Annotated in this window: 47 protein-coding genes, 1 other RNA gene and 1 pseudogene (1 of these 49 running past the window's edge); 14 read left to right on the forward strand and 35 right to left on the reverse strand. The window is 70.3% G+C overall.

From position 1 onward, the window contains the following. Positions 1–452 precede the first annotated feature (452 nt). Positions 453–1796, reverse strand: a complete 1344-nt coding sequence (gene glnA / locus AB0383_RS35770; RefSeq protein ID WP_220246546.1) for a type I glutamate--ammonia ligase — start codon at positions 1794–1796, stop codon at positions 453–455. 76 nt (positions 1797–1872) lie between these two features. After that, complete coding sequence (locus AB0383_RS35775; protein WP_366189667.1) at positions 1873–3153, reverse strand: MFS transporter; 1281 nt, start codon at positions 3151–3153, stop codon at positions 1873–1875. 90 nt (positions 3154–3243) lie between these two features. Between AB0383_RS35775 and AB0383_RS35780 the strand changes: the two genes are divergently transcribed. Continuing rightward, entirely contained in the window at positions 3244–3909 is a 666-nt protein-coding gene (locus tag AB0383_RS35780) for an LppX_LprAFG lipoprotein (RefSeq protein ID WP_364187689.1), read from the forward strand. Between the two features lie 10 nt (positions 3910–3919). On the opposite strand, the gene AB0383_RS35785 is transcribed toward AB0383_RS35780, so the two are convergent. Beyond that, a complete protein-coding gene (locus AB0383_RS35785; protein WP_366189727.1) occupies positions 3920–5479 on the reverse strand; it encodes an alpha/beta hydrolase in 1560 nt (519 codons plus the stop codon). A gap of 180 nt (positions 5480–5659) precedes the next feature. On the opposite strand from AB0383_RS35785, the gene secA2 reads away from it, so the two are divergent. Next, positions 5660–7999, forward strand: coding sequence for an accessory Sec system translocase SecA2 (gene secA2, locus AB0383_RS35790; protein ID WP_366189668.1), 2340 nt, complete (start codon positions 5660–5662; stop codon positions 7997–7999). Positions 8000–8194: 195 nt separating this feature from the next. Beyond that, positions 8195–9916 carry an NAD+ synthase gene (locus tag AB0383_RS35795; RefSeq protein ID WP_366189669.1) on the forward strand — a complete coding sequence of 574 codons (1722 nt, stop codon included), beginning with the start codon at positions 8195–8197 and terminating at the stop codon, positions 9914–9916. Between the two features lie 9 nt (positions 9917–9925). On the opposite strand, the gene AB0383_RS35800 is transcribed toward AB0383_RS35795, so the two are convergent. From AB0383_RS35800 to lysX, 3 genes are all read right to left on the reverse strand, one after another. Continuing rightward, positions 9926–10459: a methylated-DNA--[protein]-cysteine S-methyltransferase gene (locus tag AB0383_RS35800; protein WP_366189670.1), complete on the reverse strand. Its 534-nt coding sequence runs from the start codon at positions 10457–10459 to the stop codon at positions 9926–9928. Positions 10460–10491: 32 nt separating this feature from the next. After that, the gene (locus AB0383_RS35805; RefSeq protein ID WP_366189671.1) at positions 10492–11070 is read right to left on the reverse strand and encodes a hypothetical protein; all 579 of its coding nucleotides are present in this window, start codon (positions 11068–11070) and stop codon (positions 10492–10494) included. A 71-nt stretch (positions 11071–11141) separates the two neighbouring features. Next, positions 11142–14465, reverse strand: coding sequence for a bifunctional lysylphosphatidylglycerol synthetase/lysine--tRNA ligase LysX (gene lysX / locus AB0383_RS35810; RefSeq protein WP_366189672.1), 3324 nt, complete (start codon positions 14463–14465; stop codon positions 11142–11144). A 240-nt stretch (positions 14466–14705) separates the two neighbouring features. On the opposite strand from lysX, the gene panB reads away from it, so the two are divergent. Next, entirely contained in the window at positions 14706–15584 is an 879-nt protein-coding gene (gene panB / locus AB0383_RS35815) for a 3-methyl-2-oxobutanoate hydroxymethyltransferase (protein ID WP_364187707.1), read from the forward strand. Positions 15585–15603: 19 nt separating this feature from the next. Here panB and AB0383_RS35820 read toward each other — a convergent pair whose 3' ends face one another. After that, positions 15604–16446: a cytochrome c oxidase assembly protein gene (locus AB0383_RS35820; protein ID WP_366189673.1), complete on the reverse strand. Its 843-nt coding sequence runs from the start codon at positions 16444–16446 to the stop codon at positions 15604–15606. Positions 16447–16558: 112 nt separating this feature from the next. Beyond that, positions 16559–17503 carry an undecaprenyl-diphosphate phosphatase gene (locus tag AB0383_RS35825; protein ID WP_366189674.1) on the reverse strand — a complete coding sequence of 315 codons (945 nt, stop codon included), beginning with the start codon at positions 17501–17503 and terminating at the stop codon, positions 16559–16561. A 531-nt stretch (positions 17504–18034) separates the two neighbouring features. Here AB0383_RS35825 and pip point away from each other — a divergent pair. Then, positions 18035–18988 carry a prolyl aminopeptidase gene (gene pip, locus AB0383_RS35830; protein ID WP_364187714.1) on the forward strand — a complete coding sequence of 318 codons (954 nt, stop codon included), beginning with the start codon at positions 18035–18037 and terminating at the stop codon, positions 18986–18988. Here the strand turns inward: pip and AB0383_RS35835 are convergent. Continuing rightward, positions 18985–19548 (reverse strand): TetR family transcriptional regulator, encoded by a 564-nt coding sequence (locus AB0383_RS35835; protein WP_366189675.1) that lies wholly within the window; start codon positions 19546–19548, stop codon positions 18985–18987. The two genes, pip and AB0383_RS35835, sit on opposite strands and share 4 nt — an antisense overlap. 55 nt (positions 19549–19603) lie before the next feature. Between AB0383_RS35835 and AB0383_RS35840 the strand changes: the two genes are divergently transcribed. Further along, the gene (locus AB0383_RS35840; protein WP_366189676.1) at positions 19604–20383 is read left to right on the forward strand and encodes an SDR family NAD(P)-dependent oxidoreductase; all 780 of its coding nucleotides are present in this window, start codon (positions 19604–19606) and stop codon (positions 20381–20383) included. 5 nt (positions 20384–20388) lie between these two features. Here the strand turns inward: AB0383_RS35840 and AB0383_RS35845 are convergent, their stop codons facing one another. From AB0383_RS35845 to AB0383_RS35865, 5 genes are all read right to left on the reverse strand, one after another. Further along, positions 20389–21198, reverse strand: a complete 810-nt coding sequence (locus AB0383_RS35845) for an ABC transporter permease (protein ID WP_220246532.1) — start codon at positions 21196–21198, stop codon at positions 20389–20391. Between the two features lie 9 nt (positions 21199–21207). Further along, the gene (locus AB0383_RS35850; RefSeq protein ID WP_364187719.1) at positions 21208–22089 is read right to left on the reverse strand and encodes an ABC transporter permease; all 882 of its coding nucleotides are present in this window, start codon (positions 22087–22089) and stop codon (positions 21208–21210) included. A gap of 237 nt (positions 22090–22326) precedes the next feature. Then, a complete protein-coding gene (locus AB0383_RS35855) occupies positions 22327–23535 on the reverse strand; it encodes an ABC transporter substrate-binding protein (protein WP_364187722.1) in 1209 nt (402 codons plus the stop codon). A 25-nt stretch (positions 23536–23560) separates the two neighbouring features. Further along, positions 23561–24637 carry an ABC transporter ATP-binding protein gene (locus tag AB0383_RS35860; RefSeq protein ID WP_366189677.1) on the reverse strand — a complete coding sequence of 359 codons (1077 nt, stop codon included), beginning with the start codon at positions 24635–24637 and terminating at the stop codon, positions 23561–23563. A gap of 33 nt (positions 24638–24670) precedes the next feature. Next, positions 24671–26092 (reverse strand): gamma-aminobutyraldehyde dehydrogenase, encoded by a 1422-nt coding sequence (locus AB0383_RS35865; protein ID WP_366189678.1) that lies wholly within the window; start codon positions 26090–26092, stop codon positions 24671–24673. 114 nt (positions 26093–26206) lie between these two features. Here AB0383_RS35865 and AB0383_RS35870 point away from each other — a divergent pair, with 114 nt between their 5' ends. Both AB0383_RS35870 and AB0383_RS35875 read left to right on the forward strand, forming a co-directional pair. Continuing rightward, complete coding sequence (locus AB0383_RS35870) at positions 26207–26950, forward strand: FCD domain-containing protein (RefSeq protein ID WP_364187730.1); 744 nt, start codon at positions 26207–26209, stop codon at positions 26948–26950. A gap of 32 nt (positions 26951–26982) precedes the next feature. Then, complete coding sequence (locus AB0383_RS35875) at positions 26983–27738, forward strand: cache domain-containing protein (protein ID WP_364187733.1); 756 nt, start codon at positions 26983–26985, stop codon at positions 27736–27738. Between the two features lie 18 nt (positions 27739–27756). On the opposite strand, the gene AB0383_RS35880 is transcribed toward AB0383_RS35875, so the two are convergent. Further along, positions 27757–29196 carry a PucR family transcriptional regulator gene (locus AB0383_RS35880; protein ID WP_366189679.1) on the reverse strand — a complete coding sequence of 480 codons (1440 nt, stop codon included), beginning with the start codon at positions 29194–29196 and terminating at the stop codon, positions 27757–27759. Between the two features lie 106 nt (positions 29197–29302). On the opposite strand from AB0383_RS35880, the gene gabT reads away from it, so the two are divergent. Continuing rightward, on the forward strand, positions 29303–30655 hold the full coding sequence (gene gabT, locus AB0383_RS35885) for a 4-aminobutyrate--2-oxoglutarate transaminase (protein WP_364187739.1): 1353 nt from the start codon (positions 29303–29305) through the stop codon (positions 30653–30655). Then, entirely contained in the window at positions 30652–32079 is a 1428-nt protein-coding gene (locus tag AB0383_RS35890; RefSeq protein ID WP_366189680.1) for an aldehyde dehydrogenase family protein, read from the forward strand. The genes gabT and AB0383_RS35890 overlap by 4 nt, the downstream gene beginning before the upstream one ends. A gap of 42 nt (positions 32080–32121) precedes the next feature. Here the strand turns inward: AB0383_RS35890 and AB0383_RS35895 are convergent, their stop codons facing one another. The 3 genes from AB0383_RS35895 to AB0383_RS35905 are packed head-to-tail and all read right to left on the reverse strand — an operon-like array spanning position 32122 to position 34864. Continuing rightward, positions 32122–32700 (reverse strand): hypothetical protein, encoded by a 579-nt coding sequence (locus AB0383_RS35895; RefSeq protein WP_366189681.1) that lies wholly within the window; start codon positions 32698–32700, stop codon positions 32122–32124. Further along, complete coding sequence (locus AB0383_RS35900; RefSeq protein ID WP_366189682.1) at positions 32697–33467, reverse strand: helical backbone metal receptor; 771 nt, start codon at positions 33465–33467, stop codon at positions 32697–32699. The genes AB0383_RS35895 and AB0383_RS35900 overlap by 4 nt, the downstream gene beginning before the upstream one ends. Further along, the gene (locus AB0383_RS35905) at positions 33464–34864 is read right to left on the reverse strand and encodes an RNB domain-containing ribonuclease (protein WP_366189683.1); all 1401 of its coding nucleotides are present in this window, start codon (positions 34862–34864) and stop codon (positions 33464–33466) included. Before AB0383_RS35905 ends, AB0383_RS35900 begins: the two co-directional genes overlap by 4 nt. Positions 34865–34990: 126 nt before the next feature. Between AB0383_RS35905 and AB0383_RS35910 the strand changes: the two genes are divergently transcribed. Continuing rightward, positions 34991–35953, forward strand: coding sequence for an AAA family ATPase (locus AB0383_RS35910; protein ID WP_366189684.1), 963 nt, complete (start codon positions 34991–34993; stop codon positions 35951–35953). Between the two features lie 1046 nt (positions 35954–36999). On the opposite strand, the gene AB0383_RS35915 is transcribed toward AB0383_RS35910, so the two are convergent. Together AB0383_RS35915 and AB0383_RS35920 are read right to left on the reverse strand one after the other, a co-directional pair. After that, a complete protein-coding gene (locus AB0383_RS35915) occupies positions 37000–37197 on the reverse strand; it encodes a hypothetical protein (RefSeq protein WP_364187756.1) in 198 nt (65 codons plus the stop codon). A 24-nt stretch (positions 37198–37221) separates the two neighbouring features. Then, a complete protein-coding gene (locus tag AB0383_RS35920) occupies positions 37222–37593 on the reverse strand; it encodes a hypothetical protein (RefSeq protein WP_366189685.1) in 372 nt (123 codons plus the stop codon). 1724 nt (positions 37594–39317) lie between these two features. On the opposite strand from AB0383_RS35920, the gene AB0383_RS35925 reads away from it, so the two are divergent. After that, positions 39318–39599 (forward strand): hypothetical protein, encoded by a 282-nt coding sequence (locus AB0383_RS35925; protein WP_366189686.1) that lies wholly within the window; start codon positions 39318–39320, stop codon positions 39597–39599. Between the two features lie 276 nt (positions 39600–39875). On the opposite strand, the gene AB0383_RS35930 is transcribed toward AB0383_RS35925, so the two are convergent. From AB0383_RS35930 to rnpB, 9 genes are all read right to left on the reverse strand, one after another. Then, complete coding sequence (locus AB0383_RS35930; RefSeq protein ID WP_366189687.1) at positions 39876–40223, reverse strand: hypothetical protein; 348 nt, start codon at positions 40221–40223, stop codon at positions 39876–39878. 709 nt (positions 40224–40932) lie between these two features. After that, the gene (locus AB0383_RS35935) at positions 40933–41931 is read right to left on the reverse strand and encodes a C40 family peptidase (protein ID WP_364187759.1); all 999 of its coding nucleotides are present in this window, start codon (positions 41929–41931) and stop codon (positions 40933–40935) included. A gap of 4 nt (positions 41932–41935) precedes the next feature. After that, positions 41936–42544 (reverse strand): hypothetical protein, encoded by a 609-nt coding sequence (locus tag AB0383_RS35940; protein WP_366189688.1) that lies wholly within the window; start codon positions 42542–42544, stop codon positions 41936–41938. Between the two features lie 3 nt (positions 42545–42547). Further along, on the reverse strand, positions 42548–44626 hold the full coding sequence (locus AB0383_RS35945; RefSeq protein ID WP_366189689.1) for a magnesium transporter: 2079 nt from the start codon (positions 44624–44626) through the stop codon (positions 42548–42550). Beyond that, a complete protein-coding gene (locus tag AB0383_RS35950; RefSeq protein ID WP_364187768.1) occupies positions 44623–47595 on the reverse strand; it encodes an ATP-binding protein in 2973 nt (990 codons plus the stop codon). The genes AB0383_RS35945 and AB0383_RS35950 overlap by 4 nt, the downstream gene beginning before the upstream one ends. Positions 47596–47598: 3 nt before the next feature. Beyond that, positions 47599–48087, reverse strand: coding sequence for a hypothetical protein (locus tag AB0383_RS35955; protein ID WP_366189690.1), 489 nt, complete (start codon positions 48085–48087; stop codon positions 47599–47601). Positions 48088–48099: 12 nt separating this feature from the next. Beyond that, entirely contained in the window at positions 48100–48366 is a 267-nt protein-coding gene (locus AB0383_RS35960) for a hypothetical protein (RefSeq protein WP_326568540.1), read from the reverse strand. Positions 48367–48826: 460 nt separating this feature from the next. Next, positions 48827–49684, reverse strand: coding sequence for a hypothetical protein (locus tag AB0383_RS35965; protein ID WP_366189691.1), 858 nt, complete (start codon positions 49682–49684; stop codon positions 48827–48829). Between the two features lie 86 nt (positions 49685–49770). Continuing rightward, positions 49771–50166: RNase P RNA component class A (rnpB, locus tag AB0383_RS35970), an RNA gene on the reverse strand. A gap of 203 nt (positions 50167–50369) precedes the next feature. On the opposite strand from rnpB, the pseudogene AB0383_RS35975 reads away from it, so the two are divergent. Together AB0383_RS35975 and AB0383_RS35980 are read left to right on the forward strand one after the other, a co-directional pair. Continuing rightward, positions 50370–50962 (forward strand): annotated as a pseudogene (locus AB0383_RS35975) (hypothetical protein). 184 nt (positions 50963–51146) lie between these two features. Further along, complete coding sequence (locus AB0383_RS35980; RefSeq protein WP_364187845.1) at positions 51147–52328, forward strand: SLC13 family permease; 1182 nt, start codon at positions 51147–51149, stop codon at positions 52326–52328. 78 nt (positions 52329–52406) lie between these two features. On the opposite strand, the gene AB0383_RS35985 is transcribed toward AB0383_RS35980, so the two are convergent. From AB0383_RS35985 to AB0383_RS36010, 6 genes are all read right to left on the reverse strand, one after another. Beyond that, positions 52407–54152: a hypothetical protein gene (locus AB0383_RS35985; protein WP_366189692.1), complete on the reverse strand. Its 1746-nt coding sequence runs from the start codon at positions 54150–54152 to the stop codon at positions 52407–52409. A gap of 194 nt (positions 54153–54346) precedes the next feature. Continuing rightward, positions 54347–55498: a bifunctional RNase H/acid phosphatase gene (locus AB0383_RS35990; RefSeq protein WP_364187780.1), complete on the reverse strand. Its 1152-nt coding sequence runs from the start codon at positions 55496–55498 to the stop codon at positions 54347–54349. Continuing rightward, entirely contained in the window at positions 55495–56232 is a 738-nt protein-coding gene (locus AB0383_RS35995) for a C4-type zinc ribbon domain-containing protein (RefSeq protein WP_364187783.1), read from the reverse strand. Before AB0383_RS35995 ends, AB0383_RS35990 begins: the two co-directional genes overlap by 4 nt. 36 nt (positions 56233–56268) lie before the next feature. Continuing rightward, the gene (locus AB0383_RS36000) at positions 56269–57084 is read right to left on the reverse strand and encodes a Nif3-like dinuclear metal center hexameric protein (RefSeq protein WP_366189693.1); all 816 of its coding nucleotides are present in this window, start codon (positions 57082–57084) and stop codon (positions 56269–56271) included. A 191-nt stretch (positions 57085–57275) separates the two neighbouring features. Continuing rightward, entirely contained in the window at positions 57276–57659 is a 384-nt protein-coding gene (locus AB0383_RS36005) for a hypothetical protein (RefSeq protein WP_366189694.1), read from the reverse strand. Beyond that, positions 57656–57671, reverse strand: partial view of a hypothetical protein gene (locus tag AB0383_RS36010; protein ID WP_366189695.1) — the end only. It continues 257 nt past the right edge of the window; the window shows 16 of its 273 coding nt (coding positions 258–273); the start codon falls outside the window, past its right edge — the gene reads right to left on this strand; the stop codon is at positions 57656–57658. The genes AB0383_RS36005 and AB0383_RS36010 overlap by 4 nt, the downstream gene beginning before the upstream one ends.

Below are 57671 nucleotides of genomic sequence, written 5' to 3' on the forward strand. Positions count from 1 at the left end.
TAGTTCACTAGCACACTGTTGAGTTCTCAAGCAACACACCGCAACCCAGCCCACCCAGCAGGCAAACCAGATCACCGCGTTGTTTCAAGCTATTTGGTCGAGCATGCCGACACCTGCAAGTAGCTTGCAGAAGCTCGGCGGCCGCTCGTGGGCCGACGCTGAACATTACCTGGTCCGTTTCGCGGTGTCAACCCGCTCGGCCCTGGCGCCCCGTTCCCTTGGGGCTTTCGGCCCCGCCGGCCCGGTGTTCCTGGCGACGAAGAGAAGATTACATGCCCCGCAACGGCCCGAAAACAGGGGGGTCACTTAACGACATATCCGCAGGTCAGAGGCCGATTCGACCCCGTGCGCACGGCTACCGACGGCAACGGGCGGCCGGCCGGAAACGAGAACCGGCTCCCCCGCCCGCCACGAAGGCAGGGCAAGGGAGCCGGATTCGAACAGCGCCGGGGTCAGAGGACCGGCAGCAACGTCCGCAGCTCGTACGGCGTCACGGCACTTCGGTAGTTGTCCCACTCGGCATGCTTGTTCCGGAGGAAGAAGTCGTAGACGTGCTCCCCCAGCGCGTCAGGCAGCAGCTCGGAGCGCTCCATCTCCGCGAGCGCCTCCCCGAGGTTCTGCGGCAGCTGCGCGTACCCCGCGGCACGGCGCTCGGACTCCGACAGCTGCCAGATGTTGTCCTCCGCGGGCGGCGGAAGCTCGTAACCCTTTTCGATGCCCTTGAGGCCGGCGGCGAGGATCACCGAGTACGCCAGGTACGGGTTGCACGCCGAATCCAGGGTGCGGATCTCCACCCGCCGGGAGGATGCCTTGCCGGGTGAGTACATCGGCACCCGCACCAACGCGGAGCGATTGGCACGGCCCCACGACACCGTCGTCGGCGCTTCACTACCGCTGATCAGGCGTTTGTACGAGTTCACCCACTGGTTGGTGACCGCGGAGATCTCCTTCGCGTGGTGCAGCAGCCCGGCGACGAAGGCCTTCCCCGTGGCGGAGAGCTCGTACGGGTCCTCCGCGTCGTAGAACGCGTTGCGGTCGCCTTCGAACAGGCTCACGTGCGTGTGCATGCCCGAGCCCGGCTGGTCCGTGAACGGCTTCGGCATGAACGTCGCGCGCACGCCCTGCGTCAGCGCGACCTCCTTCACGACGTACCGGAACGTCATCACGTTGTCGGCCATGGTGAGGGCGTCGGCGTACCGCAGGTCGATCTCCTGCTGGCCGGGCGCACCCTCGTGGTGGCTGAACTCGACGGAGATGCCCATCGCCTCGAGCGTCTCGATGGCGTGGCGGCGGAAGTGCGTGGCCGTGGCGTGGCTGGCCTGGTCGAAGTACCCACCGTTGTCCGCGGGCTCGGGTTCGCTGCCGTCGTCGGGCAGGTTGGCCAGGAGGAAGAACTCGATCTCCGGGTGCACGTAGCACGTGAAGCCCGCTTCACCGGCCTTCGAGAGCTGGCGACGCAGCACGTGGCGCGGGTCGGCCCACGACGGCGAGCCGTCGGGCATCGCGATGTCGCAGAACATGCGCGCGGAGTACGGGCCGCCGTCCGGCGTCTCCCACGGGAGCACCTGGAACGTCGACGGGTCCGGCTTCGCGACCATGTCTGACTCGTAGACGCGCGCGAAGCCCTCGATGGCGGAGCCGTCGAAGCCGATCCCCTCGCTGAACGCGCCCTCGAGCTCGGCCGGCGCGACCGCGACGGACTTGAGGAACCCCAGCACATCGGTGAACCAGAGCCGGACGAAACGGATGTCGCGCTCTTCCAAGGTCCGGAGCACGAATTCCTGCTGGCGATCCATGGCCGCACCCTAACGACGGCGTGTTAACGACATGTTTCACGACGCGCCGGAAGTGTCCACAATGCGCGAACTCTCCTCAGGCCACGAACGTGAGCTCGCGTTTCCCGGATCGGGTGATCGACACCGACGCGATCGAGGCGACCACCGCGAGGCCCGCCGCCACGTACCAGGCCAGGGCGTAGTCGCCCAGCTGATCGCGCACGGCGCCGGCTGCGGAAGCCGCGAACGCGGCGCCCAGCTGGTGGCACGCGAAGACCCAGCCGAACACGATCGGGCCGGCCTCGCCGAAGGAGCGGATGCAGAGCGCAACCGTCGGCGGGACCGTGGCGACCCAGTCGAGACCGTAGAAAAGGATGAACGCCCACATGCTGGGCTGCACGGAGTCGGTGAGCAGCTGCGGCAGCAACGCGAGCGAGAGACCGCGCAGCGCGTAGTACACGGCGAGCAGGATGCGCGGGTCGACGCGGTCGGTGAGCCAGCCCGACACGACCGTCCCCACCACGTCGAACACGCCGACGAGCGCGAGCAGGCTCGCCGCGGTGGTCTGCGGCATGCCGTGGTCGTGCGCGGCCGGCACGAAGTGGGTGCCGACCAGGCCGTTGGTGGTCGCTCCGCAGATCGCGAAGCCGACGGCCAGCAGCCAGAACGAGCGTGACCGCATCGCCTGGAACAGCACGCTGATCGCCCGGCCCGCCGAACCGCGCTTGACCTCCGGGTGGGCCACCTCGGTGCCCTCCGGCGCGCCGTAGGCGACGGTGTCCAGGTCGGCCGGGTGGTCGCGCACCACGAGCAGCACGACGGGGACCACCGCGAGCGCCGCGATGGCGATGACCAGCGACGCCGTGCGCCAGCCGTCGTTCACGGCCAGTGTGGCGACCACGGGGAGGAACACGAGCTGACCCGTCGAGCCGGCCGCGGTGAGGATGCCGGTCACGGCGCCGCGGTGGCGCACGAACCAGCGCGTGGTGACGGTCGCGGCGAAGCTCATGGCCATCGAACCCGTGCCGGCGCCGACGAGCACGCCCCAGCACAGGATTAGCTCCCAGCTCGTGCTCATGAACACCGTGCCGCCGGCCCCGAGCGCGACCACGAACAACGCGGTCGCGGCGACGCGGCGGATGCCGAAGCGCTCCATCAACGCGGCCGCGAAGGGCGCGAAGACGCCGTAGAGCACGAGGTTGACGGAGACCGCCAGCCCGATGGTCGCGCGGGACCAGCCGAACTCCTCGTGCAGCGGGTCGATCAGCACGCTCGGCGCGGCGCGGAACCCGGCCGCGGCCAGCAGCGCGATGAACGCGGCCGCGGCCACGAACCAGGCTCGGTGGACGCGGGGCGCGGTACGAGTCTCGACGGTCACGGGAGATGAGTCTGATTCGCCTTCGGCGTCCTGGACAGTGGCTTGAAGGACACCGTCCGAAAGGATCGGGCCACGGGTAGTCTCACCGCCATGCGCTGCCGACGCTTCCTGCCGGCGCTGCTGCTCCTCGGACTCGTCGGTGGGTGCACAGCGCCCTCGCTGCCTCCGGCCGGTGACCTGCTCGGCGCGGCCGGAGCGAACTTCGCCGGCGTGCGCAGCCTGCACTTCTCCGTGGTCGTGAACGGCGTGCTGCCCGGCCTGCCGCTGAGCACCGTCGACGGCGACGCGACGCTCGACGACGGCGGCCACGCGGCCGGCACCGCCGAGCTGGAGAACGCCACGAGCGACCGGAAGCTCTCGTTCGTCCTCGACGGCACCCACGCCACGACGCACGACAGCACCGGCGCGACCTGGTCGGGCCCGGCGACGTTCACCGTCGGAGATTTCCTCGGCCCCGACAGCGGGCTCGCGCACCTGCTCAGCTCACTCGGCAACCCGCAGACCGAGACCCGCGAGCCCGTGCACGGCCTCGACACCTACCGCGTCGGCGGGGTCCTGCCCGAGAAGGTGGCCACGCGGCTGCTCCCCCAGATTCACTCGGACGTGAACGTGAAGGTGTGGGTCACCGCCGCCCAGCCGCGGCGGTTCGCCCGGTTCTGGCTGCAGGTCCCGCCCGCGACGGAGAAGGACAGCCCGGTGATGTTCGAGGTCACGCTCTCGAACGAGAACCAGCCCATCCCGGCTCCCCTGACCTGATCACAGCCGCCTAGCTACCCGCGCAACGCGTCCCGTCGGCCGGCACCGTGCCGTCGACGAGGTAGGCGATTCCGGCCTTGTCCACGCACGCGTTGCCCTGCAGGAACGCCGTGTGCTGCGTGCCCTCGAAGGTGAGCAACGCGCCCTTCAGCGCCTTCGCGAGGTTCACACCCGCCTGGTACGGCGTGGCCGGGTCGTTGGTCGTCGAGATCGTGAGCGTCTTGGGCAGCCCTTCGACCTGCGGCTCGTGTGGCGTCATGGTGTTCGGCACGGGCCAGAAGGCGCACGCGTCGCGCGCGGAGCTGGCTGGGCGGCCGTCGTCGAGGAACGGCGCCACCTGCTCGTACTTCTGCTGCGCGTCGAGGATCGTCTTGGGGTCCGTGACGCGCGGGTCGTCGACGCAGCGGATCGCGGTGAAGGCGTCCTGCGTGGTGCCGTAGCGCCCGTCGGGGCCGCGCTCGTTGTAGATGTCGGCGAGCTGTTCGAGCGTGGCGCCGCGCTGGTTGCGAAGCTCGTTGAGGCCCGTGTTGAGGTACTCCCAGAGGTTCTTCTGGTAGAGCGCCTGGATGGCGCCGGTGGTGGCGTCCTCGTACGACAGCTTGCGCCCGTCGCCCACCGGCACCGGGAAGTCGATCAGCGGCCGGGTCAGGTCCTGGAACGCCTTCGTCGCCGCAGCCGCGTTGTTGCCGAGCGCGCAGTCCTGCCGAGCGGCACACCATTTCGCGAACTCACCGAACGCGACGCCGAAGCCCTGGCCCTGCGCGACGAGGGAGTCTTCCGGGTCCTGCGTCGGGTCGACGGCGCCGTCGAGCACGAGCGCGCGGACGTTGCGCGGGAAGTCCTCGGCGTAGGTCGAGCCAAGGAGGGTGCCGTAGGAGTAGCCGAGGTAGGTCAGCTTCTCGTCGCCGAGCACCGACCGAAGGACGTCGAGATCCTTCGCGCCGTCGCGGGTGCCGACGTGTTCGAGCATGTCGTCGCCGAGTTTCGTGCGCTGGGCGCACTTGGCGGCGAAGTCCTTTTCCTGTGTCTCCTGCTTCGCGACGCCGGCGGGCGTGCCGTCGGTTTCGCTGTCGTCGGCGCGGTCCGCGTCGCGCTCGGTGTCGGTGAGGCAGCGGATCTGCGGTTCGCTCGCGCCGATGCCGCGCGGGTCGAAGCCGACGAGGTCGAAGCGTTTGCCGAGGTCGTTGTCCTTGACCTGGTCGATCAAGCCGGCCGCGGCGACCATGCCGGACGCGCCGGGACCGCCCGGGTTGACCACCAGCGAGCCGATGCGGTCGTCCGGTTCGCTCGCTTTGTGCCGCAGGACGCCGAGCGTGATGGTCTGTCCGTCCGGTTTGTCATAGTCCAGCGGGACGGTCAGCCGAGCGCACTGGATCCCGGACGCGCGGAAGGCGGACTGCGCGTCGTCCGAGGTCGCGTAGGGTGCGCAGTCGGCCCAGGTCATGCTCTGGCCGTAGAAGCGCGCCAATCCCGCGGGCACCGGTCCCACGGGCGGGTGCGATTCCGTGGTCGGCGAGGGCGCGACCTGACCGTCGTTCGACGCGCACGCGGCTAGCGTGCCGCCGAGCAGTACGGCCGCCGCGAGAGCGGCGATCCGGTGGGCGCGAGAGCTGGCGCTGGCAAGGGGAGGCACGGTTTGATCGTGCCATCCGGCGGCGGAACTCCGACGCACCACCGACGCGTTGGGTAGGTCAGCGTCGGGTGGACCAGCGGCGGTCGGAGACACGAGCAACAGGACGGGAGACCAGGGGTGGCACTGATCAGCCGGGTGGGCAAGCGGCTCCGCCGGATCATCCAGCGGCCGGGCAGCGTCGAGCTGACCCGCTACGAAGCGCTGCTGCCCGCAGTCGCGAAGCTCGAACCCGAGCTCGAGAAGCTCTCGGACGCCGAGCTCACCGAACGCGCCGAAAAGCTGCGTGAGGACCTCGGCGGCGCGAAGGTGTTCAACGACGATCAGCTGGTGGAGACCTGCGCCCTCGGCCGTGAAGCCGCGCGGCGTGCGCTCGGCGAGCGCGCGTTCGACGTGCAGGTCCTCGGCACGATGGGTCTGCTGACCGGGCACGTGGTGCAGATGGAGACCGGTGAGGGCAAGACGCTCGCCGGAGCGCTGGCGGCCGCGGGGTACGCCCTGCGCGGCAACCGCGTGCACGTCGTCACCGTCAACGACTACCTCGCCCGACGCGACGCCGAGTGGATGAAACCCGTCTACGACCTGCTCTCGGTCACCGTCGGCTGGGTCGAGCCCGCGCACAGCCGCGACGAGCGCAAGGACGCCTACGGCAAGCAGGTCACCTACGGCGCCGTGGCCGAGATCGGCTTCGACGTGCTGCGCGACCGGCTCGTGACGGACGTCGACGACCTGGTGCAGCCCGCGCCCGAGGTGGCGATCGTCGACGAGGCCGACTCCGTGCTGGTCGACGAGGCCCGCGTGCCGCTCGTGATGGCCGGCTCGATCGACCACAACGACGCCGACGAAGAGGTCGCCACGGTCGTGCGCCGGCTGCGTCTCGGCCTCCACTACGAGACCGACACCGACGGCCGCAACGCGTGGCTCACCACCGCCGGCGCGTCCGTGGTCGAGAAGTCGCTCGGCGGCATCGACCTCTACGGCGACACGGGCTCCGACCGCCTGGCCGCCGTGAACGTCGCGCTGCACGCCCACGCGCTGCTCACCCGCGACGTCGACTACCTCGTGCGCGACGGCAAGGTGCAGCTCATCAACGCCGCCCGCGGCCGCGTCGCCGAGCTGCAGCGCTGGCCGGACGGCCTGCAGGCCGCCGTCGAGGCGAAGGAGCAGGTGGCGGCCACCGACCGCGGCGAGATCCTCGACTCGATCACGGTGCAGGCGCTGCTCGCGCGCTACCCGTCGGTGGCGGGCATGACCGGTACGGCCGTGGCCGTGGCCGAGCAGCTGCGCGAGTTCTACAGCCTCGAGGTCGCGGTGATCCCGCCGAACACCCCGAACGTCCGCGAGGACCTTCCGGACCGGATCTTCGGATCGCCGTCGCAGAAGCTGCGCGCGATCGAGGAGGAGATCCGGAAGGTGCACGAGACCGGGCGGCCCATCCTCGTGGGCACCCAGGACGTGGCCGAGTCCGAGGAGCTGGCCGACAAGCTCGCGAAGGTCGACCTGCCGTGCGTGGTGCTCAACGCGCGCAACGACGCCGAAGAGGCCGCGATCATCGCCGAGGCCGGCAAGAAGGGCGCGGTCACCGTGTCAACGCAGATGGCCGGCCGCGGTACCGACATCCGCCTCGGCGGCACCGACGGCGCGAGCCGCGAGGAGGTCGCCGAGCTGGGCGGCCTGCACGTGATCGGCACCGCGCGGTACCCGTCGAGCCGCCTCGACGGCCAGCTGCGCGGCCGGTCCGGCCGTCAGGGCGACCCGGGCAGCGCGATCTTCTTCGCGAGCCTCAACGACGACCTGGTGCTCTCCAACGCACCCGACATCCCCGAGGGCATCGACGCCGACACCGAGACCGGGGAGATCACCGACCCGGCGGCGCTGCGGCAGATCAATCACGCCCAGCGCGTGGCCGAGGGCGTCGACCTGGAGATCCACCGCAACACCTGGCGCTACACGCGGCTGATCGAGCGGCAGCGCACCGAGCTGCTGGAACACCGCGACAAGGTGCTGCACACGGCGTTCGCGGCCGAGGCGCTGGAGAAGGCTCAGCCGGAGAAGTTCGCCGAGGTGAAGGAGAAGCTCGACGACACCGAGCGGCTCGAGCAGCTCTCCCGCGAGGTCGTGCTGTTCCACCTCGACCAGCTCTGGTCCGACCACCTCGCATACCTGACCGACGTGCGCGAGAGCATCCACCTGCGGGCGCTGGCCCGCGAGACGCCGCTCGACGAGTTCCACCGTGCGGCGATCCCGGAGTTCCACAAGATCATCCCCGAGTCGGCCGCGCGCGCGTCGAAGACGCTGGAGGAAGCCGAGATCACCGACGACGGCATCGATCTCGCCGACGCCGGCGTGCGGCGGGCGAACACGACGTGGACCTACCTGGTGCACGACAACCCGTTCGACTCGGACTTCGAGCAGACGGTGAAGAAGGTGCGCAGCATGATGCGGATGAAGAAGTCCTGATCCCGGAGTCGTGAAGAGCCCGGTCACCCACGTCGGTGGCCGGGTTTCTTTTTGCCCACATTCGCTCGGCCCCAGGTGCGCGGCCGGACTGTGCAGATTTGCCCAACTTCGCTCGGTCCCCGGCACACGGCCAGACTGTGCAGATTTGCCCACATTCGCTCGGTCCCCGGCGCGGGCCCGGGTCAGAATGACCGCATGCCGCAGCTGCGCATCGCCTTGGCCCAGGTCAACCCCACCGTCGGCGACCTCGACGGCAACACCGCGCGCACGGTCGAATGGACCCGCCGCGCCGCCGAGGCCGGTGCCCACGTCGTCGTGTTCCCGGAGATGTCCCAGACGGGTTATCCCGTGGAGGACCTGGCGTTCCGGGCCACTTTCGCGCACGCGTCTCGCAATTCGCTGGACGAGCTGGCCCGCCGGCTGGCCGACGCGGGCTGCGGCGAAGTGCTCACCTACGTCGGATACCTCGACCACGACGAGGCCGGCCCGCGCGACGCGGCCGCCGCGCTGTTCCGCGGCGAGATCGTGGCGAAGCAGTACAAGCACCACCTGCCCAACTACGGCGTGTTCGACGAGCACCGCTACTTCAAGCCGGGCACGGAGCTGGAGGTCCTGCGGCTGCACGGCATCGACATCGGCATGGTGATCTGCGAGGACATCTGGCAGGACGGCGGCCCGATCTCCGCGCTCGGCAAGGCCGGTGTCGACCTGGTCGTGGCGCCCAACGCGTCGCCCTACGAGCGGTCGAAGGACGAGCAGCGGCTGCCGCTCGTGGCCCGGCGCGCGGCCGAGGCCGGCGCGCCGCTGGTCTACACGAACCAGGTCGGCGGCCAGGACGACCTCGTGTTCGACGGCGACTCGCTCGTGGTCGGCGCCGACGGCACACTGCTCGCGCGGGCGCCGCAGTTCGTGGAGCACCTGCTGGTGGTCGACATGGACTTGACCTCGGGCGGCCACGCGGGCGACGGCGCCCTCGCGGGCCTGCACGTCCACCGGCGCGTGCTGAGCGCCGAGCCGCTGCCCGCGTACCCGCCGCTGACGGATCCCGTGATCAGCGAGCCGCTTTCGGACGAGGCCGAGGTGTGGTCTGCGCTCGTGACCGGGCTGCGCGACTACGTGCACAAGAACGGCTTCTCGTCGGTGACCTTCGGCTTCTCCGGCGGCATCGACTCCGCGATCTGCGCGGCCCTGGCTGCCGACGCGCTCGGCGGCGACAACGTGTACGGCGTCTCGATGCCGTCGAAGTACTCGTCCTCGCACTCGAAGGACGACGCCGCCGACCTCGCGCGGCGCATCGGCGCGCACTACCGCGTGGAGCCGGTCGAGGACATGGTGAAGGTCTACGTGGACCAGCTGGCGCTGTTGGGGCTCGCGGAGGAGAACATCCAGGCCCGGACACGCGGCATGCTCCTCATGGCACTGTCCAACCTGGACGGACACCTCGTGCTCGCCACCGGCAACAAGACCGAACTGGCCGTGGGCTACTCCACGATCTACGGCGACGCGGTGGGCGGGTTCGCGCCGATCAAGGACGTGTTCAAAACGCACGTCTGGCAGCTCGCGCGCTGGCGCAACGACGAAGCGGCCAAGCGCGGCGAAACCCCGCCGATTCCGGAGAACTCGATCACCAAACCGCCGTCGGCCGAGCTCGCGCCCGGTCAGGTGGACACCGACTCGCTGCCGGACTACGCGTTGCTCGACGACATCCTCGACGACTACGTGGAGGGCGACCGCGGCTACGCCGACCTCGTGGCCGCCGGGTTCGAGCCGGAGACCATCGACCGGGTCGTGCGGATGGTCGACCGCGCGGAGTACAAGCGCCGGCAGTACCCGCCGGGCACGAAGATCACGTTCAAAGCCTTCGGCCGCGACCGGCGGCTGCCGATCACGAACGCGTGGCGCGAGCGGGAAGCCTGAGCACAGCGCCTAGAAAAGCGTCGGTTCGTCGGGCAGCGCGCCTTCGATCACGAGCATCCGCCGCTTGGTCTCGACGCCTCCCGGGGCCGAGAAGCCGCCGTGTTTGCCGTCGGCCGCGAGGACGCGGTGGCACGGCACGATGATCGGGAACGGGTTGTTGCCCATGGCCTGCCCTACGGCTTGGGCGGCGCCCGGGAGGCCGAGCTCGTGGGCCAGGTCGCCGTAGGTCTTGGTTTTGCCGGGTGGGATCCGCAGCGCCGCAACGTAGGCACGGCGGTTGAACTCCGGGACGTCGTCCAACGCCAGCGGAAGGCCGGACAGGTCGGGGTGGCCGCCCGACAACAGCGCGGTGATCTGCTCGACCGCGATCTGGATTTCCGGCGGCGGCACCGCTTCCGTGGCGTCGGGGAACCGCCGGGCGAGGAAGGTCCGGGTGCTCGCGGGCGAGCTGCCCGGGAGCGCGGTGCCGATGATGGCCCCTTCTCGCCAGGCCAGCCCACACGCGCCCAGCGGCGTGTCGAAAACGGTGTATCCGGACGTCATCGGCCCAGGGTACGAGCGACCCCCGACAAAACTCAGCGAACGGGACGCGCAGCGAAGCGCGGCAGGGGCCTGATGACGATGTACGCGACGCCCGAGCCCATCAGCACGGCCCGCACCCCGAGCTGCACGCGGCTGAACACGCCGGCCAGGTGGCCCGGCCCGAGCAGCGACGCGACGAGGACCAGCGCCCAGGTGACGAGCACCAGCGCGAACCCCGCCATCGCCCACTCGCGCCACGGCGGCGGCCACCAGAACACGAGGCTGAACGAGCCCCCCACAAACGCGAGGTTCTCCAGCAGCTGCGCGGCGATCGTGCCCGGCACCAGCGCGTCGACGAGCAGGACGAGGCCGAAGAGCGCGAGCGTGATCGCGGCGACCCGACCCGTCCAGTGCACCGGCACCAGGCGCAACAGCGGTGGGCAGGCGAGCACGAAGGCGAAGCCCGCGACCCCGGTGGTGATCCGGAACAGCGGAACCGCCCGCAGCAACGCGTCGACGGTCTGCTGGGCCGGCGATACGCCGGTGGGCAGGAAGAATTCGAGCAGCCAGGCGGAATAGACCACCACCCCGAGCCCGACCAGGGCGACCGCGGCGAGTCGCGCAGCACGCACGCCCACACCCTAAGCGAAGCTGTGCGACGTTGCGCGCGGAGGTGTCACTTTTCCCCTGGTCGCAACGTTCCTCAGGCGTGCGGGCGCACGAACGGGAACAGCACCGTCTGCCGGATCGACGCGCCGCTGAGCATCATCAGCAGCCGGTCGACGCCGAGGCCGAGCCCGCCCGTCGGCGGCATGCCGTGTTCGAGCGCGAGCAGGAAGTCTTCGTCGAGCTCCATCGCCTCGACGTCGCCGCTCGCGGCGCGCAGTGACTGGGCTTCCAGTCGGCGGCGCTGTTCGATCGGGTCCGTGAGTTCGGTGTACGCGGTGCCGACCTCCGAGCCGAACGCGATGAGGTCCCAGCGCTCGGCCAGCAGCGGGTCGCGGCGGTGCTGGCGGGTCAGCGGCGAAACGTCTGTGGGGTAGTCGGTGTAGAAGGTCGGCAGCACTGTCGAGCCCTCGACGAGGTGCTCGTGGGCCTTCAGCACCAGGTCACCGTGCCCGGCGTCCTCCCCCACCGGCACACCGGCCGCGGTGCAGAGCCGCCGGAGCGTGGCCACCGACGTACCCGAGTCGATCTCCTCGCCGAGCGCCGCCGAAACGGCCTCGTGCACGGGGATCACCGGCCAGTCGCCGGAAATGTCGTACTCGGTCACGTGGCCGTCGGCGTCGTGGCGGCGCACGATCTGCGCGCCGAAGGCCGCTTCGGCCGCGTGCTGCACCAGCTCGCGGGTGAGGTCGCGCATCGAGTTGTAGTCGGCGTAGGCCTGGTACGCCTCGAGCATCGTGAACTCGGGGTTGTGCGTGGCGTCGACGCCCTCGTTGCGGAAGTTGCGGTTGAGCTCGAAGACGCGCTCGACGCCGGCGACGCACAGGCGCTTGAGGTAGAGCTCCGGCGCGATGCGCAGGTACATCCGCATGTCGTAGGCGTTGATGTGGGTGACGAACGGCCGCGCGTTGGCTCCACCGTGGACGGTCTGCAGCATCGGCGTCTCGACCTCTAGGTAGTCACCCTGGTGCAGCCGCTCACGCACCGCGCGGACCACCGTGGACCGCAGGCGCAGCATGTGCGCCGACTCCGGGTTCACAGCCAGGTCGAGGTAGCGCCGGCGCACGCGCGTCTCGGGGTCGGTGAGGCCCTTTCGCTTGTCCGGCAACGGGTGCAGGCACTTCGCGGTGACCGTCCACTCGTCGACGAGCACGGACAGCTCGCCTCGGCGCGAGGTGACAACCTCGCCGCTCACGCCGACGTGGTCACCGAGGTCCACGCCCGTGCGCCAGCCCGAGAGGTCGAGCACCGCGGCGTCGAGCATCAGCTGCACTTCGCCCGAAAAGTCCTTGATGCGCGCGAAACACAGCCCGCCGAGCGTCCGCAGCGCGAGCACCCGGCCGGCCACGCGCACGCGATGCCCGGTGCGCGAATCCGCCGGCAGATCGGCGAACTTGCTCACGACGTCGCCCAGCAGGTCTTCGCGGCTGAAGCCGACGGGGTACGGATCCACGCCGAGATCGCGCAGTTTGTCCAGCTTCGCGACGCGCACGCGCACCTGCTCCGGACGGCGCGCGGCCTTCGGGACGACGCGGGCGGCCCCGTCCTCGATGCGCCGGACCTCGGTCACGAACTCGTCGCTCACCGTCTCGAGCCGCAGCACGCGCGAGCGGCCCGTGGGCACGAACCCTTCGAGCGCACCGGCGACGATGCCGACGCGCGGCAGGCGGCGGGCCGAGGAGTAGCAGAGGAAGCGCGGTTCCCAGTCCGGGCCGTACTTCGCGTTGGAGCGGTACAGCGACTCCAGCTGGAAGAACCGCGACGCCAGGCCCAGCACCGAACGCCACAGGCGCAGCACGGGACCGGCGCCGATCCGCTCGCCCTCGGCGAAGACCGCGCGGAACATGGCGAAGTTGAGGGAGATCCGCTGCGCGCCGAGGTGCTGCGCGGCCGCGACGACCTCGGCGACCATGAACTCGTTGAGGCCGTTTTCCGCCCCGCGGTCGCGGCGCATGAGGTCGAGCGAGAGGCCCCGCCGGCCCCACGGCACGAAGGACAGCAGGCCGCGCAGCTCGCCTTCGCCGTCGTAGGCCTCGACCATCACGCTGCGGGCGTCGCTGGCGTCGCCGAGGCGGCCCAGCGCCATCGAGAAGCCGCGCTCGGACTCCGCGCCACGCCACTGCTGCGCCCTCGCGAGCAGGCCCTGCATCTCGTCGTCGGGGATTTCGCCGTGGCGGCGCACGCGCGAGGTGTAACCCGCGCGTTCGATCCGCTTCACGGCCTGGCGCACGGACTTGCGCTCGGGCCCGGTCAGGGAGAACTCGCGGACGTCGAGCACGGCTTCGTCGCCGATCTCCAGCGCGCGCAGGCCCGCGGCCGCGTAGACCTTCGCGCCGCGCTCGCTGGCGCCGAGGACGCCGGGAATCCAGCCGTACGAACGGGTTTCGTCGAGCCACGCGCGCACGGCGTCGGGCCACGCGTCCGGGTCGCCGATCGGGTCGGCACTGGCGACGCTGGTGCCGCCGAGCACGCGGTAGGTCACGGCCGCGCGGCCGTGGGGCGAGAAGACCACGCTCTTGTCCCGGCGCGTCGCGAAGTATCCGAGGGAGTCGTCGTCGCCGAACTCCGCGAGCAGGCGGCGCAGCGCCAACTCTTCGTCGTCGGTGCGCTGACGACGGTGCCGCACGCCGCGGAAGAGCGTGTACAGCGCGCCGGTGGCCACGAAGGTCGCGCCGAGGTCGAGCACCACGTCGATCCACGCCGGGCCTTCGCCGACGCCGATCTTGCGCAGCTGCAGGTTCTCACCGGTGGCGTGGTTGACCACCCAGACCAGCCGTTCCCACGAGTCGCCGAGCGTGCCGGGGAACGCCTCGGTGAGCGCCCAGCCGAGCGCGACCACCACGAGCAGGCCGCCGAAGAGCACCGCCAGCCCGTCGCGCCAGGCGCCGGGCGCGAGCCGCGCGGGAAACGCCGGGCGCAGCACGAGCAGGAACCAGATCAGCAGCACGGACAGCACGTCGGCGATCGCGAGGAAGCCGACCTGCATCGGGATGTGGCGGATCTGACGCGGGCCGAGCGCGAGCAGGTCGGGTGCCCACAGCAACACCGCCTGGAACGCGAGCGTGATGAGCAGCCCGCCGACCTGGAAGAGCAGCAACGTGTAGAGCGCGGCCTTCTTGCGCCGCCGCAGGGCCGCGCCGAGGACGACGAGCAGCAGCACGATCACGAGGCTCGCGCTCGTCGGCACGCTGAGGGCCGAGAAGGCCATGTCGATGCCGTTGAGCAGGTGCCCGTGGGTCCCACCGGCGAGCAGGAGCACCACCGAGAAGACGGCGGCGAGCTGCACGACAGTGGCGACGAGGCCGCCCGCCCTGGCCTTCCAGGCGGGGATGCGCCTGCGCGCGCTCGCTGGGGTTCCCATCGGTGCCCTTCTCACGTGATCCTCACGACTGGTGCAAAGACGTCAGTGAACAGCGAATGGTTGTCTCCAGTCATCACCCGGCAGGCTGAGCCGGGATCCTCCTGACGGAGCACACCACGCGCGTGTGAAGCTCATCGCACGACCTTGGGACCGACCGGCGGGCATGTCAGGCTTTGACGTGTTCTGGCTCCACGACCCGGGGACCTCACCGAGGCCTCGAGGGAAGGACGGTCGACGACGATGTCTGCCAATCCGAACGGATCCGACGAGGTGGCCGCCCCGTACGGAACCGGCGCTGCGCCCGCGCAACCCGCGGCGACCGGGCGCAAGGTCCGCGTGCACCACCTGCGTGAGCTGAAGGAACGCGGCGAGCCGTGGCCGATGCTCACCGCCTACGACATGTACACCGCGCAGATCTTCGACGAGGCCGGCATCCCCGTGCTGCTCGTCGGCGACTCCGCGGCCAACAACGTGTTCGGCTACGACACCTCGCTGCCGGTGACGGTCGACGAGCTGCTGCCGCTGGTCCGCGGCGTGACGCGTTCGGTGAAGCGGGCGCTCGTGGTGGCCGACCTGCCGTTCGGCTCCTATCAGCTCTCGCCCGAGCAGGCGCTGGCCACGTCCGTGCGGTTCATGAAGGAGGGCCGCGCGCACGCCGTGAAGCTGGAAGGCGGGCGCCGATTCGCCGCGCACGTCGAGGCGCTGACGTCGGCCGGCATCCCCGTGATGGGGCACATCGGATTCACCCCGCAGAGTGAACACAACCTCGGCGGCTACCGGGTGCAGGGGCGCGGTGAAGCGGCGGACGTGCTGCTCGCCGACGCGCTGGCGCTGCAGGAGGCCGGCGCGTTCGCGGTGGTGATGGAGATGGTGCCCGCCGAAGCCGCGAAGCGCGTGACGCACGAGCTGAAGATCCCCACGGTCGGCATCGGCGCCGGGCCCGACTGCGACGCGCAGGTGCTGGTGTGGCAGGACATGGCCGGGCTGCGCCGGGGCAAGGCGCCGCGGTTCGTGAAGCGCTACGCCGAGCTCGCCGACGTGCTCCAGGGTGCGGCTTCGGCGTTCGCCGAAGACGTGCGGCGCGGGGAGTTCCCGGCGCCGGAGCACGCGTTCCACTGAGATTTCCCGGGCCCGGGGCTCACCGGCGGCGAAACCGCTGGGCGAGCTCCGGGTCGTTCTGCCACCAGAGGCCGCCCGTGGGGGCCTCACCGGATTCGGCTTCCTCGTCGAGGCGCTCGTCGATCTGCTTCGCGCGCTTCTGGTCGTCGCGGACCCAGCGCACGAACAGCGCGCCGACGAACGGCAGGCCCGCCACGTCGCCGCCGATCCACAGCACGCCGGCGCCGATGATCTGGTCAGTGCGTGGGTCCGGGCCCCAGCCGGGATGCGCCGTGGCGTAGTGCGCGGGCGCGAGCAGCGGGCCGAGCCAGAGCACGAGGCCGAGCGCGCCGTCGAAGACGACTTCCGTGAACGAGATCCAGACCGACACGAGGTGCGAGCCGCCGCGCGGGGTCGGGTCGAGCGCCACGCGGCTGTAGAAGTAGAGGAACCCGGCGGCGATGAGGAACACCCGCACCAGGCCGCCGACCACGGGGTAATCGAGCGAGAGCCCGTAGACCGGCGTGAGGTAGATGATCACGAACGGCGCGATCAGCACGACCGTGACGGTGAGCGGGAACGTGAGGAACTTCGCGAGCGAGCTGCGGCCGTGGTGTCTCAACCACTGCGCGAGCCCGGGCGGCGCCGTGCGCATGAGCAGCGTGATCGGCGCGCCGAGGGCGAGCAGCAGCGGCGTGACCATGAGCAGCACGGTGTTCTGCGTGGCCCGGATCCAGAACAGCGTGGTGTCGTAGACGCCGAGGAACGAGCACGTGACGAGCACGATCGTGGCGAGCCCGGCGAGGAACGCTGTCGTCCGGCCGGGTGCCCAGCTGTCTTGCTTCCGCGCGGCGACGACGTAGGCCGCGCCGAGGGCGAGCACGACGACCAGGGCCGGGACGTCGGGTGTCCAGGCCGTGAAGAGCGTGGTGCCGGTGAGCGGGGTTTCGATACCACCAGTGTCCCCTTCCGGAAATCGGACCGGGACACCGCCCTCAGAAACTGAAGACGAGCAGGCTGACGATTCCGGCGATGACGCAGTAGATGGCGAACGGCGTCAAGGTGCGCGTTTCGAAGTATTTCGTGAGAAAACGGACAGAAATGTAGGACGCAATACCGGCCACCAGACTTCCGGCGAGCGCCGGGCCGAGCGACGGGCCGTTCTCCGGGGTGAACAGCGAGGGAAGTTTCAGCACGCCCGCGGCGAGGATCACCGGCGTGGCCAGCAGCCACGCGAACCGGGCCGAATCCTGGTGGCCTAGGCCGCGGCGCAGGCCCGCGACCATCGTGATGCCGGAGCGGCTGATGCCCGGCAGGAGCGCGAGGATCTGGGCCGAGCCGATGAGCACGGCCTCCTTCACGCTGAGCCTGGAGAGGCGGGCGTCGGTGGCTTCCTCAACCGTGATCGCGCGCATGACAAGGGTGTCTTCGGCGCTGAAGTCGACGGTGTCTTCCGTTGTCCTGCCTGAGATCCCGGTCTTCGGCGCAGCGCGGGAGAAGCGTTCGGCCGCGTAGAGCACGCCGCCGTTGAGGATGAGGAAGATGGCCGACGGCACGGGCTTGCCGAGGAAGTCGCGCAGCAGGCTTTCGAGCAGCAGCCCGGCGATGCCGACGGGGATCGTCGCGAGGATCAGCAGCCACGCGAGGCGCTGGTCGGCCGTGCGGACCTCGCGGTGGCGGATCGAGGTGATCAGGCCGCCGATGATCCGCACCCAGTCGCGCCAGAAGAACAGCACGAGGGCGAGCGCCGTGGCCACGTGCATCGCCACGAGCACCGCGAGATAAGGCGAATCCTCGCCGATGCTCAGATCACGCTGCCACGATCCACCGATCACCGCGGGCAACAGGATGCTGTGTCCCAGGCTGGACACGGGAAACAATTCCGACACGCCTTGCAGCGCGCCGACGACGATCGACTCGACATACGTGACCGCGGACATTCTCGAGCCTTTCTCGCGTCGGTCGGCCTTTCCTCGCGCAAGCTACCCACTACCGGGTAAACGCGGGGCAAGGGGGCGAAAGAACCTCCTCGGCGACCTTGTGCTTGTTCACATCCATGAACACGAATCATGTCCTTGACTGGTGTTCGGGCGGTGGCTTAGCGTGGTCACCAACACGAAGGCGTGAACCTCGACGAGGAGGACGGGATGCCGGAAGCAGCCGGAGCTTCACGCGCGACCCGTCGCCCGAGATCCGCGCCACGGTGAAGGAAATCGCGGACGCGGCCACCTCCCAGGTGCGCCACCGACGCGACACGGACGGGGGCCCGCTCAGCCCGGCGGCGGGGGCGGGCCTCCACCTTCTCTGCGGATGGCACTGAGGGTCTCTCTGCGGAGACGAAGGCCACGCGCGGCAGTGCACGCCGCGGCCGCGTGGACCGAGCCGGTCGACACCCGGACGGCTCGCGGCCTTTCGGCTGAACGGCGCCGCGACTCCCGTGCGAAGGCCGCCGGTCCGGCAGAGTGATCGGCATGGACGACCTCTACCCGCCGCTGCAGCCGCTGGCCGATGGGATGCTCGACGTGGGTGACGGGCACCGGATCTACTGCCAGGAGGCGGGAAACCCGCAGGGCAAGCCGGTGGTCGTGGTGCACGGCGGGCCGGGCAGCGGGATCGCGCCGATGGCGCGCAGGCACTTCGACCCCGCCGCGTACCGGATCATCCTGTTCGACCAGCGCGGGGCGGGGCGGAGCACGCCGAACGTCGGGGACCCGGACGCGGACCTGAGCACGAACACGTTGTGGCACCTCGTCGCGGACATGGAGCTGCTGCGGGAGCGGCTGAACATCCGGCGCTGGCAGGTGTTCGGAGGGTCGTGGGGGTCGACGCTCGCGCTGGCATACGCGCAGACTTACCCCGATCAGGTGACGGAGCTGGTGCTGCGCGGGATCTTCACGGCGCGGCAGCGCGAGCTCGACTGGATCTACCGCGGCGGCGCGGCGAACCTCTTCCCCGCCGAGTGGGAGGACTTCCTGGCGCCGCTGCCGGAAGCGCACCACAAGGATCCGCTCGCCGGGTACGCCGAGCTGCTCGACGACCCCGACCGCGGCGTGCGGGAACGAGCCGCGATCGCGTGGAGCGTCTGGGAAGGCGCGACGGTGGCGTTGCTGCCGCAGCAAGCGTTCCTGAACCGGTACGCCGATCCGTCGTTCGCGCTGACGTTCGCGCGGCTGGCGGTGCACTACTTCAGCCACCACGCCTGGCTCGAGGACGAGCAGCTGATCCGCGACGCCGGCAAGCTCGCCGGCGTGCCAGGCGTGCTCGTGCAGGGCCGCTACGACGCAGTCTGCCCGCCGATCACCGCGTATGAGCTGCACCGCGCGTGGCCCGGGTCGATCCTGCGCATCACGGAAGGCGCGGGGCACGCCGTGAACGACCCGGGCACGCTGGCCGCGCTGCGTCAGGCGACCGACGACTTCCGCTAGACGTCCAGCAGCAGCCGGAAGAGCCCTTCCAACGTCGAAGCCAACGCGGCCTCGTCGGTCTCGTTCAAAGCTGTGCTGCCGATCACCTTGCGCATCAACCAGAACCCCGAGATCAGCGACAGCGCCACGGCCGCGCGATCGGTTCCGCGCACACCGGGGACGACGTCGAGGATGTGCGCCTCGACGTGCTTTTCGATGCCCGCGCGCAGGATCTCGGCGGCGCGCGGGTTGGGCGCCGAGCGAAGCATCAGCAGGAACGGGTCGAGACTGTCGGCGTCCGGTGAAGTCCGCGACACCAGCGAAGCCGCGACGTCGCGCGCGAGCGTGGCCGGGTCGCCCGTCAGCACGGTCCGCTCGGTCATCGACACCTCCACCACCTCGGCGAAGAGCCCTTCCTTCGAGCCGAAGTAGCGGTTCACGAGCATCGCCGTGACACCGGCGGCCTGAGCGATCTCCCGCACGCCGACGCCGTCATAGCCGAAGCGCGTGAACGCCTCGACGCCCGCGCGCAGGATCGCTTCCCGGGTCGCCGCGGCATCGCGACGGCGTGGTGCAGTCATGTATACGAGTGTAGACTAAAACTAAATCTACACCCGTAGACCTGAACGGAGAACCATGGAACTCAACCTGACCGGTCGCCGCGCACTCGTCACGGGCTCGAGCTCCGGCCTCGGCGAAGCGATCGCGCGGCTGCTCGCGGAAGAGGGCGCCGACGTCGTGGTCCACGGCCGCGACGAAGCCCGAACCCGTGCGGTGGCGGAGAAAATCGGTGCGAAGGCCGTCGCGATCGGCGACCTCGCCACCGACGAAGGCGCGGCGAAAGTCGCGCGGCAAGCCGGCGAAGTCGACATCCTCGTGAACAACGCCGGCGCCTACCGGCACCTGACCTGGGCCGAGGCCACACCCGACGAGTGGGCGCGGACGTACGAGGTGAACGTGATCTCGTCGGTCCGCATGATCCGCCACCTCGTGCCCGGCATGCGCGACCGCGGCTGGGGCCGCGTGATCCAGATCGGCGGCGGCCTGTCCGGCCAGCCGATGGCGCTGCTCCCCCACTACAACGCGACGCTCGCCGCGCGCCACAACCTCGCGGTTTCCCTTGCGCGGGAACTGAAGGACACCGGCGTGACGTCCAATGTGGTCGCTCCCGGCGCGATCCTCGTGGACTCCGTGCGGAAGCTGCTCACGGACCTCGCGCCGGAACGCGGCTGGGGCGAGACCTGGGAGACCATCGAACCCCACGCCGCTCAGGACTTCGTGCCCAACGACGTCGGCCGCTTCGGACGGCCCGAGGAGATCGCCGGCGCCGTGGCGTACCTGGCGAGCCCGTACGGCGACTACGTCAGCGGGGCCACCCTCCGTGTGGACGGTGGCACCATCCGCTCCGTGATCTAGGAACCCTAGATCCGGCCGCCCGAAGAGCTGTCGCCGCCGGAGAGCTTCTGCGCGAAGTACACCGGCACCGTCGAGACGATGATCAGCACCGCCGCCACCACGTTGACCACCGGGGCCTGGTTGGGGCGGAACAGGTTGTCGTAGATCCAGATCGGCAACGTCTCCATGCCGGTGCCCAGCGTGAAGGTCGTCACGATGATCTCGTCGAACGACAGCGCGAACGCCAGCAGCCCGCCCGCCAGCAGCGCCGAGCGCAGCATCGGGAACGTCACCAGCCGGAACGTGGTGATGCCGTCTGCGCCGAGGTCCATCGACGCTTCCTCGAGGTTGCCACCCATGCGCCGAAGGCGGGCCACGACGTTGTTGAACACCACGACGATGCAGAAGGTCGCGTGGGCGATGATCGCCGTGAGCAGGCCGAGGTCGATGCCGAGGATCGTGCGGAACGCGTTGTTCAGCGCGATACCGGTGACGATGCCTGGCAACGCGATCGGCAGGATGATCAGCAGCGAGATCGAGTCCCGGCCGAAGAACCGGTAGCGCTGCAAAGCGAACGCGGCCATCGTGCCGAGCACGAGCGCGATCGCCGTGGCGGCCACCCCGGCCTCGATGCTGGTCCACAACGCGTGCAGTGCGCCGGCGTTGGTGACCGCGCGGCCCCACCACTCGAGGGTGAAGCTCTTCGGCGGCCAGCCGAACGTGGTGTCCGAGTTCACGGAGTTGAGCAGCACCACCAGAAGCGGGAAGTAGATCACCGCGAACCCGACCCCGAGTGCCGTCCACAGCACCACCCGGCCGGTCTTCGACATGCGCACGGCGGTCTCCTAAAGGTTGTTCAGCGCGCCGGTGCGACGCACGACGGCCAAGTACACGAGCATGATCACGACCGGCACGATGGCCACGGTCGCCGCGAACGGCAGGTTGTTGGCCGCGCCGATGTTGTCGTAGACGACGTTGCCGAGCATCTGCGACGTGCCGCCCACGATCTTCACGGCGATGTAGTCGCCCAGCGACAAGGAGAACGTGAAGATCGAGCCCGCCACGATCGCCGGGAAGGCGAGCGGCAGGATCACCGAGCGGAACGTGCGGAACGACTTCGCGCCGAGGTCACCGGAAGCGTCCACAAGGGAATCGGGCAGCCGCTCTAGACCCGCGTAGATAGGCAGGATCATGTAGGGCAGCCACAGGTACGACAGCGTGATCACCGTGGCCGCGACGCCGTAGCCGGGGCCGGAGAGGCCGAACGGGCTCAGCAGCCAGCTGATCGCGCCGTTGCCGGAAAGCAGGGTGCGCCACGCGTAGGCCTTCACCAGGTAGCTCGCCCACAGCGGCGTCATCACGGCGATCACGAGGATCCGTTGCGCCTTCGGGGAAGCGAGCTTGGCCATCGCGAAGGCCATGGGGAACGCGATGACCGCGTCGATCACCGTCACCAGCAGCGCGATGCCGACGGTCCGCAGCGTGATCGTGCGGTAGACCGAATCGGTGAACAGGGTGACGAAGTTGTCGAACGACCAGTCCGTGACCACCTTGCCGGTGAACACGTCGGTGGACCAGAAGGCCGTGATGAACAGGGCGGCGAGCGCGCCGAGGTAGGCCAGGCCGAGCCACAGCAGCGGAGCCGAAAGGAGAATGCCCAGGCGCAGCTTGGGTTTGCGGAAGAAGAAAGCCGAAGCGCGGCGGCTCGGCGGGCTCACGGCGGACATGCGAGGCACCTTCGGGGCACGGTCGGGAAGAGGGGGGTCCGGGGGCGGCGGACGAGGGGGGAGGTGCCCGCCGCCCCCGGAGCTACTGTGCGGATCGTTACCAATCCGACCACGGTCACGGCCGAATGGCTTCGGTAGCAACGGTTACGTTCCGCATGGGGGCCGGCCTACTTTTGGCCGGATCGGTAACAGGGGAATCTCACGGGTGCCGCCGAACGAGCGGCACCCGTGAGCACGTCAACCCTTGATCTCGGTCCAGGCACGGGTCCAGTCGCCGTAGTCCTTGCACTTGACGTCCGTGCGGCCGTCGAGGCACTGCGGGATCGGCGTGGTCCAGTACTGGATCTTGGCGGCGTAGGCCGCGTCGTTGGCGTGGTAGGTGTCGCACAGGGACTTGTCGGTCATCTCGGCGCAGGCCTTGGAGTTGGCCGGGGCCTCACCGAAGTACTCGGCGACCTGGGCGTTGACCTTCGGGCTGATGATGTAGTCCATCCACTTGTACGCGCACGTCTTGTGCTGCGACTTCGTGGCCACCATCCAGGTGTCCGACCAGCCGGTGGCACCCTCGCTCGGCACGGTCGCACCCAGCGGAGCGCCCTCGCTCTTGGCCAGGTTCACCGTGACCTGCCACGCGGTACCGATCACGGCGTCCGCGTTCTTGAGCGACTGCGTTTCCTTGAGGTAGTCCGCCCAGTACTCGCTGACGTTCGGGCGCTGCTTCTTCAGCAGGTCCACCGCGGCGTTGAACTGCTTGTCGTCCAAGGCGTACGGGTTCTTGATGCCGAGGTCGGGCTGGTGCGCCATGAGGTACAGGGCGGCGTCGGCGATGTAGATCGGGGAGTCGTAGGCGATGATCTTGCCCTTGTAGGGCGAGTTCACTTCGAACATCGGCGACCACGACGCCGGCTCCGGGCTCACCTTGTCGGTGCGCCAGGTCAGCACGTTGGCGCCCCAGCCGTGCGGGATGCCGTAGGCGACGTTGTTGACGCTGTTCCACGACTTGTTCTTCAGGAACGGGTAGACGTCGTTGTAGTTCGGCACGAGCGCGGTGTTGACCGGCTCGACGTCGCCCGAGGCGACCAGGCGCAGCGAGGCGTCGCCCGAGGCGGACACCACGTCGTACTGGCCCGTCTTCATCAGCGTCACGGCCTCGTCGGACGTGCCGAAGGGCTTGACGGTGACCTTGCAGCCGGTCTGGTCCTCGAACGGCTTGACCCAGTTGATCTTCGAGTCGTTGGAGCCGTTTTCGGCGTAGCCGGGCCACGCGAGCACGTTCAGCTGGCCTTCCGGCTGGCCCAGCTGGGTGAGTGCGGCCAGCTTGGGCGGGGTGAACCCCTGAGCGCCCGGTGCGGACCCCGCGTTTGAGTCGGAGCCCGACGTCCCGCAGGCCGCGAGCAGCAGGCTCACGCCGCACAGACCCGCGAGCAGCGTCTTCCTGTTCTTCATGTCGAGAGAAACCTTCCCGTGAGAACTAGCCGGCTTCGGGGACCCGGAAACTGTGTTCGTGGCGCCACCGCAGACGGACCCGGCCGTCGGCGAACTCGGTCGGGTCACTGGTGTTCTGGCGGACCACGGACAACTGACCCCCCGCATCGAGCGCGACAGCGTAGCGCACTGTAGATCCGGCGTATACGACATCCGTGACGATTCCGGTCGCCGAAGTCTCGCCTGGACCGGCCGGTGACGCAAGATCAGCATCGATGCGAATTTTCTCCGGCCGGATGCTGTACACGCCGGGCTTGCCGATCACCGCTTCGGCCCCACGCCCGCTGAGCAGGTTGGACGTGCCGACGAAGCCGGCGACGAACGCGCTGGCCGGTCTCTCGTACACCTCCACCGGGGTGCCGACCTGTTCGATCCGCCCGGCGTTGAACACCGCGATGCGGTCGCTCATGGTCAGCGCCTCGTCCTGGTCGTGCGTCACGAACACGAAGGTGATCCCGACCTCGCGCTGGATCTGCTTGAGCTCGATCTGCATCGCTTGTCGCAGCTTGAGGTCGAGCGCTCCCAGCGGTTCGTCGAGCAGCAGTACCTTCGGGCGGTTCACCAGGGCCCGCGCGAGAGCGACGCGCTGGCGCTGACCACCCGAGAGCTGCGAAGGCTTGCGGTCGCCGTACTCCCCCAGCCGCACGGTCGCCAGGGCTTCCGCGGCGCGTCGCTTGCGCTCGGCCTTGGCGACCCGCTTGACCTTGAGGCCGTACTCCACGTTCTGTCGCACGGACATGTGCGGGAAGAGCGCGTAATCCTGGAACACGGTGTTCACGTCGCGCGCGAACGGCGCGAGCTGGCTGACGTCCCGGCCGGCCAGCTCGATGGTGCCCGCGGTGGGCAGCTCGAAGCCGGCGATCATGCGCAGCACCGTGGTCTTCCCCGAGCCCGACGGGCCGAGCATGGAGAAGAACTCACCGGGCGGGATGTCGAGGTCGACGCCGTCGACGGCGCGGACCTTGTCGAAGTGCTTCTGCAGCCCGGTGAGCCGGATGGCCGGCTCACCGCCGCCGCGCGGCCGGTCGGGCCGGCGGGCGGCAGCGGGCGCTTGGTGGGGCATGGCGGGCCTTCCCGTGGATCTCGTCACCAGTACCTACAGCGCGCTCATGACGTGCTTGACGCGGGTGTAGTCCTCGAGGCCGTACAGCGAGAGATCCTTGCCGTAGCCCGACTTCTTGAACCCACCGTGGGGCATCTCGGCGACGAGCGGGATGTGGGTGTTGATCCACACGCACCCGAAGTCGAGCTTGGCGGACACGCGCATGGCACGCTGGTGGTCCTTGGTCCAGATCGAGGAAGCGAGGCCGTAGGGCACGCCGTTGGCCGCCTTCACCGCGTCGGCCTCGTCCGAGAAGCGCTGCACGGTGATCACGGGGCCGAAGACCTCGTTCTGGGTGATCTCGTCGTCCTGCGTGACGCCGGAGACCACGGTGGCTTCGTAGAAGAAGCCCTCGTCGCCGGCGCGTCGCCCTCCACAGTGGACGGTGGCGTGCCCGGGCAGGCGGTCGATGAAGCCGGACACCTTCTCCAGCTGCGCGGCGTTGTTGAGCGGGCCGAACGCGGCGGTGTCGTCGTCGGGCTTGCCGGTCTTGTTGGCCTCGGCCTGGCGCGACAGGGCGGCGACGAACGTGTCGTGCACGTCGTCGGACACCAGCACGCGCGTGGCGGCGGTGCAGTCCTGCCCGGCGTTGAAGTAGCCCGCCATCGCGATGGTCTCGGCGGCGGCTTCGAGGTCGGCGTCTTCGAACACGATCACGGGCGCCTTGCCGCCCAGCTCGAGGTGCACGCGCTTGACATCGCGGGCCGCAGCACCCGCGACCTCGATGCCGGCGCGCACCGAGCCGGTGATCGACACCATCGCGGGGATCGGGTGCGCTACCAGCGCGCGGCCGGAGTCGCGGTCGCCGGTCACTACGTTGAACACGCCCGGCGGCAGGAACTCACCGCAGATCTCGGCCAGCAGCAGCGTGGACGCCGGCGTGGTGTCCGACGGCTTGAGCACCACGGTGTTGCCCGCCGCGAGCGCCGGCGCGATCTTCCAGATCGCCATGAGCAGCGGGTAGTTCCACGGCGTCACCTGCGCGCAGACGCCCACGGGCTCGCGGCGGATGAAGGACGTGTGGCCTTCCATGTACTCGCCGGCCGCGCGGCCTTCGAGCACGCGCGCTGCGCCGGCGAAGAAGCGCAGCTGGTCGACGATCATCGGCAGCTCTTCGGACATGGTGAGCGCCACCGGCTTGCCGGTGTTCTGCGACTCGACGCGCACGAGCTCCTCGCCGCGGGCCTCGACGGCGTCGGCGATCTTCAGGAGCGCGAGCTGGCGCTGGGCCGGCGTGGTCTCCTTCCAGCTCTCGAACGCCTCCGCCGCGACCTTGAGCGCGTGGTCGATGTCTTCGGCGCTCGCCACCGGCGCGGTGCAGTACGCGCGGCCGGTGACCGGGTCCACGATTTCGAGGACCTTCCCGGACTGCGAGTCGACGAACTTCCCGCCGACGTAGTGCTTCAATTCCTGCACGCGTGCGCCTCCTGACTCTCCGTGGCAGGGTGAAACATATAACTCCATATTTCACATGACAAGGTCCTGGGGCACTATTGGCCCCAATCGCACTCCGAGACGGGTGGGCCCACGATGCGCAAGGAGATGTCGAACAGCGCACGACTGGCGATGTTCGCTCCGCTCGACCACCTCGGCCGCGCCGAGGCGGTCGCGGCCCGGCTGCTCGACGCCATCACCCTGGGTCTCCTCGACGACGCCGAGCAGCTGCCGAGCGAAGTCGAGCTGGCCGCGCAGTTCCGCGTGTCCACCGTGACGGTCCGTGAAGCGCTCGCCGTGCTGCGGCAGCAGGGGCTGGTCGAGACCAGGCGCGGGCGCGGCGGCGGCAGCTTCGTGCGCACGCCCGCATGGCCGGCGCCGAGCTCGTGGGCGCAGCGCCTGCGGCTCGTCTCGCTCGCGGATCTGCGCGACTTCGGCGACCACTACCTCGCCGTGGCCGGGTCCGCGGCCAAGCTCGCGTCGGAACGCAGCTCGCCCGAAGACCTGGACCGACTGCGCCTGACCAGCGAAGACCTTCTCGGCGCGACCGGCCCCGAGGCGACGCGCGCCGAACGGCACTTCCACCTCGAGATCGCGGCGGCCGCGCAGTCGCCGCGGCTCACCAACCAGGAGGTCCAACTGCAGGGCGAACACGGCGGGTTGCTCTGGGTGCCCCTCGACGGCGAGGACACCTGCCGCCAGTCCTACGCTGAGCACCACGCGATCGTCACCGCGATCGCGGCGGCCGACGGCGATCTGGCCCGCAAGCTGACCGAGGAGCACATCCTGAGCGCGCTCGACCGGCTCGTGGATCTGCACTTAAGCCTCGAAACGCCGTAAGCTTCGATGACCCCGCGATCGAGGTGAGCATCGTGACCGACACCCGCACGTTGACTGGCGACGAAGTCGTCGCACAGGTATCCGCGCTGGTCGAGGAGATCTTCGAGCGGCTCAAGCCAGTGCTGGCCGCGGCCGAGACGCTGCTGGCCGAGCCCGGCGGCGCCGGTTCCGGCACGCTCCACGGCATCCGGCCGCAGGTGCTGGAGGCCCTCGGCGGCCTCGTGATCGGCGCCGGGTTCGTGAGCGCGCCCCACGTGTTGTCGGACCAGGAGTTCGGCTTCGAGTGGTGGACCACCACCGGTTCGGACGACAGTGGTTCCGACGACGCCGTGCCGGAGCAGCTGTTCATCAGCCTCGACCCGGAAAGCCCGAACTTCCTCGACTACACGCGCCAGTCGTGGTTCACCGTGCCGCGCGACAGCGGCCGGCGCCACATCAACGGCCCGTACGTCGACTATCTCTGCACCGATGAGTACACGCTCACGTTCACACTGCCCGTGTACCGCGACGGTTCGTTTGCCGGCGTGGTGGGCGCGGACGTCTACGTGCGCGAGTTCGAGCGCACGGTGAGCCGGCGGCTGCGTTCGCTGGGCCGGCGCGCTGCTCTGCTCAACGCACAGGGGCGCGTGATCGTGTCGAACAGCGTCCGGCAGGCGACGGGCTCTCTGGTGCGAGAGGTCGATGTGCCGGCGTGGTGGACGTCGGGCGCGGAACCGCAGACGATGTCGGGTGGCGCGACTTTGCGCCGGTGCGGGGATTCGCCGATCGCGTTGCTCGTCAGCGTGTGATTCTCAGCGGGTGATCTCTCAGCGCGTGACCTGGAGCGCGAGCCAGAGTTCGGCCCTGGTGCCCGGGGAGTCGAGATCCTGACCGAGGAGTTCGGCGGCCTTGGTGATGCGGTTGCGCAGGGTGTGGCGGTGAATGTGCAGCTGCGTGGCGGCGCGGTCCCAGTGGCCGTGGTTTTCGAGCCAGCAGCGCAGGGACTCCTCCAGCTCGCCGCGGCCGGACTCGTCGTGGGTGCGCAGCGGGTTCAGCAGCTCGTGAGCAAAGGCCTGGGCGGCAAGGGGATCCAGGAGGTTGAGCAGGCCCCTGCCGGCGTGATCGGCGTAGCGCAGGAGCGGAATGTCCTGGCTGCGTGCGGTTTCGGCCGCCTGCCGGGCCTGGCGCAGCGCTGCCGGGAACTCGGTGGCGTCGCCGACGCCGACATGGCAACCGCCGACTTCGGCGGCCACGGTGAGCACGCGGTCGGCGTCGTCGGTCGCGGCGACGAGGAGCGACTCGGAGTGGGCGAAGAACACTTGCCCGGCAACGGGTTCCAGGCGGTCGTAGAGCGCGGTCCGCGCGGTGGGCCGGCCCGCGACGGCGAGCACGGCCCACGGTTGCGGCGGCGCGCCCTGCACGGTGCGCAGCACGTCGAGCGCGAGGGCTTCCCGGCCGTCGGTGAACAGGTCGAGGAGGCCGGTGCGCAGCCGGGAGATCGCACCGCGTTGGGCACGATCCTGTTCCAGGGCAAGGGAAAGCAGCGAGACCGCCGTGTTCACGATGTGGCGACCGGTCGGGTCGAGTGGTTCGGTCGTGCCGACCGCGAGCGCGCCGCGCGTGTGCAAGGTCTGGAGCACGACCTCCTGCTCCCCCAGCGTGACAACCCGTGTGCCGGCGCGCAGGTCCTTGACGTCGAGCTGTTCCCCGTGTGTGCGAGCGGCTGCGGAGGAGACTTCGCGGAGGTGGCCGGCGGCGTCGAAGAGCACGACCCAGCCCTCGATGAGCCGGGCGAGCCGGCGCACGACACCCGCCGCGCCCGTCTTTCCGACGGCGGTGCGGGTGAGTTCCTGCTGGGCGCGGCCGATGCGGACGGTCGCGGCGTACTCTTCGGCCGCGACCGCGCGGGAGACGGCGCGGGTGATGGCGATGAAGGGCGTCTTGCGGGGCACTTCGAGCACCGGGAGGCCGATCTCGTCGGCGGTTTCGACCAGGGTGCGCGGCACGTGCTCGTGGCTGAGCCCGACGCCGAAGCCGAGCCCGGCGGTGCCCGCTTCGACGAGGCGGCGGACGTAGGCCTCGGAGGTCGTGTCGTCGAGGGCCAGGCCCGTGGTGAGCAGGAGCTCGCCGCCTTCGAGGAAGGCGTGCGGGTCGGTGAGCTCGGTCGGGTGCACCCAGCCGATCGGGCGATCGAGGCCGGCCTCCCCCGCGACCACGCGGAGGGCGAGCGACCGCTGTTCGGTGAGCGCGCGGAGGGTGAGTGCCATAGTGGCCAAGTTTACGCGCAGTTTTGGACATCTTGGCCAGCAGACGCCGTCGCCTGGCCGCCGCATCCTGGGAGGTGACCCAGCCCGCCTCCCAGGAGTTGAGCCCATGACCACGACCACCGAGCCCCTGGTGGCCCCGGCGCCCGTCGCGCGTCGGCTGCGCACCGAAATCCCCGGCCCGGCTTCTCGCGCGTTGCAGGAGCGGCGCACGGCCGCGGTGGCAGCGGGGGTGAGCTCGACGCTGCCCGCGTACATCACGTCGGCCGGCGGCGGTCTGCTGACCGATGCCGACGGCAACGTGCTCATCGACTTCGGCTCCGGCATCGCCGTGACGAACGTGGGCCACTCCGCGCCGGCCGTGGTCGACCGGGTGCGTGAGCAGGCGGGCCTGTTCACGCACACGTGTTTCATGGTCACGCCGTACGAGGGTTACGTCGAGGTGTGCGAGGCGCTGGCGGAGCTGACGCCGGGTGACCACGCGAAGAAGTCGGTGCTGTTCAACTCCGGTGCGGAGGCCGTGGAGAACGCGGTGAAGATCGCGCGCGTCGCGACCGGGCGGCAGGCCGTGGTGGTGTTCGACCACGCCTACCACGGGCGGACGAACCTGACGATGGCGTTGACCGCGAAATCGGTGCCCTACAAGCACGGCTTCGGCCCGTTCGCGCCCGAGGTGTACCGCGTGCCGGGGTCGTACCCGTACCGCGACGGGCTTGCGGGTCCGGAGGCCGCGCGGATCGCGATCGACCGGATCGAGAAGCAGATCGGCGGCGACCAGGTGGCGGCCGTGGTGATCGAGCCGATCCAGGGTGAGGGTGGGTTCATCGAGCCGGCGCCGGGGTTCCTGCCGGCGCTTTCCTCGTGGTGCAGCGAGAACGGCGTGGTGTTCGTGGCCGACGAGGTGCAGACGGGCTTCTGCCGCACCGGCGACTGGTTCGCGTCGTCGCGCGAAGGCGTGGTGCCGGACTTGATCGCGACAGCCAAGGGCATCGCGGCGGGCCTGCCGCTGTCGGCCGTGACCGGGCGTGCGGAGCTGCTCGACGCGGTCGGTCCCGGTGGTCTTGGCGGGACCTATGGCGGCAACCCGATCGCGTGCGCCGCGGCCCTGGGTTCGATCGAGACGATGCGGTCTTCGGATCTGGCGTCGTCGGCTCGGCGCGTCGAGGAGGTCGTGCTGCCGCGGCTGCGGACGCTGGCCGCCGAGACGGGCGTGATCGGCGACGTGCGCGGTCGGGGCGCGATGGTGGCCGCGGAATTCGTTCGCGCCGGCACCTCCGAGCCGGACGCCGACCTCACCAAGCGCGTCGCGGCGGCGTGTCACGCGCTCGGCGTGGTGGTGCTGACCTGCGGGACCTACGGCAACGTCATCCGGCTGCTGCCGCCGCTTTCCCTGTCCGACGAACTGCTCGACGAGGGCCTGTCCGTCCTCGAGCACGCGGTCCGCACGGAGGTGCGCAAGTGACTGTTCCCTTTTGGATCGCCGGCAAGCCGGTGACCAGTTCTTCGACCGCGGTCGTCCGCCATTCCTACGACGGCAGTGAAGCCGGCTCGCACTTCGTGCCGACCGCCTCGGACGTCGAGGCAGCGGTGGCCGCGGCGGCTTCGGTGGCCGACGAGTTCGCTGTTACGCCCGCGCACGTGCGAGCGGGGGCGTTGGACCACGTGTCCCGTTCGTTGAGTCAGCGGGCCGACGAGATCGCGCGCCTCATCACAGCCGAGTCGGGCAAGCCGTTGAAGTGGTCGCGGGGCGAGGTGGGGCGCGCGGTGTCGACGTTCCGCTGGGCCGCCGAAGAGGCCCGCCGGTTCTCGGGCGAGCTGCAGCGCCTGGACACGGACCCGGGCGGCACCGGCCGGATGGCCTTGGTGCGCCGGGTGCCTCGCGGACCGGTGCTGGGGATCACGCCGTTCAACTTCCCACTGAACCTGGTGGCGCACAAGGTTGCGCCGGCCATCGCGGTCGGCGCGCCGATCGTGCTGAAGCCGGCGCCCGCGACGCCACTGACGGCGTTGCTGCTGGGTGAGATCCTGGCGGAGACGGGGTTGCCGGCGGGGAGCTGGTCGATTCTGCCGCTGGGCAACGAGGAGACGGCCGCTCTGGTTCGCGATCCGCGGCTGCCCGTGGTTTCGTTCACGGGGTCGGTGCCGGTCGGCTGGTCGATCCGGGACAGCGTGCCACGCAAGCACGTCGCCCTGGAGCTGGGCGGCAACGGCGCCGTGCTGGTCTGTCCGGATTGGACGGACCTGGACTTCGCGGCGCAGCGGATCGCGACGTTCTCGATGTACCAGGCGGGGCAGTCGTGCATCTCGGTGCAGCGGGTTTACGTGCACACGGAGGTGTACGACGAGCTGGAGTCTCGGGTTTTGGCGCAGGTCGCTGCTTTGCGCACGGGCGACCCGGCTGCTGACGGGGTGGATGTCGGCCCGCTGATCAACGAGTCCGCTGCTTCGCGGGTTGCTTCGTGGGTTTCGGACGCTGTCTCCGCCGGCGCTTCTCTGCTCACCGGCGGCGGCCGTTCCGGGGCGACAGTGGAGCCGACGGTGCTGTCCGGGGTGCCGGAAGACGCGGCGGTGATGGCCGAGGAGGTGTTCGGGCCGGTGGTTTCGTTGATCCGTGTGTCCTCTGTGGACGATGGCGTCTCGCGGATCAACGCTTCGCGCTTCGGCCTCCAGGCCGGCGTCTTCACGCGCGACCTGCCGACGGCGTTCGACGTCTCCGCCCGACTGAAGGTGGGCGGCGTGCTGATCGGCGACGTCCCCAGCTTCCGTGCCGACCAGATGCCATACGGCGGTGTCAAGGACTCCGGCGTCGGCCGCGAGGGCCCGGCGGCCGCGATGGCGGATTTCACGGAGGAACGCGTGACGGTGTTGACCGGGTTGACGCTGTAGAGGCATTTCGCTGATGGGCCGCTCATTTTTCGGGGCGGCCCATCAGTCGCCTTTCAGGTACCGACCCCAGAACGCGATCTTCGGCGGCCGCCACTCCGCGGACAGGGGCTCGGCGAACTCGCGGACGACGTAGTTCAGCAGATCGGTGCCGTAGCAGATGATGTCGAAGCCGTACATCGAAAGCACCGGGCTGCCAGTGGTGCCGCGTCCACCGGGGACGTAGCGGTGGGCGTAGATCGGCACCATCGGGGCCGCCGCGCGGAGACGACGGCGGAACGCGCCCACGGCGTCGTGCGGGGTGGCCGGGCGGTTGCCCCAACGCGACTCCCAATGGCCGTCGCGGACGAGGTCGACGACGAAGTCCGTCTCCCAGTCGAGGTGGGCCCGGAGGGTGGCCGGATCGCCGTTGCGCCAGTCGGGCCAGGGCTGTTTCCAGGTTTGGCCTTCTTCGCGCGGGGACTCGACGGGGAGTCCGGTGGCGAGGAAGTCCCGGTGGTCGTCGGCGAATTCGATGTCGTACTGGGCCTCGATGCGGTCGAACTCGGCGTCGGTGAGACCCGGTATGCGGCAGCAGTCCAGCGCCGCGAGCAGGCCCGCGGCGCGGACGCCGAGGGCCGTCACAGGTCGGCCAAAGCGCGAGTCAGCGCGCTGTGCGCTTCGACGAGGGACGGGCCGTACCAGGTCAGGTAGCGGCCAGAGACCAGCAGTGGGCGGAAGTCCGGGAAGAAGCCCGGGCCGTCGTCCGCCGTGAACTCGTAGGGTTCGTCCGGCAGTACCACGAGGTCGGCGGAGGCCGCCTGCAACTCGGCCAACGGCGGGCGCGGGTATCGGTCTTCGGCGTCGGCATACGCGTTGGCCACGCCGACGCGGCGGAGGACGTCGCCGGCGAAGGTGTCGCGGCCGAGGACGATCCAGGGTTTGCGCCAGACCGGGATCACGGCGTGGTGGCGGATCGGGACGGTGGTGCGCCAGAGTTCTTCGGCGTGGACGAGCCATTCCGGTTCGTCCAGCTCGTAGACCTGGGTGAGGAGCCGGCGCAGCGAGCCCAGAGCGGCGGGCACGGAAGCGGCCGCCGCCATGACGAACACGGGGATCCCGTTGGCGCGCAACCGTTGTACGTCTTCGGGGCGGTTCTCCTCCGAGTTCGCCAGCACGAGATCGGGATCAAGCGCCAGGACGTCGTCGATCTTCGGGTACTTCGAGCCGCCCACGCGCGGAACGTCCAAATCGGACGGATGCGTGCAGTAGTCCGTGGCACCGACGAGCCGGGCGGGCGCGCTGATCTCCACGGCTTCCGTCAGCGAGGGCACCAGGGACACCACTCGCACCGGCGGGCCGGACAGCGGGACCGGTTCGCCCAGGTCGTCGACGAGTTCGGTGCTCCTCATACGCGTTCGAACGACACCTTCCGCTTATCGACGTCCACGGCGGTCAGGCGAACGCCGATCCGTTCGCCTTCAGGGAACTTCTCGCCGGTGCACTTGGCCATCACCGGCGGGTCCTCCACGAGGATCTCCGCGCGCGTCTCCTCCGCGCGCAGCACCACCGCGGTGAACTCGCGCCCGACGCGTTCTGCCAGGACCCACGCCTCCACCTGGTCGATGCAGGCGCGTTCGACGCGGGCGGCGAGACTGTCCGAAGCGGACATCTGCAACGGCACCTCCGCGAGCGCCTCACGAACCCACGACGGCACCTCGCGCCCGGCCGTGACGGCGAGGCAGACCTCCGTGCCGAAGCGGTCGACCAGGCGACGAATGGGTGCGGTGACGTGGGCGTACGCGCCGCCGATGCCCGCGTGAGTGGTCAAAGCGGGCAGGGACCCGTCGAAGGACGTGTATCCCGCGCCGCGCAGAAGCCGCGTGGTGTCAGCGAAGATGGCCATCGACGAGGGCTGTCCGGGGTCCAAAGAGGACAGGAACTCCGAAACGCCGAGCCCCGCCGGCCAGGCGACGCCCACGACCGACGCCGAGCGGCGCAGCCACTCCACGGCGTCCGGCTCGGGTGGCGGCAGCGTCCGCAGCACGCCGACGCGGGCTTCGAGCATGATCTGTGCCGCGGCCATGCCGGTGAGCAGCGAGATCTCGGCGTTCCACGCGTCGACGGCGGTGCGCGGACGACGGGCCAGCGCCCAGCCGCCGTCGGGGTCGCCGCTGATCTCCTGCTCCGGCAGCTGTAATTCCACGGCCCCGCGCTGCACGGCCAGCTCGCGCCGCAGCCGGCCGAGCTCCGGCAGCGCAGCGACGGACGGGTGCGGAGTGCCCGCGTCGAGCGAGGCCTGCACGCTCTCGTAGTCGAGTTGTTCGGTCGAGCGCACCAGCGCGCGGCGCACGCGGGTGGCGACGGGCTCGCCCGCGGCGTCGACGTCGACGGTCCAGAGCACGGCCGCGCGCACCTCGCCGGGCAGCAGGCTCGCGGCGCCTTCGGACAGGACGGTGGGGTGGAGCGGGACGTTGCCGTCGGGCAGGTAGAGCGTCTGGCCGCGGCGGCGGGCCTCGTGGTCGAGCGCGCCACCGGGCGGCACGAAGGCGGCGAGGTCGGCGATGGCGTAGTGCACGCGGAAGCCGCCCCCGGTGCGTTCGACGACCATCGCCTGGTCGAGATCCTTGGCGCCGGGCGGGTCGATCGTCACGAACGGCAGGTCCGTGGCGTCCTCGCGGCCCTCGGCGCGCGCGGAGAGCACGGCGGCCTCCGCCTCGGCCAGCACCTCGGGACCGAACGATTCCGGCAACGAGAACTCCGTCCGGAGCCGACCGAAGTCCCCTCCCGACGCGGGTGTCCTGATCACGAGTGGCACCACACAACAGTATCCCGCCCGACGGCCGCCGATCGCCCGTTCGGGCGCGAGCCGCGCGGGTGTACGTTGATCCTTGCTGTAATGAAAACCATCTTCATTTTGTGAAAGGGTTTCGCCGTGAAGATCGCGTTCGTCGGCAAGGGCGGCAGCGGGAAGACCACGCTCTCGTCGCTGTTCGTCTCCTACCTGGCCGACGCCGGCAAACCGGTGCTGGCCATCGACGCCGACATCAACCAGCACCTCGCCGTCGCCCTCGGCGCGACCGAGGAGGAAACGCTCGCGTGGCCCACACTGGGCGACAACATGGCGCTGATCAAGGACTACCTGCGCGGCGACAACCCGCGTATCCCCTCCGCGTCGGCGATGATTAAAACCACGCCACCGGGCCGCGGATCGCGCCTGGTCACGCCGTTCGAGGACAACCCCGTCACCGACGCGTGCTTCCGGTTTTTGGGCGACGTGCGCTTGGGTGTCACGGGCCAGTTCGACGAGGACGACCTCGGCGTGGCGTGCTACCACTCGAAGGTCGGCGCCGCGGAGCTGCTGCTCAACCACCTGGTCGACGGCCCGAGCGAGTACGTGGTGATGGACATGACCGCTGGCGCCGACGCCTTCGCGTCCGGCCTGTTCACGCGCTTCGACGTGACGTTCCTGGTCTGCGAGCCGACGCTGCGCAGCGTCGGCGTGTACCGCCAGTACGCCGACCACGCGCGCGACTTCGGCGTGCACCTGGTGGCGGTGGGGAACAAGGTGACGGATGCGGAGGATGTGGCTTTTCTGCAGTCCTCGCTGGGCCCGGCTTTGCTGGGCTGGCTGGAGTCTTCGGGACACGTCCGGGCCGGCGAGCGCGGCGCTTCGCGTCCGATCGGGGAACTGGAACCGCACAACCTGGGGACGCTCGCGTCGATGCTGTCGACGGTGGACGGCGTGACCCGCGACTGGGCTCGCTACCAACGCCAAGCCGTGGACTTCCACCTGCGCAACGCGCGGGCCTGGGGCAACGGCCGGACGGGCGAGGACCTCGAGGCGCAGGTGGACCCGGAGTTCGTGTTGGGGCCGGGGGTTTCGACGTCTTTGTGAGGTTGTGGTCTGTGGGCTCCGCGGCTCGAGTGCCGGCGCATCGGTCGGGCTCGGCGCGCGGAGCCGGGCCGGGCGGCGACGTGCGCTCCGCGGGCGACGGTTCAGGCCGGCGCACCGGCCGGGCCTCGGTACGCCGAACCCGGCCTGGCGACGACATGTGCTCCGCGGGCGACGGTTCAAACCGGCGCACCAGCCGAGACTCAACACGCCGAACCCGACTGGGCGACGACGTGCGCTCCGCGGGCGACGGTTCAGGCCGGCGCACCGGCCGAGCCTCGACACGCCGAACCCGACCAGGCGAGGACGTGCACCCCGCAGACAACCGCTCAAACCAGCCCACCAGCCGAGCCTCAACACGCCGAACCCGGCCTGGCGGCGACATGTGCTCCGCGGGCAACCGCTCAAACCCAGCCCACCGGCCGAACCTCAACACGCCGAACACGACTGGGCGACGACATGCGCTCCGCGGGCGACGGTTCAGGCCGGCGCACCGGCCGAGCCTCGACACGCCGAACACGACCAGGCGAGGACGTGCACCCCGCAGACAACCGCTCAAACCAGCCCACCAGCCGAGCCTCAACACGCCGAACCCGGCCTGGCGACGACATGTGCTCCGCGGGCAACCGCTCAAACCAGCGCACCAGCCGAGCCCCAGCACGCCGAACCGACTGGGCGACGACGTGCGCTCCGCAGACAACCGCTCAAACCAGCCCACCAGCCGAGCCTCAGCACGCCGAGCCCGACCGCGACGTGCCGGCCGATGATCGTGGCCAGCCCGTGCCTCAGTTCGGCGGCAATTCCGGAACACTGAGCCGGCCCGGGCAGTGACGTGCCGGCCGGGTCGATCTTACAACTGCGGTATCAGCCCCGGTTTCGGCGGCGATTCCGGTGCTGTGGGCTGACCTGCCCTGGGCGGCGAAGTGCCGACCGAGTCTGGCGACGCAAACCGTCGCGGGCCTGCCCCGGGCCGAGATCAGGCGCGCCGGATACCGCGGGCAGACCTCGGCGGGCCGGGCCGGATGGACCCGGCCCGACGTGGCGCGCGGTCAGTCGCCGTCCCATTCGCGGTCGGCGACGTCGGCCTGCCGGTTGCGCTCGCGGGCGATGTCGAGGGCGCGGCGGGCAGTGGCCTCGTCGGGGTAGGGCCCGAGGAGGTCGATGCTCCGGCTGCGTTGCAGGTGTTCCACCTCGTGGGTGCGGGTGTTGTAGTACCAGCCGGGGTCCGGGTTGGGGTCGTCAGCCATGCGTCCAGCCTGACACCCGGCAGGTCACTTGCGCCAGCGGAACGGGATCTCGGTCGGGTCGCCGGTGGGGCCGAACTCGCCGCCGTCGGGGTCGTCGCCGTTGGGGGGTGTGGCGGTTTGCGGTGGGGTGTTGGGGTTGTCGGGGTGCTGGTCGAACCAACCGCGCACCTGGGGGATGCCGCGTGGCGGGGTGGGGGTTTCGTCGGCGGGGTGGCTTTGGGGTGCGTTGGGCCGCTGTCCGTGGGCCGTCTGCTCCGAGAACCCCAACGGCACATCCCTCACCTGCGCCCCCTCCGCCTGCCCCCGCTGCCCCGCCAGCTTCCTCTCCATCGACGACGGCTGCGGTAACCCCGGCTTCTCCCGAGCGGGCTGGGTCATCTCGGGCACCACCGGCACCACCGGCTCCTTCCCGGGAAACACCGGCGGCGCAGCGCGATACACCCGCGCCGCGGCAGGCGGCGGTGCCACCGGTCCGGTCTCCTGGCCGGGGAACACAGGCAGGGGCCGGCCATCGGGTCCTAGCGCGGGCCGCGGTTGAGGTTGGGGCAGCTCAGGCCATGGGGCGCGCACTTGCTGTTGGTTCCAGCCAGGCTGCGTGCCCGGTTGGGGCAAACCGCTTGCCGGAGCAGTCGGCTGCTGCCCCTCCGGCTGTGCATCGGGCTGCGGCAAGCCGCTCGCCGGAATCGCCTGGTGCACGCCCGGTTGCGGCACGCCACGCTCCGGAACCGCTGGCTGCGTGCCCGGTTGGGGCAAGCCGCTTGCCGGAGCAGCCTTCTGCTGCCCGTCCGGGCCTTGCACTCCGCTCGGCTGGGGCAAGCCACTCGGTGCTGCCTCCGGTCGCGCGCCAGCCGGTTGCGGCGGGCCGTGGTGGGGCAAACCGCGCGTTGCCGCATCTGGTTGTGGGGCAGCTGGCTGCTGCGCGCCCGGCTGAGGCGCCCCAGTTGCCGTGCCCGCAGACTCCGGCTGCGTACCGCCCGGTACAAGGCCGTCCGACTGCGGCTGGTTCCACTGGCCGCCCTTCTGGATTTGTGTTGCCTGTGCACCAGCCGGCTGTTGGTCGCTCCCCATCTGCGGCTGGGCCCAACCAGGCTGCGGCTGAGCTTGACTCGGCTGTCCGGGCGCCTGCGGCGCTTCCTGGCCCGGCTGCTCCGGCGCGGTAGTCACCGGTTGGGCTCGCTGATACCCGGAAGACTCGGCCTGCGCATCCGCCGGTTGCTCGGACGATTCGACATGCGGACTCGGCTCGTGCGCGGGCGGTTCGGCGCTCTCGGCCTGACTCGCCGCAACGGCGAAGGCCACCTCATCCGGCCGCTGCACCTCAACCTGCGGTGGAACCTGCTCGATCGGAGGCTGCGGCTCGCTCGCGGCGGCCTCGGCGGCCCCTTGACCAGGCGACTGCGGCGAGGAATCACTGGCCACAGACGCCTGCGGCTGCTCTTCCACCAGCGGCGAACGGTCCAGTGGCTCCGCCCGTGCACTCGTCGGCTGCGCCGAAAACTCGGACGCCGACGGCTTCTGCGGGTGCACATCATGGTGCGATGGCTGGTCCGGCGACTGTGGCTCTGTCTGCGCAATCGACGACTGTGCAGAGGTCTCGGTCGCCGGAGATGTCTGCGCCTGGTCATCCGAGACCGAGTGGTCGGGCGATTGCGACTGCTCGGCCGGGAGATCCGCCGGCACACCGGTCAGAGGTGCAGGCTGCGGCTGGTCATCCGAGGGCAAGTGGCCGGGCGATTCCGACTGCTCGGCCGGGAGGTCCACCGGCACGCCGGTCAGAGGTGCGGGCTGCGGCTGGTTATCCGGCCGCGGCGGTTGCTGGGCGGCGCCGTGCGGTGGCGAAGGGGCTGCCGGTTCCTGCGGTGCCTCTGAAGTCTGTGATGGAGATTCGAGGGGATCCGGTGCGCTGGTGTTGGGGTCGCCGGCAGGGTCGGCCACTGGGGCATCTTCCGGATCGGCGGTAGTTGCCGTGGGCTCGGCCGGGATCGGTGGCGTGTCGGCAGCGGGTGGCGTTGTTACGCCCGCAGTAAGGACAGGGGCCGTTTCCTGCGCGGTCGCGGGCTCGCCGGAGGAGACGGTTGCCGAAGGGGCCAAGGGGGCCGAAGGGGCCAAGGGGGCTGAGGGTGCTGAGGGTGCTGAGGGGGCTGAGGGAGCTGAGGGAGCTGAGGGAGCTGAGGGGGCTGAGGGAGCTGAGGGAGCTGAGGGAGCTGAGGGAGCTGAGGGAGCTGAGGGAGCTGAGGGAGCTGAGGGAGCTGAGGGAGCTGAGGGAGCTGAGGGGGCTGAGGGGGCTGAGGGGGCTGGAGAAATGGTGCCGGCCGGTGGATCGACCTGTGTGGGAGCAGGAGTCTGGACAGGCTCTGGTTCCGTGGGCGGAGCCGGCGGCTGAAGGGGTGCGGGCTGCGTGACCGGTTCCGCGGCATGCGGGGTCTCGGGCGAGATCAGGCTGGGGTCAGGCGTCTGGGCCATCGGCGGCCGGCCCGCCGGAGGAACCGGTGGTGGCTGCGGAGCCGAGGTCCACTGCGGTTGGGTGGAGACCGGGATCTGAGCGGGAACAACAGGCACCGACGCCGAAATGGTCTGAGCGGTCTCGGGTGCTGTGGCTGGGGCTCCAGGTGCCGCGGTGAAGCCCGGAGCGCCGGGGCCGCCGGTGTTGGCAGAGCCGGTGCCGAAGGTGGCTGTGTTCAGGTCCGGGGCACCAGTGGCGAAGGTTGAACCACCAGGGTGACCTGCGGCGGAGTGTTGCCAGCCGGTTGCGTCGGGCGAAGGGCCGTTGGGTGGCGCAGGGTGTGATGTCGGGTCGAAACCAGGGTGTGGTGGCGCGGCGGGCGGGGCCTGAAAGCCAGGACCGCCCGGGCCAGGGCCGGCATTCGAGACAGCAGGACCCGGAGCGACAGGGCTCGGACCAGCAGGGCCAGGAGCGCCAGAAACCGGACCACCAGGACCAGCAGGGCCAACAGTGCCAGAAACCGAACCACCAGGACCAGCAGAGCCAGGAGCCCCAGGATTGCCGAGACCGCCAGGAACTTCACCCTCACCAGGGTGCGGCACCGTCCGCCACACCGGCGCCGGGCCGATGTTCATCGGCGCTGGCGCTCGCAGCGGCTGAGAAGGGGCGGGAGCGGCAGGCCGCGGCTTGGGCTTCGGAATCGGATCCAGACAGGACACCAGAACGGTCGTGTTCAGCGGGTCGTCGACCTTCCGCCCGCTCCGTTCGCGGTAGATCATCTCGCCTTCGGTGTCGATCTCGACGAGGTAGCCGGCCTCCGCGAGTTGTTCTTCGTCCAGGTCGACGAGCTTTTCGTAGCGCGAGGGCACAACGCGGTAGATCGGCCACGCCAAGGCGGCGTGTTCGGCGTGGAACTGGGCCAGCAACGCGGCCATTTGTTGTTGCCAGGGCAGGGACATGCCCTCGGCCAGGGAGCGGGGCAGCACGACGTACCCGGGGTCGACGCCAGGCCAGCCGTGGGCCAGGTGGTCGGCCAGCGGGGTGCTCGACGCGGGGTGCGCGGCCTGCCGCGGGGGCTGGGGCGCACCGAACAACGTCGCCGGGTCCTGGGGCTCGCCCTGGCCGGGCTTGCCTCGTTTGCCGAATTTCCGTGCCACGTGTGTCATCCTCTGCCAGCGCGCGGCCGCGTGCTCGTGGACAGGCCGCGACTTCGGGTGAATCCGCGGCGCCGGTCAATCGCCTTAGCGGTCACCCCGGTCCGTGTCAAGAGCCGGTGACTCCCGAACTCCATGCTAGACGCCGGGGCGCACCGCCTGCGGCACCACTTCGGCCTCGTCGAAGGAGAAGGGGCGCACGTGCACGGGCACGCCCGTCTGCTGGGCCTCGACGATCTTGCCGTCGCCCAGGTACATCGCCACGTGGTGGATGGTGGACGGGTCGGCGGGGTCCGTCGCGAGGAAGATCAGGTCACCGGGCTGCGCATCGCGCACCGGGAGCATCGCGCCGGCCTTGTACTGGTCCTGGGAGACGCGCGGCAGGATCACGCCGGCCGACTCGTAGGCGCGCAGCATGAGACCGGAACAGTCATACGCGTTGGGACCGGTCGCGCCCCATACGTAGGGCTTGCCCTGCTCCCCCAGCGCGAACTTGATGGCCTGCGCCGCCGCCTGGCTGGGCGGGAGCGCGGCGCCGAGGCCCTGGCCGCAGCCGGACGCGTCGACGACCTGGCCCAGGTTCTCGATCAGGACGGAAGCCATGGCTTCCCACTTGTGGTAGCGGTCGGGGAAACCGGAGCGTTCCACGGCTTGCGCGGCGTCGCCCGGGCGTTCGTTCTGCCAGTCCGGCACGGCGAGGAGCACGTCGTAGAACTTGTTGATCGCGTAGTTCGGGTCGGTGACCTGGGCGACGCTGCCCCAGTTCATCGACGGGCGCATCTGGAAGATGCCGAGCGAGTCGCGGTCGCCGTGGTTGAGGTTGCGCAAGCCCGACTCGGTCATGCCGGCCTGGATCGCCACCTGCCAGGCGCGCGGGGCGAGGCTGCGCTGTTTGCCGATGGAGATGATGAGCGAGACGATGCCGCGCTGCTCGTCGTCGAGGTTCTGCGCCTGCCCCGCACCGGTCTCCGGCTGGCCGGGCTGCGTGGGACCGATCGCCGCGTCGCACGAGGTGTTGAGGATCCCGCCGGCGGCGGCTTCCTGCTGGTCCACCACGACTTTCGTCACGGTGCTCGCGGTGAGCACCGTCGCGAAGACAGCAGCGACCAGCACCGCGACGAGGATAGCGATCTTCACCGAGTCAGCTCGCCTGGTCGTAGTCCGAAACCCGCCACCCCGCGCCCGTGTTGACCACGGTGATGGACAGCTTCGGACCGTCAGTGGGGACGAGGACTACGACGGAACTGGTGTAGGAGGACTGGACCGTCGCGTCGCCGGTCACGCGCGTGGCCGTGATGTTCGCGGGGTCCACAGTGGACATCTGGGGCAGGAACTCGTCGGTGGTCAGTGCGCGCATGCCGTTGAGCCAGTCGGCGTTGGTGATGCCCGCCGGGTGGTTGACCCAGGCCGTGGCCCACTGCTTGGCGACGTTGACGGCCTCGGGGTTCGGTGCCGCGGACGTCGGGGTGAGCAGCGGGCTCGACAGCCGCGTCGGCAGCGTCGCGGTGGTCGGCACGGGTGCCGCGATGCCCGGCGGCTGCGACGTGGTCGTGGTGACCGAAGTGCTGCCCGGCGCGCCCGGCGTCGCGGTGGCCGGTTTGCCCATCACCTTCGGCAGCACGATGCCCAGCGCGGTGACCACGATCGCCAGGAACACGATCGTGCCCATGAGATGGCGCGGCGAGCGGAGCGGGTAGCCCCACAGGCGGCGGTAGACCGCGGCCCGGCCGCGGTTGGTCCGGATCGGCACGCGTCACCGCCCCATGAGCTGGTCGGTGTCGCGGACCTCGATGCCACGGGAAGGTCGGTACAGCACGAAAACGGGCTTGCCCGCGACCACTTCCGGGTCGACCCGGCGCGGCTGCGCGCGGATGCCCGGCGGCGTGTAGACGCCTGCCTGCTCCGGAATCGACTCCGGCGAGGCGTAGCCGCGGTCCGACGAGCTCATCCGCGACGGGACGACGACGGGTTCCTGCTCGTCGCTCCAGCGCCGGTCGGCCACCGGCGACGTGTCGACGCGCCGGCTCTCCCGCGTCGGCACGCGGCGGCCGCCGACGGCGTAGTCGCCCGGCTCGCCCGTGACCGGGTTGTACTGCGAGAACACCGGCGCCCCGCCGCCGCCCGAGCTCAGCGCGGCGCGCTCGCCGGCCGACCCGACGGCGCCGGGCCAAGGCGCACCCGACCAAGCGGCGGCCGGACGCGCGGAGCGGGAACCGTTGTCGAGCCGCTGGGCGCTGGCGAAGACCGCGGCCTCCGGCCGGTAGCGCCCGCCGCCGACGGTCGCACCCATCGGACCGCGCGCTTCGCCGTCGACCACGTCGTCGGTCTCGCGCACGTTCTGCCAGAACTCGTCCTGCGGCGACGGCCCGGCCTTCTTTCGGAAGCGGGAGAAAATGCCGCCGTTGGGCGAAGGCACCGCGGCACCCACCACGTTGACGGACATCTCGACCATCTGCCACAGCCGCCGCACGGGCCGTCCGACGAGGAACAGCAGCACCGTGATCAGGCCGGCGAGCACCATCTGCGTGAGCAGGTTGAGCGAGCTTCCGGCGTCGAAGATCGCCTGCAGCAGCAACGCGTGCACACCCGCGAGCACCGACAGCACGACCAGGTTGAACGCGATCCCACCGGCCACCTTCAGCACGCGGCGCAGGATGTCCGGGTGCAGCAGCGCGACGAGGCCGATGAGCGGCGCGGTGAGCGTGAACAGGCGGATCAAGACCTGCGCGAGGAGCACGGAAGCCTTGGCCAGCAACTGGAACAGTGAGTAGACGATGCTCTGGCCCAGCGCCAGGAAGCCAGCGCCGGTGCGGCCGCCGGACTCGCCGGTGAAGTAGCCGGTGGCGGGGCCGAGCTTGCCGGAGATGTCTTTGAAGGCGGCCTTTTTGGCGTCGACGACGTTTTGTTTGCCGTCGTCGCCGTTCACGAGCTGGTCGCGGGTGAACGCCTGCGCGTCGAGCAGCGGTTTGCCGAACTGGTCGGCCTGGGGCGCCGTCGGCGAACCGAACTCCCCGCGCAGCCAGTTGTCGTAGACGATCTGGGTGTGCAGGTTCGTCGGCAGGATGTCGCGCACGATCCGGTCGGAGCTCTCGTCGACGAAGCCCGCCTGGATGTTCGTGGTGGTCTGGACGATCGCTTTGTCGATCGGATCGAAGTACCGCAACATCGCCAGCGACGACGCCGCGAGCCACACCCCCGCGAGCGCGTACAGCGCCCGTTTGCTCACCGCCGCGAGGTCACCTCGCCAGATCTGGCGGAACAGCATGATCGACAGGATCAGCGCGACGAGCCCGAACAGCTGCGCGTAGATGTTGTTGTAGACCTTCTCCGCGCCCGATTTCACCGCGCTGTAGATCGGGTTCAGCAGCCCGCCCTCGAGCACGGTGTAGTGCAGCGAGTTCGTGGCGCCGACGATGTTCTTGCCGACGTTGAACAGCTGGTTGCCCGCCCACGTGTCGATCGTGGAGCTGGGCGAGGCGATGGCGGACAGCGCCGTGCAGTTGGTCTGGTAGGTGTTCCAGACCATGCCCGCGTAGCTGTAGTCGATGTACGCGCTGCCCGGCTCGCCGTGGCCTTCCGGAGGGTCGATCGCGCCGACCATGCCGGAGCCGGGACGCTCGGGGTTCGGCGACTCACCGCAGGCCGCGGCGTTGGCCGACGGCGCCATGAGCACCGTCTGCAGGCCGAGGATCGTGATGACGGCGAGCATCGCGGCCCGCCGGCTCGGCTGCCTTCGCCCGCCAGGCTTGGGGCCTTCTTTGATACGCCGCTTCAGCGCGTGCCAGCCAGCGGCGAACGACAGGACGAACGCCAGCGTCCAGACTGTGTTCACGCGGCATCCCTGCCGGTACCACCCTTGCGGCCGGCCCGGGCGTGCCGGTCCGGGGAGTGTCCGTTGGCAGGTTGTCCGTTTCCGTTGTGCACTGCACCCTCCACCTCGCCGGTCTCGGACGCGAGCGGGTCCGGCGAGCCGAGGAGCTGCTCGTCGGTAAGGCCGACTTCGAGCTCGGCTTGGAGTTCGAAGTCGTGTTCCAGCTCGTCGTCCTCCGGTGGGGTGGGGACGTAGGGGGCGGGCGCTTCCTCGTGGGGTCGCACGAGGGCCGCGCCGGGCTTGGTGTGCGCGTCGGGGGAACCCGGGGTGGTGTCCATGACCGAGCGCAGCTGGTCGAGGTGGGGGCCGGAGAAGTCGACGCGGATGCGTTCCACGCCGCCGGCGCCGTCGCCGAAGATGAACTGGCGGGGTTCCACGTCGCGTTCCGTGCCGCGTTGCGCGCCGGGCCGGCGGCCGAGCGCGGCGACGACCTGTTCGTAGCCGACGCCGACGGGCACCTTGAGCAGGCGCAGGGCGTCGGCCTGGGCGTCGTCGTCGTCGAGGCGGCCGACGAAGACCGAGTCGAGCAGGGCGACGAAGCCCTGGATCTTCAGGAAGTCGGCCGGGATCTGCGAGGACAGCAGCACGCGGACGTTCCACTTTCGCGAGTCACGCGCGAAGCGGTTCATCAGCACGCGGCCGGTCGGGACCTCGGAGAGGAAGAACGCCTCGTCGATCCAGACGCCCTTGCGTTGTTCCTTCGGCTTCTCGTACACCGACCGCTGCGTGAGCCACGCCGCGAGGTTCAGCATCTCGACGCCGAGCGACTCCGCGTCCGTCCAGTACTCGCGCGGCACGCCGTCCTTGGGCAGGGTCAGGCCCGCCATGGTCAGCACGGTCATGCGATCGTCGCGCGTCTCGGAGTACGGGTCGGCGTCGCGTTCCGGGATGAGCAGCGCCATGCGTTCGCGCATCTCGTCGAGGAAGTCGGCGACCACGACGGCGTGCTCGTGGTGCTCGCTCGAGTCGCGGCGCAGCGCGTCGATGACCTGGCCCGGGTCGGCGTCGAAGCGACCGCCGACGGCGCGGACGGCGCGCAGCAGCACGATCCGCGTCTGCGCCATGCGCGACACCTCGTACGGCAGCACGCCCGTGAGCACGTCGAGCACCAGGCGGCGCCGGGTCGCGCCGGCGAGCGCCTTTTCGCGCCGCCACGAGCGTTCCGGGTCGTCCTCGTCCATGAAGTGCTCAAGCAGTGGATCGGCGACCACGCGGTACGGGTTGAGGATGCCGGGCTGCGCGTTGAGCAGGTTGATCGGCCGCGCGTACGGCCGCAGCTCCGGCAGGTCGCACAGCCGCGCCAGCGGGCCCGACGGGTCGAGGATCGTCCAGTGCGCCCCGGCGCGCAGCGTCTTGTAGACGATGCCGCCGCCGAGGAACGACTTGCCGCCACCCAGGCCGGCCACCATCGCGGTGAGGCCCGAGCCGTCGCGGATCTCCTGCGCCATCCACGGGTCCCACGCCACCGGCCGGCGGGTCGCGGTCACCGTCTCGCCGAGCAGGATGCCGCGCCGGTCGCCGACCTCCGCGGTGGCCGTGGGCACGGACGACGCCGTCCACACCACCGAGCCGCGGCGCATGTACGCCGCCGACGCCAGCGGCTCGCCCGGGATGAACTCCCGCGCCATCGCGTACTGGGCCTCGGGGTGCTCGATCGCGACCTTCGGCTTGTACAGGTCGAGCAGTTGCTGGGCGAGGCGCAGCGCGTCGCGCTCCGTCGGACCGGACACGGCCAGGCGCCACCACGAGCGCACGCGGGTGGCCAGCGCGGTGAAGCCCGACGTCATCTCGTCGTCGATCTCCAGCACGCGCCCGGCCTGGCGCGCAAGCGATTGCGGCGGCTCCAGCTCGTGCTCGTCGGTGTAGTGCTTGACCTGCGAGCGGACCTTGTTCATCTGGCGCTGCAGCTCACCCGCGACCTCTTCGGGCCGGCGCACGTAGATGCGCGCGGACACCTCGACGGCGGCGGGCAGGCGGTCGGCGTGCTGGATCCACGGGTCGTCGACCTCGGGGATCTGCAGGCCGTGCATCTGGCCGACGGTGAGCACGGCAAGGTGCCGCGACACGCCGGCGTTGGACCCTGTGCGGCCACGGACGGTGACCGTGGGCGCGTACGGGTCGGCGTGGAAGTCGGCTGCGTCGGTGAAGCTGGCGAGGTCCTCGGGCTCCCACGCGGCGCCCGGCACGGCCGGCATGTTGCGCGGTGCGGGCAGGCCCAGCGAGCACGAGCGGTGCATCAGCCAGGACATCTCCTCGGCGTGCACCGGCCGGCCCTCGAGGCCGGCCGTGCCGATCACCTGGTCGAGGTGCTCGACCTCGGAGTCGAGCGCCACCAGTTCGGCGTCGACGGCCTCGGGCAGGATCTTGCGCAGCACCGGGGCGGCGCGTTCGACGGCGCGGTCGACCATGCGCCGGGTCTGCACCTGGACGCCGAGGTAGACCTCTTTTTCGGCCATCGACCGGCCCATCAGCTGCTGCTGCTCGCCGATCAGGTAGTCGTCGAAGGAAAGGGCGCCCGGCACGTCCTGGGGACGGCCGACGGCGTTGTGCACGTGGGCCTCGGCCCACATGCGGATCGGGTACGGCCGGTTGGTCACGCGCAGGTGCAGCCAGCGGCCCTGCAGCTCCGCGTACTGGCCCGCGATGGCCGCGATCAGGTCGCGGCGCTGGGAGTCGGAGCGGAACGACCACCGCTGGGGCGCGAGCCGGTACCAGGCGTACACCTCGTGCCCGGTGCGCAGCAGGTGCCCGTCGATGCTGCGCGCCGCGATCGACGGCGTGTACGCGGGTATGGCCTGCTCACCGGGCAGCCTCTTGCCCGCCGAGGAGTTGTTCCTCGGCGAGGGTTGCCGGACCTGCTGCGGGGTTTCCCAGGCGCCCGTGGGCACGCTTCGATCCCGCTTTCCTCGGCTTCCGCCGCGACCGAACAACGACTACCTCCCGGCCCGAGCCGCGGGGCGGCTCCGGCGCGCTCGTGGTGCTCCCTGTGCTCCGGCCGAAACCCCGGTGCCCTGGCCGTAGCCGTGGTGCCGGTACTGCCGCCTCCTCTTGTGCTTCGGCAACGGGCGCTCGGCCCGCACGCGGATGCGGCTGGCGCTGACGGCGCCGCCCGTGCCCGCGGGCTTCTCACGCGGTGTGTTGAGCTCGCGGCCGGCCATCCCGATCACCGCGCCCAACGGGCGCTCGTGGCTGATCTTGGCGGTGATCAGCCGAGTGATCAGGATCGTGGCCACGAACGCCCACGCCGTGGAGAAGAATCCGAAGCTCCAGCCGGCCCACCGTTCGATGGTGAGCACGACCAGGAAGATGGGTATGCCGATGAGCCACGCTACGTAGCGGGCCCTCCAGGGAAAAGTCGCCTTCGGCGGGCCGAGCCAGACGGCGTCGACCCGGTAGACCTCGTCATCCGTCCTGATGCGCACGCCTGCTCCGCCTCAGCCCGTGAACAGGCCGGCGATCCACTGGCCCACGTTGACGCCGGCGCCACTGACCGCGAGTCCGATGATGGCGAGCGCGATGACGACACCCGCGAGCCTGCGCATGACACCGGCGTTGTCACCCTTGCCGCCACCGAGCCAGAGCAACAGGAGCGCGACGGCCAGCAACACCAGGGGGACGATGTTGTCGAGCAACCAGTTTCGGACGTTTCCGGTGCCGAGTTCGCCGGCAGCCAGCGTCTCGAGCGTGGTCATGGTGGTCATCGCGATACTCCCGGTGCGCGGACGGTCCCGCGCGCTTCTGGCTTCGGCGAAGCCTCGAACAACATCATGGCGTCACAAGGGGTAGTGGTCAAAGCGCGCTGTGTAAATGTCGACTTGTGGACACGGATGGGGCTGGGGTCGTCTGGGTCAGAATTCCTCGCCCTCCATCATGGGGGCAAGGGTGCTTGGGATTAACCCCGGCCACCCGGATTTCGCAGTGGACCCACGAACTCACCCTGCTGGAAGTGTTTTGCTCACTCTCGGTACTTCCCAAGTGGTCGATATCCGGCCGGAGCCAGTGTGGCATGCCCCATTCGGCCTCTCCGAGTGAGCCCGCAGTGTCACCGCCACGCTGCCCCAGGGTCGCCGGGAGCAGTGAGGCGCTCGTCACGATACGCGCAAGTCGGACCGGGATTTTCACTACATAGCGTGATTCCGGACATCGGGCACGAGAGGTGCCTTATCGGGAAGAGGTCACCGCTCGCGGAAACGCACCGGCCTTGACGACGGCGCGGCTCAGCGGCCGGCACAGCTCGGCGAGGCGGGCGGATTTTTCCCCACCCAGGTGCCGCCAGGGGCCTTCGGAGGCGGCGTTCGTGGCGGCCTCGACGCGCTCACGGAGGTCGGCACCCTTGTCCGTGAGGTCGCCGTCGGGGCCGATGACGCCCTGGCTCGCCAGGCGGGCGACCTCGGCGTCCCACTGCTCGTCGCTCCAGCCGCGCGTGCTCTTGGCCATGTGGGGCGTGAAGCCGGCTCCGCTCGCGACGTGCGTGACGAGGGCGGCCAGGCCGTCGAGGCCGTGGAGCATGAGGGCGGCGACGTGGGCGTCGCCGCGGTGCTCGCGCAGGAGCGTGAGGGCGTGCCAGAGGACGAGGTGCGGCTTTTCGGGCCAGGCGAGGCTCGCGTGGCCGGCGTAGAGGGCTCGGCCTTCCGGGCTGCAGCCGTCCGCGGCTTCACGCGCGAGCTCGGCGGCTTCGGCGGTGGTTTCGGCGTGGATCTCGTCGCCGAGGAGCCTGCTGAGGGCGGCGTCCACGGCGGTGAAGCGGGCTTCGGTGATTTGTTCGGGTGTGGCGAGGGTCCAGGCGCGCGGGATGTGGCGTTCGACGATCTCGGGGTTGAAGTTGTAGAACGTCGCGGCCACCACGCCGGCGTCTACCGCTCCCATGGGTGCCGAGCGGCTGGCGAAGTACGTCATGCGCCCGGGCCGGAGCCCCGCGGCGGTGAGGTGCTCTTCGGCTTCGGGGACGAAGTAGATCAGGGAGTGGAGGGTGTCGAAGGTGCCCTTGAACTTCTTCGCCGCTTCGGCTGCTTCGCCCATGGGCGGGATGCTACCGGGCGGTAGATGGTGGTGTCTTGGGGTTGGGGTGGGTTTTGGCCCGGGGCGGCAGAAGCCCCAAAGCAGGGCGGACGAGTTGGCGTGTAAGCCGGATCCTGTGCCCGGCGCGACCTCGCGGCCGGTCGGGCGACGGTCATCCATCTCGGCCTGCCGTTGCCGGCAGGCTCCAGCGGCCTACCCGCAGGCATCGGACGGGCCGTCCTCAAGCGCCTGCGCAGGAGCGGCAGCTCCCTCTTGGCCTTGCTCCGGGTGGGGTTTACCGAGCCACCCCGGTCACCCGGGGTGCTGGTGGTCTCTTACACCACCGTTTCACCCTTACCCCCGTCCGGAAACGGGGGCGGTCTGTTTTCTGTGGCACTGTCCCGCGGGTCGCCCCGGGTTGCTGTTAGCAACCACCCTGCCCTGCGGAGTCCGGACTTTCCTCGGACCGGGTCACCCCGATTCGCGACCGTCCAGCCAACTCGTCCGCCCCGGAATCGTACCCGCGCACCGCCGGACGGGCGCGCGGCGGGGCGAGCAGTTCGACGACGCCGAGCGTCACGATCACCGCCAGCGCCACGAGCTCCACGACGTTGATCAGGTCCACGGCCACCAGCTCCCTTCGCAAAGGGGAGTACGGACCCCGCCCAAAACCGGTTCAAGTCGATCAGCGCAAGGTCCTTTGTGGATGATCTCACGCCGTGGACGTGCGTTGACGCTGTTCAGGGCCGCTGTTTCACTCGCGGCATGTCCGCACCGGACCTGCAGACGAGTCCACGGGCTTCAGCCTCGCGCTGCTGCTGGCGACGCAGCGTCTCAAGGTGATCGCCGCGATCCATCTCGGGCTGTGGCACCCCGGTGTGCTCGCGAAGTTCGTCGCGAGCGCGGCTGGTTCAAGGACGAATTCACCAAACTGGGCGAACCGTGGCTCGAACACGACGAGCGCTACCGCCGCACGGAGGAGTTCATCACCGCCGTGCGCGAGCTCTGGACGAACGACCACGCCGAGTTCGGCGGCGAGGCCGCGTGTCCGACTGGTACTGCGGCAACGGCAAGGACTACGACGGCTTCACCGAACAGGTCGAAGACGTCCGCGCCATCGCGAATGGCCGCACTGTCCGATTCGGACTCAATGGGTTCGTCATCGCGCGCGAATCCGCCGGCGAGGCCGAAGCCGTGCTGCGCGAGATCATCGAGAAGGCGAACGCTGCTGCTCGGTTTCCTGCACTACCTGGAAGACGTGGAGCACTTCGGGAAGAACGTGCTGCCGGTGATCCGTGAGAAGGAACGCGAACTCGCTGAGTTGTCTGCCTAGGCTCCGCCTAGGCGTGCGGGCAGGGCTGCGGCAGCACGTTCAACAGCCGCTCACCGGTCGCCGGGTGGGCTCGATTAGCGTTCTCGCGTGCCCGAACCCCTCGCCGCGGTCGTCTCCCTTGTGCTCCTGGCCGTGACGCTGGGGTTCGCGATGGTGCGCCCGCGCGGGCTGCCCGAGGCGGTCGTCGCGGTTCCGGTCGCGGCGGTGGTGCTCGCCATCGGGCTCACCACGCCCGCGGCCGCGTGGCAACGGGTCGTCGAGATCCTGCCGACGATGGGGTTCCTGGCCGCCATCCTGCTCGTCAGCCACCTCGCCGCCATCGACGGCGTGTTCACCTGGCTGGGCAGCCGGCTGGCCGAAGTCTGCCGGGGTGAGCCCAAGCGGCTGCTCGTGCTCACCTTCGTCGCCGCGGCAGGCGTGACGGCGGTGCTCAGCCTCGACGCGACCGTTGTGCTCCTCACGCCCGTCGTGCTGGCCACGGCCGAGGGGCTCACGCTCGAGTCGAAGCCCCACGTCTACGCCTGCGCGCACCTCGCCAACTCGGCCTCGACGCTGCTGCCCGTCTCCAACCTGACCAACCTGCTGGCCTTCGCCGCGTCCGGGCTCACGTTCGCCGGCTTCACCGCGCTGATGGCGCTGCCGTGGCTGGTCACGATCCTGTTCGAGCTGGCCGTGTTCGCGAGGTTCTTCAAACGCGACCTCGAAGGCCCCCGCAGCGCCGAAAAGCCGCAGCACCGCGAGGCGCCGGTGTTCGCGCTCGTCGTGCTCGGCGTGATGCTCGTCGGCTTCGGCGTGGGCCAGCTCGTGCACGTCGAGCCCGTCTGGATCGCGGCGCTGGCGGCGGTCGTGCTCAGCGCGCGGGCGCTGGGCGAACGCAAGATCAAGCCGTGGCAGGTGATCACAGAGGCGTCACCGATGCTGGTGCTGTTCGTGCTCGGCCTGGCCATCACGGTGGAGGCCGTCGACGAACACGTGCTCGGCGGCGCCCTCAAAGCGTTCCTGCCCACGACGGCGGGGCTGCCCGAGCTGCTGCTCACCACCGCGATCGCGGCCGTGCTGGCGAACCTCGTCAACAACCTGCCCGCGACGCTGATCCTGCTGTCGGTGCTGGGCGACCACCCGAACACGGGCGTGCTGCTGGCCGTGCTGATCGGCGTGAACGTCGGACCGAACGCGACCTATCTCGGCTCCCTGGCGACGCTGCTGTGGCGCCGCGTGCTGGCCCGCCACGGGCACACGCCGAGGGTGAGGGAGTTCACGGCGCTGGGCGCGTTGACCACACCCGTCTCCCTCGCCGCGGCGACCACCGCGTTGTGGCTGGTGCTGCCCTGAGGGATTGCGGCGCGGCCAAGTGCGCCCGGAGCGTCCAGCAGCGGGTGCCGGAAGAGCCTTACGGGCCGGTGACGGAAGCTACGGCCGCGGCGGGATCGTCTGCCCCGGCTCCAGCGTGGGACCGCAGTCGTCGAGGCCGTTGCCGAAGCGGTAGGCCTCGACGTCCATCATGGTGGTCGCCGCGTAGCGCTGGACGGCCTGGAGCTTCGCCGGATCCTTCACCGCGTCCTTGCGGACCCAGTCGCCGTTGCGCAGGCCCGGGCCGGGGTAGATGAAGATCGGGTAGTAGTCGCGGTCGATGCGCGGGTCGAGGGAGATGCCGTTGCCGCCGGCCCACGGGCCCCACGAGTGGATGAAGGTGGGCTTGACCGTGTCGAACACGTAGTCGCGCAGGCCCGCCATGTTCTCGTCGTGCGTGAGGTCGGCGATGGGCGCGTTGACCAGGCCCGCCATGTCCACGAGCTGCAGCCGGCTGGTCATCGACGAGCCGCCGAGGTCCGGCAGCAGCAGCGACGCCTGCTGCAGGCCCAGCATGTCGGCGTAGGTGTTGAAGCCGCGGCCGAAGCGGTCGGCGATCAGGCACGCCGGCACGGTGGGGCTCTTGATGAACTCGTCGGACTGCTGCACGAAACCGACCAGCGACGGGATCGCCGCGGCCACCACGACCACGGACGCGACCGCGCGCCAGCGCACCTTCACCGTGCGCAGCAGCTCGCCGAACGAGAGCGTGCCCGCGAGCACGCCCAGCACCCACACCGGCGTAGCGAAGCGGAACTGCGCCATCCAGTCGGGCACCATCACGCCGAAGGCGATCACGCCGAGCGCGAAGGGCGTGATCAGCGCGGCCAGCGGGCGCCGCCACGGCGCCTTGCACAGCGCCCAGATCACGACCACCGCGAGCACGACCACGGCGGCGACACCGGCGTAGAGGATCAGGGTGCCGGGCCGGACCAACGACATCAGGTCGGGCAGACCCTGCTTCTTCGCCACCGACGGATTGGCGAGGAACCGGCCGCCGAACTCGCTGTGGCGCCACGCCACATAAGCGCCGAACGGGACCGCGAAAGCCACAATGGACAGCACTGCGTAGCGGAAGCTGACCCAGAAACCCTCGCGCCGCACGCCGTAGAGCAGGACGATCGGGTACGCGCCGGCGTAGATCAGGCCTTCCGGACGCGTCAGCGCGGCGAACGCCACGATCACGCCCGCACCCACCGCGACCTTCCACGTGAGCGTGCGTTCCTTGCGCACCGCGGTGAACAGCAGCACCGCGAGGCCGAGCACCGCGAACGCGAACAGCGAGTTCTCGAGGCCCGAAACCACCCAGATCACGAACGACGGGATGGTCGCCAGCGTGAGGCCTACGGCCAGCGTGACCGCCCACGCGTGGCGCGGGAAGATCTGGCGCGCGGTGACGTGGCACAGCGTGAGGATGCCGGCGGTGAACAGCAGGCCGAGCAGCTTCGGGAACAGCACGTAGTCGGGGATGCCGAACAGCAGGCCGTGGTCGAACAGGCCGACGAGCTTCCCGCCGGCGAGCAGGACCATCCACGTCGGGTCGGAGAAGCCCTCGACGGGCGGCGCGCCCGGCTGCAGGACGGGGCCGAGGCCGTCGGCCAGGCTGCGCGAGTAGGAGAACGTGATGGCCGCGTCGTCCACGATCCAGTGGCCGTAGCGCGTGGCGTGCCACGCGACCGCGGCGACACCGGCCAGCACCGCCAGCACGGAGGCGATCCAGCCGTGGCGCAGGCCGACGGCGGTCACGGGCGCGTCCTCGCCGGGGAGGTCGCGTTCGGATGCTTCGGTGAGTGCGCTAGCGGTCATTACCTCGTCACTGTTTCTACTCGCAGAGCTTGCCGAGAAACGCACGAGCCTGCGCCCCCCTGATGAGGATCCCGGGTGGAACCCGCGCCGCGGCGCCGCGGTCGACACAGCACTCTAGCCAATACCGGATCGGCGCCCGCTCACGCGTCGTCCTCCAGCGTGATCCGTCCCACATTTTCAGGGGTGGGAAACCGTCAGGACAGGTGTGAAATGTCGTTGGCGAGATGCACGGAGGAGTTGCCGTCCGGGTAGAACTCCACGATCGAGAGCGACGCCAGGTCCAGGTGCAGGCGGAACAGCAGGCTCGGGCCCGCGTCGAGCCCCATCCGCAGCAGCGTCTTGATGGGCGTGACGTGGCTGACGACGATGATCGTCTTCCCCTCGTACTGCTCGATCAGGTCGCGGCGGGCCTGGCCGACGCGCTCGTGGACCGCGTCGAAGCTCTCGCCCCCGGGCGGCGCGCACGACGAGTCGCGCAGCCAGCAGCGGTGCAGCTCGGGGTCGCGTTCGGCGGCCTCGGCGAAGGTGAGGCCCTCCCACTCGCCGAAGTCGGTCTCGATGAGGCCCGGGTGCGTGACGAAGCGGGTACCGAGCGCGTCGGCCACGGCCTGCGCGGTCTGCTTCGTCCTGGTCAGAGGCGAGGAGACGATGGGGGCGGCCTCGCCGTCTTCGGAGACGAGGCCCGGCCACGCGCCGAGCCGTTTCGCCGCCGCGGCCGCCTGGCCGCGCCCACGCTCGGTGAGCGGCACGTCGCCGCGGCCGGAGTAGCGGCGGTCGACCGACATCTCGGTCTGGCCGTGGCGCAGGAGCAGCAGTCGGGTGGGCGTGCCGCGCGCGCCGGTCCAGCCGGCCTTGGCGACGCGGTCGGCTTCGCCGGTGCCGGAGGTGGTCTTGACCTGCGGCTTGGTCTGCGCGGGGGCCTGGGGGGTGGCCTTGCCGGTGCCACTGTCCATCGCGACGTTGGCGAGGTGGTCGGCGTCGGAGTTCTCTGCGCGCGGGATCCACATGTAGGTGACACGATCGAACCCGTCCGCGAGTTCACGCGCCCGCGCGGCGAGCGGCTGCAGCGCGGCGTGCTTGATCTTCCAGCGGCCGGACATCTGCTCCACGACCAGCTTGGAGTCCATCCGCACGTCCACAATGGACGCGCCGGTCTCCGCCGCCGCGGTCAGCGCCGCGATGAGCCCGGAGTACTCCGCGACGTTGTTGGTCACCACACCGAGGAACTCGTGGCGCTCGGCCAGCACCTCGCCGGTGGCGGCGTCCTTCACGACCGCGCCGTAGCCGGCCGGACCCGGGTTGCCCCGGGATCCCCCGTCGGCCTCGACGACGACCCGGTCGGTCACAGGCCCGACTCCAACGTACGGACCAGGATCGCCCCGCAGTTCTCGCACTGGACGACGGTGTCCTCTGGCGTCGCCTTGATCTCGGCGATGGTGTTGCGGTCCAGCTCCAGCTGGCAGGCGCCGCAGCGGCGGGCGCGCAGCAGAGCCGCGCCGATGCCCTTGTGGTCCAGCACGCGTGTGTACAGCTTGAGCACCGGCTCCGGGAAGCGCGGCAGCAGCTTCGCGCGGTCTTCGTCGCGGCGGGCACGGGTGGTGTCGAGGTCCTTGAACTCCTCGTCGCGACGCTCCATCGCGGCCGCGACGCCTGCCTCGGCCTTGTCGACCTCGGCGCCGGTGCGCTGCGCGTCGAGCTCCAGGGCCTCGCGCTGCTCCATGAGCTCCAGCAGGTCGTCTTCGAGCGCGCTCTGGCGGCGGCCGAGCGTCTGCAGCTCGTGCTCGATGTCGGTCATCTGCTTGGCGTTGACGGAGCCCGACTCCAGCAGCTTGCGGTCGCGGTCCTCGCGGGCCCGCACCGACTCGACCTCCTTCTCCTGCCGGGCGATCTCGCGGTCGAGGTCCGACGCGGCGGTCTGCACGGACACCAGCGCGTCGCGCTTCTCGCGCACGGTCTTCTCGCCCGCGTCGATCTCGGCGAGCTCGGGAAGTGTGCGCCGGCGGTGCGCAGTGCGCGAAAGCTCGGCGTCCACCTTCGCGAGTTCGAGCAGCTGGCGCTGGACGGCGGGGTCGGCCTTCACGGTGCTCCTTGTGGAATTCGGGGGGGACTTGCGGTGTCAGCTGGCGGGGGTCGCTCGGACGGTCCACGGGTCGGTGCACCTCGTGGAGACGTGACTGTCGACGTTACCCGCAAAGGCCGCGTCGACAAGGGCCGAGGCCTGCTCGCACCAGGGCCATTCGCTGGCCCAGTGCGTGAGCCCGACCAGCGCGGGCCCCGCGGCGGCGAGGTGCTCACCGGCCGGGTGGTGGCGCAGGTCCGCCGTCACGTAGGCGTCGACGCCCTCGGCGGTGGCGCGCGCGAGGTAGGAGTCGCCCGCGCCGCCGGACACCGCGACGGTGCGGATCGGCCGATCCGGATCCCCCGCGCCCAGCACGCCCGGCACGGTGGCCGGCAAGGCCTCGGCGACGCGCTGCACGAACACCGCGAACGGCTCGGCTTCGGCCAGGTGCCCGATCCGCCCGATGCCCGTGCGGCCACCGGGTTCCTGCGGGTCGAGCGGCCGGTCGACGGTGAGGCCGATGGTTTTCGCGAGCGCGTCTGACACGCCGGGGTCGGCCGAGTCGGCGTTGGTGTGCGCGCAGTAGAGCGCGCGGCCGCCGCGGATGAGGCGGTGCACGAGCCCGCCCTTGACCGTGTCGGCGGGCACGCCGTGCACCCCGCGCAGTAGCAAGGGGTGGTGCGCGACGATCAGCTGCGCGCCCAGGTCCTCGGCCTCGGCCACCGTCTCCTCGACGGGGTCGACGCAGAACAGCACCCGCGTGACTTCCTCCGCCGGGTCCCCGCACACGAGCCCGACGGCATCCCACTTCTCCGCGAGGCGCGGCGGGTAGTGGCGTTCGAGGACGTCGAGGATCTCGGCTAGGGCAGGCACCACGGGATCTTCCCACGACGGCGGCGGCGGACCCGGGACCCCGAGGCGGCGCGACGCCCCCGGCGTCCGAGAAGTCACCGGGGGCGTTCGCCCTCCACCGTCGATCCACCGCCGGGCGGTGAAGGTCGGAACCCGGCCGCCGCACCGGGTCGGGGCACCAGGGCGGCGGCCGGGAGCTGGGTGAGGGTTGGTCAGGTGTGGGTGGAGTTCTCGGCGGGGCGGTCCTCCGCAGCTCGATCCTCGGCGGCTCGATCCTCGGCGGCTCGATCCTCGGCAGGCCTTGCCTCGGCGGGCCGTTCCTCAGCAGGCTTTGCCTCGGCGGGCCGGGCCTCGGCGGTGTGGTGGCCGGCGGCGCGGTGGCGGCGGGCCACGAGGATCGCGAGGCGGATCAAGGCGTCGCCGCATTGGGCGGCCTTGGCGAGGTCGTCGATGGTGCGCCCTTGTTCGACGCCGGCCAGGGCCCACGCGGCGAACTCGGCCACGGTGCGCCGCCCGGTCTCGTCGATGACCTGGCCGGTGTCGCGGTCGGTGTCGACTTCGAGGCCGTCGTCAGTGATCCACCAGCCCACGGTCATCGCCTCGTCCGG

This window comes from Amycolatopsis sp. NPDC051373, assembly GCF_040689465.1.
Taxonomy (GTDB): Bacteria; Actinomycetota; Actinomycetes; order Mycobacteriales; family Pseudonocardiaceae; genus Amycolatopsis.

What these genes read in the sequence shown, in the direction of transcription:
- AB0383_RS35900 (WP_366189682.1), bottom strand. Translation starts at nt 33,467, where the DNA reads ATGAGGAGCACCGAACTCGTCGACGACCTGGGCGAACCGGTCCCGCTG.
- AB0383_RS35780 (WP_364187689.1), top strand. Translation starts at nt 3,244, where the DNA reads ATGCGCTGCCGACGCTTCCTGCCGGCGCTGCTGCTCCTCGGACTCGTC.
- lysX (WP_366189672.1), bottom strand. Translation starts at nt 14,465, where the DNA reads ATGGGAACCCCAGCGAGCGCGCGCAGGCGCATCCCCGCCTGGAAGGCC.
- AB0383_RS35880 (WP_366189679.1), bottom strand. Translation starts at nt 29,196, where the DNA reads ATGGCACTCACCCTCCGCGCGCTCACCGAACAGCGGTCGCTCGCCCTC.
- AB0383_RS35870 (WP_364187730.1), top strand. Translation starts at nt 26,207, where the DNA reads ATGCGCAAGGAGATGTCGAACAGCGCACGACTGGCGATGTTCGCTCCG.
- AB0383_RS35795 (WP_366189669.1), top strand. Translation starts at nt 8,195, where the DNA reads ATGCCGCAGCTGCGCATCGCCTTGGCCCAGGTCAACCCCACCGTCGGC.
- AB0383_RS35960 (WP_326568540.1), bottom strand. Translation starts at nt 48,366, where the DNA reads ATGACCACCATGACCACGCTCGAGACGCTGGCTGCCGGCGAACTCGGC.
- AB0383_RS35985 (WP_366189692.1), bottom strand. Translation starts at nt 54,152, where the DNA reads ATGACCGCTAGCGCACTCACCGAAGCATCCGAACGCGACCTCCCCGGC.
- AB0383_RS35965 (WP_366189691.1), bottom strand. Translation starts at nt 49,684, where the DNA reads ATGGGCGAAGCAGCCGAAGCGGCGAAGAAGTTCAAGGGCACCTTCGAC.
- AB0383_RS35860 (WP_366189677.1), bottom strand. Translation starts at nt 24,637, where the DNA reads ATGCCCCACCAAGCGCCCGCTGCCGCCCGCCGGCCCGACCGGCCGCGC.
- AB0383_RS35825 (WP_366189674.1), bottom strand. Translation starts at nt 17,503, where the DNA reads ATGTCCGCGGTCACGTATGTCGAGTCGATCGTCGTCGGCGCGCTGCAA.
- AB0383_RS35855 (WP_364187722.1), bottom strand. Translation starts at nt 23,535, where the DNA reads ATGAAGAACAGGAAGACGCTGCTCGCGGGTCTGTGCGGCGTGAGCCTG.
- AB0383_RS35840 (WP_366189676.1), top strand. Translation starts at nt 19,604, where the DNA reads ATGGAACTCAACCTGACCGGTCGCCGCGCACTCGTCACGGGCTCGAGC.
- gabT (WP_364187739.1), top strand. Translation starts at nt 29,303, where the DNA reads ATGACCACGACCACCGAGCCCCTGGTGGCCCCGGCGCCCGTCGCGCGT.
- glnA (WP_220246546.1), bottom strand. Translation starts at nt 1,796, where the DNA reads ATGGATCGCCAGCAGGAATTCGTGCTCCGGACCTTGGAAGAGCGCGAC.
- pip (WP_364187714.1), top strand. Translation starts at nt 18,035, where the DNA reads ATGGACGACCTCTACCCGCCGCTGCAGCCGCTGGCCGATGGGATGCTC.
- AB0383_RS35980 (WP_364187845.1), top strand. Translation starts at nt 51,147, where the DNA reads ATGGTGCGCCCGCGCGGGCTGCCCGAGGCGGTCGTCGCGGTTCCGGTC.
- AB0383_RS35835 (WP_366189675.1), bottom strand. Translation starts at nt 19,548, where the DNA reads ATGACTGCACCACGCCGTCGCGATGCCGCGGCGACCCGGGAAGCGATC.
- AB0383_RS35800 (WP_366189670.1), bottom strand. Translation starts at nt 10,459, where the DNA reads ATGACGTCCGGATACACCGTTTTCGACACGCCGCTGGGCGCGTGTGGG.
- AB0383_RS35850 (WP_364187719.1), bottom strand. Translation starts at nt 22,089, where the DNA reads ATGTCCGCCGTGAGCCCGCCGAGCCGCCGCGCTTCGGCTTTCTTCTTC.
- AB0383_RS36005 (WP_366189694.1), bottom strand. Translation starts at nt 57,659, where the DNA reads ATGACCGTGGGCTGGTGGATCACTGACGACGGCCTCGAAGTCGACACC.
- AB0383_RS35915 (WP_364187756.1), bottom strand. Translation starts at nt 37,197, where the DNA reads ATGGCTGACGACCCCAACCCGGACCCCGGCTGGTACTACAACACCCGC.
- panB (WP_364187707.1), top strand. Translation starts at nt 14,706, where the DNA reads ATGTCTGCCAATCCGAACGGATCCGACGAGGTGGCCGCCCCGTACGGA.